The sequence below is a fragment of the Pseudomonas sp. E6002 genome, assembly GCF_013385565.1.
Classification (GTDB): Bacteria; Pseudomonadota; Gammaproteobacteria; order Pseudomonadales; family Pseudomonadaceae; genus Aquipseudomonas.
Map to the genome: position 1 here is coordinate 1 of NZ_JACAPT010000035.1, position 57671 is coordinate 57671.

The 57671-nt window shown below is 61.5% G+C and carries 41 protein-coding genes (1 of these 41 running past the window's edge); 13 read left to right on the forward strand and 28 right to left on the reverse strand.

The features are described 5' to 3' along the window. Window positions 1–117 precede the first annotated feature (117 nt). The 3 genes from HX815_RS26005 to HX815_RS26015 are packed head-to-tail and all read right to left on the reverse strand — an operon-like array spanning window position 118 to window position 2576. Entirely contained in the window at window positions 118–669 is a 552-nt protein-coding gene (locus HX815_RS26005; protein WP_177029104.1) for a GNAT family N-acetyltransferase, read from the reverse strand. 4 nt (window positions 670–673) lie between these two features. Continuing rightward, the gene (locus tag HX815_RS26010; protein ID WP_003214086.1) at window positions 674–1135 is read right to left on the reverse strand and encodes an LEA type 2 family protein; all 462 of its coding nucleotides are present in this window, start codon (window positions 1133–1135) and stop codon (window positions 674–676) included. Window positions 1136–1148: 13 nt separating this feature from the next. Further along, window positions 1149–2576 carry a nucleobase:cation symporter-2 family protein gene (locus tag HX815_RS26015; protein WP_008431217.1) on the reverse strand — a complete coding sequence of 476 codons (1428 nt, stop codon included), beginning with the start codon at window positions 2574–2576 and terminating at the stop codon, window positions 1149–1151. A gap of 234 nt (window positions 2577–2810) precedes the next feature. Between HX815_RS26015 and HX815_RS26020 the strand changes: the two genes are divergently transcribed. Continuing rightward, window positions 2811–4436, forward strand: coding sequence for a methyl-accepting chemotaxis protein (locus HX815_RS26020; RefSeq protein WP_003214083.1), 1626 nt, complete (start codon window positions 2811–2813; stop codon window positions 4434–4436). 163 nt (window positions 4437–4599) lie between these two features. On the opposite strand, the gene HX815_RS26025 is transcribed toward HX815_RS26020, so the two are convergent. The 5 genes from HX815_RS26025 to HX815_RS26045 all read right to left on the reverse strand — a co-directional run bounded on the left by HX815_RS26025 (window position 4600) and on the right by HX815_RS26045 (window position 9794). Then, window positions 4600–5577 (reverse strand): D-glycerate dehydrogenase, encoded by a 978-nt coding sequence (locus HX815_RS26025; RefSeq protein ID WP_177029105.1) that lies wholly within the window; start codon window positions 5575–5577, stop codon window positions 4600–4602. Then, window positions 5577–6872 (reverse strand): MFS transporter, encoded by a 1296-nt coding sequence (locus HX815_RS26030; RefSeq protein WP_177029106.1) that lies wholly within the window; start codon window positions 6870–6872, stop codon window positions 5577–5579. Before HX815_RS26030 ends, HX815_RS26025 begins: the two co-directional genes overlap by 1 nt. Window positions 6873–6927: 55 nt before the next feature. Then, window positions 6928–7872 (reverse strand): sugar kinase, encoded by a 945-nt coding sequence (locus HX815_RS26035; RefSeq protein WP_177029107.1) that lies wholly within the window; start codon window positions 7870–7872, stop codon window positions 6928–6930. Then, on the reverse strand, window positions 7865–8647 hold the full coding sequence (locus tag HX815_RS26040; protein WP_177029108.1) for a sugar phosphate isomerase/epimerase: 783 nt from the start codon (window positions 8645–8647) through the stop codon (window positions 7865–7867). The genes HX815_RS26035 and HX815_RS26040 overlap by 8 nt, the downstream gene beginning before the upstream one ends. A gap of 88 nt (window positions 8648–8735) precedes the next feature. After that, the gene (locus tag HX815_RS26045) at window positions 8736–9794 is read right to left on the reverse strand and encodes a LacI family DNA-binding transcriptional regulator (protein WP_003214073.1); all 1059 of its coding nucleotides are present in this window, start codon (window positions 9792–9794) and stop codon (window positions 8736–8738) included. 277 nt (window positions 9795–10071) lie between these two features. Here HX815_RS26045 and HX815_RS26050 point away from each other — a divergent pair, with 277 nt between their 5' ends. The 3 genes from HX815_RS26050 (at window position 10072) to HX815_RS26060 (ending at window position 16738) form a co-directional block, all read left to right on the forward strand. Continuing rightward, window positions 10072–12063: a hypothetical protein gene (locus tag HX815_RS26050; protein ID WP_177029109.1), complete on the forward strand. Its 1992-nt coding sequence runs from the start codon at window positions 10072–10074 to the stop codon at window positions 12061–12063. 144 nt (window positions 12064–12207) lie between these two features. Further along, entirely contained in the window at window positions 12208–14238 is a 2031-nt protein-coding gene (locus tag HX815_RS26055) for a hypothetical protein (RefSeq protein ID WP_177029110.1), read from the forward strand. 232 nt (window positions 14239–14470) lie between these two features. Further along, window positions 14471–16738, forward strand: coding sequence for an autotransporter outer membrane beta-barrel domain-containing protein (locus HX815_RS26060; protein ID WP_177029111.1), 2268 nt, complete (start codon window positions 14471–14473; stop codon window positions 16736–16738). Window positions 16739–16839: 101 nt separating this feature from the next. Here HX815_RS26060 and HX815_RS26065 read toward each other — a convergent pair whose 3' ends face one another. The 7 genes from HX815_RS26065 to HX815_RS26095 all read right to left on the reverse strand — a co-directional run bounded on the left by HX815_RS26065 (window position 16840) and on the right by HX815_RS26095 (window position 31808). Beyond that, a complete protein-coding gene (locus HX815_RS26065; RefSeq protein WP_177029112.1) occupies window positions 16840–20703 on the reverse strand; it encodes an Ig-like domain-containing protein in 3864 nt (1287 codons plus the stop codon). A gap of 125 nt (window positions 20704–20828) precedes the next feature. After that, complete coding sequence (locus HX815_RS26070; protein WP_177029113.1) at window positions 20829–21428, reverse strand: LysE family translocator; 600 nt, start codon at window positions 21426–21428, stop codon at window positions 20829–20831. A gap of 188 nt (window positions 21429–21616) precedes the next feature. Beyond that, window positions 21617–25813, reverse strand: a complete 4197-nt coding sequence (locus HX815_RS26075) for a YncE family protein (protein ID WP_177029114.1) — start codon at window positions 25811–25813, stop codon at window positions 21617–21619. Window positions 25814–25938: 125 nt separating this feature from the next. Then, complete coding sequence (locus HX815_RS26080) at window positions 25939–26778, reverse strand: AraC family transcriptional regulator (RefSeq protein ID WP_102369235.1); 840 nt, start codon at window positions 26776–26778, stop codon at window positions 25939–25941. 82 nt (window positions 26779–26860) lie between these two features. After that, on the reverse strand, window positions 26861–27502 hold the full coding sequence (locus HX815_RS26085) for a DUF1345 domain-containing protein (protein WP_003214055.1): 642 nt from the start codon (window positions 27500–27502) through the stop codon (window positions 26861–26863). A gap of 43 nt (window positions 27503–27545) precedes the next feature. Then, complete coding sequence (locus tag HX815_RS26090) at window positions 27546–30638, reverse strand: efflux RND transporter permease subunit (protein ID WP_177029115.1); 3093 nt, start codon at window positions 30636–30638, stop codon at window positions 27546–27548. A 12-nt stretch (window positions 30639–30650) separates the two neighbouring features. Next, window positions 30651–31808 (reverse strand): efflux RND transporter periplasmic adaptor subunit, encoded by a 1158-nt coding sequence (locus HX815_RS26095; protein WP_177023326.1) that lies wholly within the window; start codon window positions 31806–31808, stop codon window positions 30651–30653. A 305-nt stretch (window positions 31809–32113) separates the two neighbouring features. Between HX815_RS26095 and HX815_RS26100 the strand changes: the two genes are divergently transcribed. From HX815_RS26100 to nudC, 4 genes are all read left to right on the forward strand, one after another. After that, a complete protein-coding gene (locus tag HX815_RS26100) occupies window positions 32114–32815 on the forward strand; it encodes a response regulator transcription factor (protein ID WP_008430287.1) in 702 nt (233 codons plus the stop codon). Between the two features lie 3 nt (window positions 32816–32818). After that, the gene (locus HX815_RS26105) at window positions 32819–34114 is read left to right on the forward strand and encodes an ATP-binding protein (protein ID WP_003214046.1); all 1296 of its coding nucleotides are present in this window, start codon (window positions 32819–32821) and stop codon (window positions 34112–34114) included. A gap of 223 nt (window positions 34115–34337) precedes the next feature. After that, on the forward strand, window positions 34338–35150 hold the full coding sequence (locus tag HX815_RS26110) for a crotonase/enoyl-CoA hydratase family protein (RefSeq protein WP_003208502.1): 813 nt from the start codon (window positions 34338–34340) through the stop codon (window positions 35148–35150). 6 nt (window positions 35151–35156) lie between these two features. Continuing rightward, on the forward strand, window positions 35157–35990 hold the full coding sequence (nudC, locus tag HX815_RS26115) for an NAD(+) diphosphatase (RefSeq protein ID WP_008430294.1): 834 nt from the start codon (window positions 35157–35159) through the stop codon (window positions 35988–35990). Here the strand turns inward: nudC and HX815_RS26120 are convergent. The 3 genes from HX815_RS26120 to HX815_RS26130 form a co-directional block, all read right to left on the reverse strand. Continuing rightward, entirely contained in the window at window positions 35958–36737 is a 780-nt protein-coding gene (locus tag HX815_RS26120; RefSeq protein ID WP_003208505.1) for a TSUP family transporter, read from the reverse strand. The two genes, nudC and HX815_RS26120, sit on opposite strands and share 33 nt — an antisense overlap. A 195-nt stretch (window positions 36738–36932) precedes the next feature. Continuing rightward, window positions 36933–37649, reverse strand: coding sequence for a phosphatidylcholine synthase (gene pcsA, locus HX815_RS26125; protein WP_003208507.1), 717 nt, complete (start codon window positions 37647–37649; stop codon window positions 36933–36935). Window positions 37650–37797: 148 nt separating this feature from the next. Then, entirely contained in the window at window positions 37798–38724 is a 927-nt protein-coding gene (locus tag HX815_RS26130; RefSeq protein WP_177029116.1) for a class I SAM-dependent methyltransferase, read from the reverse strand. Between the two features lie 191 nt (window positions 38725–38915). On the opposite strand from HX815_RS26130, the gene mdeB reads away from it, so the two are divergent. Beyond that, window positions 38916–41594: an alpha-ketoglutarate dehydrogenase gene (gene mdeB, locus HX815_RS26135; RefSeq protein WP_177029117.1), complete on the forward strand. Its 2679-nt coding sequence runs from the start codon at window positions 38916–38918 to the stop codon at window positions 41592–41594. Between the two features lie 124 nt (window positions 41595–41718). Here the strand turns inward: mdeB and HX815_RS26140 are convergent, their stop codons facing one another. After that, window positions 41719–42207: a DUF1289 domain-containing protein gene (locus HX815_RS26140; RefSeq protein WP_003208512.1), complete on the reverse strand. Its 489-nt coding sequence runs from the start codon at window positions 42205–42207 to the stop codon at window positions 41719–41721. Between the two features lie 52 nt (window positions 42208–42259). Beyond that, window positions 42260–43510: a ribonucleotide-diphosphate reductase subunit beta gene (locus tag HX815_RS26145; RefSeq protein WP_008432895.1), complete on the reverse strand. Its 1251-nt coding sequence runs from the start codon at window positions 43508–43510 to the stop codon at window positions 42260–42262. A gap of 333 nt (window positions 43511–43843) precedes the next feature. Between HX815_RS26145 and fae the strand changes: the two genes are divergently transcribed. The 4 genes from fae (at window position 43844) to HX815_RS26165 (ending at window position 48379) form a co-directional block, all read left to right on the forward strand. After that, window positions 43844–44356: a formaldehyde-activating enzyme gene (gene fae, locus HX815_RS26150; protein WP_177029118.1), complete on the forward strand. Its 513-nt coding sequence runs from the start codon at window positions 43844–43846 to the stop codon at window positions 44354–44356. Window positions 44357–44366: 10 nt separating this feature from the next. Beyond that, a complete protein-coding gene (locus tag HX815_RS26155) occupies window positions 44367–45401 on the forward strand; it encodes an aldo/keto reductase (protein ID WP_102369231.1) in 1035 nt (344 codons plus the stop codon). Further along, window positions 45398–46831 (forward strand): NAD-dependent succinate-semialdehyde dehydrogenase, encoded by a 1434-nt coding sequence (locus HX815_RS26160; protein WP_003212399.1) that lies wholly within the window; start codon window positions 45398–45400, stop codon window positions 46829–46831. Before HX815_RS26155 ends, HX815_RS26160 begins: the two co-directional genes overlap by 4 nt. A gap of 174 nt (window positions 46832–47005) precedes the next feature. After that, a complete protein-coding gene (locus HX815_RS26165; RefSeq protein ID WP_177029119.1) occupies window positions 47006–48379 on the forward strand; it encodes an MFS transporter in 1374 nt (457 codons plus the stop codon). On the opposite strand, the gene HX815_RS26170 is transcribed toward HX815_RS26165, so the two are convergent. From HX815_RS26170 to HX815_RS26205, 8 genes are all read right to left on the reverse strand, one after another. Beyond that, window positions 48326–49201, reverse strand: a complete 876-nt coding sequence (locus HX815_RS26170; protein ID WP_008432889.1) for a LysR substrate-binding domain-containing protein — start codon at window positions 49199–49201, stop codon at window positions 48326–48328. The two genes, HX815_RS26165 and HX815_RS26170, sit on opposite strands and share 54 nt — an antisense overlap. A 143-nt stretch (window positions 49202–49344) precedes the next feature. Further along, window positions 49345–50514 carry a hypothetical protein gene (locus HX815_RS26175; protein ID WP_003218578.1) on the reverse strand — a complete coding sequence of 390 codons (1170 nt, stop codon included), beginning with the start codon at window positions 50512–50514 and terminating at the stop codon, window positions 49345–49347. Window positions 50515–50598: 84 nt separating this feature from the next. Next, the gene (locus HX815_RS26180; protein WP_177023319.1) at window positions 50599–52236 is read right to left on the reverse strand and encodes an ABC transporter ATP-binding protein; all 1638 of its coding nucleotides are present in this window, start codon (window positions 52234–52236) and stop codon (window positions 50599–50601) included. Window positions 52237–52238: 2 nt separating this feature from the next. Further along, complete coding sequence (locus HX815_RS26185) at window positions 52239–53075, reverse strand: ABC transporter permease (RefSeq protein ID WP_102369229.1); 837 nt, start codon at window positions 53073–53075, stop codon at window positions 52239–52241. Beyond that, entirely contained in the window at window positions 53072–54025 is a 954-nt protein-coding gene (locus HX815_RS26190) for an ABC transporter permease (protein WP_102369228.1), read from the reverse strand. The genes HX815_RS26185 and HX815_RS26190 overlap by 4 nt, the downstream gene beginning before the upstream one ends. Before the next feature lie 68 nt (window positions 54026–54093). After that, window positions 54094–55719 carry an ABC transporter substrate-binding protein gene (locus HX815_RS26195; RefSeq protein WP_134326765.1) on the reverse strand — a complete coding sequence of 542 codons (1626 nt, stop codon included), beginning with the start codon at window positions 55717–55719 and terminating at the stop codon, window positions 54094–54096. Between the two features lie 389 nt (window positions 55720–56108). After that, the gene (locus HX815_RS26200; RefSeq protein ID WP_177029120.1) at window positions 56109–57335 is read right to left on the reverse strand and encodes a Xaa-Pro peptidase family protein; all 1227 of its coding nucleotides are present in this window, start codon (window positions 57333–57335) and stop codon (window positions 56109–56111) included. 50 nt (window positions 57336–57385) lie between these two features. Continuing rightward, window positions 57386–57671, reverse strand: partial view of a hypothetical protein gene (locus HX815_RS26205; RefSeq protein WP_003218566.1) — the end only. Its footprint extends 596 nt past the window's final position; 286 of the gene's 882 nt are visible here — the last part of the coding sequence; its start codon lies off the right edge, out of view; its stop codon occupies window positions 57386–57388.

A 57671-nucleotide genomic window follows, 5' to 3' on the forward strand; every position in this document is an offset into this window, starting at 1 on the left:
CGAGTGGTGGGGCAAGAGCGTTTTGCTTACTTTTGCGCTCTTCAAAAGTGAGCCGCTGTAAGAGCGGAACCCCTATCAGCCGTTACCCAAATAACGGATATACACCCAAAACCCACCTCAGCCCCGCCGACTCCTCAGCCATTCCTCCCGGGTAATCTCCCAGATATCCTTGGGCAAACTCCCAGCGACAAACTGCCCCTCATCGGTCCTGACCAACCGCATCCCCGTCCGCTCGGAAATCCTGCGAGACGCCACGTTCGGCGCCGCCTTGGGCACGCGCATCACAGGCCGCTCCAGCACCTCAAACCAATACTCAGTCACCGCCGCACTGGCCTCGGCCATCAACCCCTGGCCCTGCCACTGCGGCGCCAGCCAAAAGCCGCGGTTGTTGTCCACCTCATCCATCAGGCTGACATTACCAATCAACACCCCAGGCGCGCTTTTCAGGCGGATCGACCAATGCCACTCCTCACCCCGAGCCATCGCCGGCAATGCAACCTGCTCCAGATAGCTGCGCGCACCATCCGCCGGGTACGGCCAGGGCACCAGGGCATTCAGGTAACGCACCACTTCCCAGTGCGGAAATTGCTGCTGGACACCCTCGGCATCCTCCAGCGTCAACGGCCGCAGGATCAGCCGTTCGGTATACAGCGTAGGTTGCGCATCCATGTCGTTACCAAGTGGCAGTGTTGGGAAAGTCCAGGGTCCCGCGATCCACAAAACGCATGGTGCCGAACAGGCCACCCGCGAGTTTCCCGCGCAACACGTACGGCAGGTTATTCAAACTCTGGGTCTGGCTCAAGCCAAGGGTCTGGCGCAAAACGGAAAACGCCGAAACGCTCACCGGCACCGTCAGCACCGTCTCCGAAAAGCGTGGGATCGAGCCACCCTGGTCACTCACCCCGGACGCCAGCGGCCGGCCATTGACCTCCAGGTCCAGGGCCACGCCGCTGTAGTCGATCGCGGTTTCATTGGGGTTCTGTATGCGCAGTTTCACCGCGAAACGCACTTCCAGGTCCTGGCTCTGCAGCGGCTCGATGCCCACCACGTTGATGTTCACCGGGTCGCGATTGGGAAACAGCGCGCACGCGCTCAGGGTGAGTAGCAGCAGTGACAAAACCATGAGCTTGCGCATAAAACGGGTTCTCCTATTTCGTGACGTCCGGGTCCTGCATCACTTTGAGGGTGGAGGCTTCCGGATCAAATTCATCTTCTTCCAGTTCTATGAACTCCTCAGGCAGGAAGATGTTCAGCACGATAGCGCAGAACGCCCCCACGGTGATTGGCGACTCGAAGATGTTGTGCAGTGCCTTGGGCAGCTCGCGCAGTACTTCCGGCACTGCTGCCACACCCAGGCCCATGCCCAGGGAGATCGCCACGATCAGCACATTGCGCCGGTGCAGCCCGGCTTCGGCGAGGATCTTGATCCCGGCCACGGCCACGGTGCCGAACATGATCAGCGTGGCGCCACCGAGTACCGGCTTGGGCATCAGTTGCAACACCGCGCCGATCATCGGGAACAGCCCCAGCAGCACCAGCAGCCCGGCAATGAAGTACGCCACATAACGGCTGGCCACGCCGGTCAACTGGATCACCCCGTTGTTCTGGGCGAAGGTCACCATCGGCAAGCTGTTGAAGGTGGCCGCCATCACCGAGTTGAGGCCGTCGGCCAGCAGGCCGGACTTGATGCGCTTGATGTACAGCGGGCCCTTGACCGGCTGTTGCGAGATCATCGAGTTGGCGGTCAGGTCACCGGCGGCTTCCAGGGGCGAAATCAGGAAGATCACCGCCACCGGGATAAACGCCACCCAGTCGAACGAAAAACCGTACTTGAACGGCACCGGTACGCTGATCAGTGGCAACTGGGGCAGGGCGCCCAGGTCGACGCGGCCCATCCACCAGGCCACCACAAAACCCAGGGTCAGGCCGATCACGATCGAACCCAGGCGCAGGAACGGGTTGTTGAAGCGGTTGAGCACCACGATGGTCAGCAGCACCAGGGCCGCCAGGCCCATGTTGCCGGCGGCGCCCAGGTCGCTGGCGCCATAACCGCCGGCCATGTCGGTGACGGCCACCTTGATCAGCGACAAACCCATCAAGGTAATGATGGTGCCGGTGACCACCGGGGTGATCAGCTTGCGCAGCTTGCCGATGAACTGGCTGAGCACCACTTCGATAAACGCCGCGAAAAAGCAGATGCCGAAGATCGTCGACAGGATCTCATCGGTGCCGCCGCCCCGGGCCTTGACCATGAAGCCGGCACTGAGGATCACGCTGATAAACGAAAAACTGGTGCCTTGCAGGCACAGCAGGCCCGAACCCACCGGGCCGAACTTGCGGGCCTGCACAAAGGTGCCGAGCCCGGACACAAACAACGCCATGCTGACCAGGTACGGCACTTCGCTTTCCAGGCCCAGCACGCCGCCGACGATCAGCGTCGGGGTGATGATCCCGACAAAGCTGGCCAGCACGTGCTGCAGGGCGGCAAATATCGCCGCGCTGAAGTGCGGACGGTCGTCGAGGCCGTAGATCAGGTCGGATTTATAACGGGGGCGAGGGGTTTGAGTGTCAGACAAAATACGGGCCCGGGTAGGAAAAAGGAGGCGCAGGATGCCAGAAAGTGCCAGTTGTCAGAAGTGTGAAAAAATATTTCGAAACATCCCCCATTAAATCCTCAAGCCGGCCGATAACGTTGTAGGCACCACATACCTATTAAAACAGTGGCGCCGTAAGGTCAGAGCAGCGCGTTGACGCTGACTGACCGTGTCGCGGCAGGGACGCGCGCAGCCACTACTTCTGAGAGCGCACCTATGTCCCTCCGTAACCTGAATATTGCCCCCCGAGCTTTCCTTGGTTTTGCGTTCATTGCGTTGCTTGTGGTTATCCTGGGGGTGTTTGCGGTCAACCGCATGACGCTGATCCGCCAGGCCTCGGTCGACATGGGAACCAACCAGTTACCCAGCGTGAAGTACCTTGGCAACATTACCGAAAACGTGTTGCGCCTGCGCATCCTGTCCTTCCGCATTCTGATCAACCGCGAGCCGGCCGCCGTGCAGGACGCCAAGGAGCGCTCGGCCATTCTGGTGGACAAGGTCAAGGTGGCCCAGGCCGCCTATTCGGCCTTGCCTGCCGAGGGCGAAGAGGCCAGCGTCTACAAAGCCTTTTCCGCGACCCTCGACAGCTACCTGACCGCCCAGGCCGAGATGATGTCGCTGTCGCAGCAAAACAAGGTCGAGGAGATGCGTACCCTGATCAATACCCGGATCAAGGACGGCACCGACCTGATGGGCGAGCAGTTGAATAAACTGATCGCCATCAACAGCGCCGGGGCCGATCAGGCCAACGTCGCCGCCGAAGGCAGTTATTCCCAGGCTGTGACCGGGATCATCATCGTCGCCGTGGTGGCAGCCTTGATGACGGTGTTGCTGGCCTGGCTGCTGACCCGCAGCATTGTCGCTCCGCTGCAAAAGGCGGTCAGTGCTGCCGAATCCATCGCCGGCGGCAACCTGAGCAAACCCATCGAAGTCGACGGCAAGGACGAACCGGCCCGCCTGCTCGGCGCCCTGGCCGCGATGCAGAACAACCTGCGCCAGACCATCCAGCACATCGCCGGCTCAGCCACGCAGTTGGCCTCCGCCGCTGAAGAGCTCAGCGCCGTCACCGAAGAAGCCTCCAAAGGCCTGCAACAGCAAAACAACGAAATCGACCAGGCCGCCACCGCGGTCAACGAAATGACGGCCGCCGTGGAAGAAGTGGCGCGCAACGCGGTGTCCACCTCCGAGGCGTCCAGCCAGTCCAACCAGGCTGCGCGGGAAGGGCGCGACCGAGTGGTGGAAACCGTCGGCGCGATCCAGACCATGACCCAGGACGTGCAAAACACCTCGGTGCTGATCGAAGGCCTGGCCACCCAGGGCCGTGATATTGGCAAGGTACTGGATGTGATTCGCGCGATTGCCGAGCAGACCAACCTGCTGGCACTCAACGCGGCGATTGAAGCGGCGCGTGCCGGTGAAGCCGGGCGTGGTTTTGCGGTGGTGGCGGACGAAGTGCGGGCCCTGGCCCATCGCACGGCGCAATCGACCCAGGAAATCGAGAAAATGGTCGCCGGCATTCAGAGCGGTACGGGTGAAGCGGTGCAGTCCATGCAGCAGAGCAACCAGCGCACCCAAAGCACCCTGGAAATGGCGCGGGCTGCCGGTGTGGCCCTGGAGCAGATCACCCAGTCCATCAGCCTGATCAACGAGCGCAACCTGGTGATCGCCAGTGCCTCGGAAGAACAGGCTCAGGTGTCCCGCGAAGTGGATCGCAACCTGGTGAACATCCGCGACCTGGCGACGCAGTCGGCGGCGGGTGCCAACCAGACCTCAGCCGCCAGTCACGAATTATCGCGCCTGGCGGTGGATTTGAACGGGATGGTGGCCAGATTCGTCATTTAATCTGAAATGCGATCAAAAATGTGGGAGCGGCGGTGCGACGATTCGACTTGCTCGCGAAAGCGGTGTATCAGTTGATGCATTCGGTGGCTGACACACCGCCTTCGCGAGCAAGTCGAATCGTCGCACCGCCGCTCCCACATTGGCTTCTGTGGTGCTTCAGGAATCAGTGTTTCCAGGCGGCTGGGTTCACCAGGTTCTTCGGCTTCTCACCGGCCAGCGCCGCCAGCAGATTGTCCACCGCACACTTGGCCATCGCCTCCCGCGTCTCATGAGTCGCTGAACCGATATGCGGCGTCGCCACCACATTGCTCAAGCGCAACAACGGCGAATCATGCTGCAGCGGCTCGCGCACAAACACATCCAGTCCCGCTGCGCGTATCGTGCGCTGTTGCAACGCCTCGATCAGCGCCGCCTCGTCCACCACCTTGCCTCGGGAGATGTTGATAAAAATCGTCTCCGGGCCCATCAACGCGAACTCTTCAGCACCGATCAAACCTTCGGTTTCAGCCGTCAGCGGCAAGGTCAGGCACACAAAATCGGCTTCCCGGAGCAGGTCCGGCAGGCTGCGGTATTGCGCGTCAAACCGCGCCTCCACTGCAGGTTTTGGCGAGTGGCTGTGGTAGATCACCGGCATGCCGAACCCGAAGTGCCCACGCTGGGCCAATGCTTCACCAATCCGCCCCATGCCGATAATGCCCAGGGTCTTGCCATGCACGTCGCTGCCGAAATGCAGCGGGCCGATGTTCTGGTTCCAGTTGCCGGCGCGCACCATATTGGACAGCTCCACCACTCGCCGGGCGGTCGCCAGGATCAGGGCGAAGCCGGTATCGGCGGTGGTTTCGGTCAGTACGTCGGGGGTATTGCTGAGCAGGATGCCGCGCTCGGTCAGGTAGTCGATATCGTAGTTGTCGACACCGACCGACACGCTGGCCACCGCCTCAAGGTTTGGCGCCAGATCCAGCAGTTTGGCATCCAGGCGCAGGCTGGCACCGAGCAAGCCCTGAGCGGTCGGCAAGGCTTCACGCAGTTTGGCCAGGCCGCTTTCATCCAGCGATTCAATAAGCGTGATCTGGGCCTGTTCATGCAGGCGGGCCATCAGCGGTGCAGAGAGTTTCTTGTAGAGCACGACAGACTTTTTCATCAGGTCTTTACCTTCAATTCAAGGGAGTGCAGCGGGGCGCGCTCGCGGTCGCTGGCGCCGGGCTTGAGAAAGATCGTCAACACCACCGACACCAGCAGCGCACCACTCATCAGCAAGTACGAGGCGCCGGGCGATCCGGTGCTGCTGTTGAGGTAGCCCACCAGGTACGAACCGCCGAACGAACCGAGGGCGCCCATGCTGTTGATCAGCGCCATGGCGCCGCCGGCGACGTTGGCCGGAAGGATCTCGGGGACGATTGCGAAAAACGGCCCGTACGGCGCGTACATACAGGCCCCGGCGATCACCAGCAGGGTGTACGACCACCAGAAGTGTTCGGCGCCGAGCACGTAGGACGCATAAAACGCGATGGAGGCGATCAGCAACGGTGGCCACACAAAACGTTTACGTTTTTGCAGTTTGTCCGAGCCCCAGGACACCGCCAGCATGCCGATCACCGCCGCCAGGTACGGCAGCGCCGAGAGCCAGCCGGCCTCGACCATGTCCATTTTCAGGCCGGCCTTGAGGATCGACGGCAGCCACAGCACGAAGCCATACACGCCAATGCTCCAGCAGAAAAACTGCAGCGCCAGGATGATCACCTTGGGTGAGCGAAAGGCCTCGGCGTAGTTCTTTACCGCCTTGATGCCCACTTGTTCTTCGGCGAGGGCGGTTTCCAGGTCTTTTTTATGCTGGGCGCTCAGCCATTTGGCGTCGGCGGGTTTTTCATCCGCCAGCTTCCACCAGATAAACGCCCACAGCACCGCCGGCAAACCTTCGATGATAAACATCCAGCGCCAGCTGAAATGCTGTACCAGGTAGCCCGAGACCACCGACATCCACATCATGGTCACCGGGTTGCCGAGGATCAGGAAGGTGTTGGCCCGCGAGCGTTCTGCACGGGTGAACCAGTGGCACAGGTACACCAGCATCGCCGGCATCACGGCGGCTTCGACCACCCCGAGCATGAAGCGGATCACGATCAGCATGTAGGCGTTGGACACCATGCCGGTCAGGGTGGCCAGGCCGCCCCACAGGATCAGGCTGACGAAAATCAGCTTCTTCACGCTGCGTTTCTGCGCGTAGATCGCACCGGGCACCTGGAAGAAAAAGTAGCCGAGGAAGAACAGCGCGCCGAGCAATGACGACATGCCCGGGGTGATCATCAGGTCTTCGGCCATCCCGGAGGCGGCGGCAAAACCGTAGTTGGCGCGGTCCAGGTACGCCAGGCTGTAGGTGATAAACACGATGGGCATGATGTACCACCAACGGCGGGTGGCGAGTTTCAACGGTTCCATAAGGTTGCTCCTGAGCTTGTTGTAGTTGTGGCAACAGGTAACTCGGTGATGCTGATTAACCGGCTTTCTGGGTGTGGGGCAGATCGGTCCTGAACGGCAAGCCTTCCATGTCGCCACGGCTCTGCACCGCGCGGCTGCCGATCCAGTTGCCGCGCTGCACGGCTTCGCTGAAGCTCAGGTTTTCCAGGAGCGCGCTGATCATGCCCACGGCAAATCCATCGCCGGCGCCGACCGTGTCGACCACCTTGGCCACTGGCACGGCGGCGACAAACCCCTGGTCCAGCTGGGTGCGGTAATACGCGCCGTGGGGCCCGAGCTTGATGGCCACGGCTTCCACGCCCTGGTCCAGGTAAAACGCGGCGATGTCGGCCGGGTCTTCAAAGCCGGTGAGCAAGCGGCCTTCGCTCAAGCCCGGCAACACCCAGTCCGCCAGGCAGGCGAGGGCGTTGATTTCGCTGATCATGCGTTGCTCGTTCGCCCACAGGGACGGGCGCAGGTTCGGGTCGAAGGACACGCTGCGCCCGGCCTCGCGCATTTGCGTCATCAACTGGCGCGACAGGTCGCGGGTGGCATCCGACAGCGCCGGCGGAATGCCGGTGGCGTGCAGGTGCCGGGCTTGCAACAGCTCAGGCTTGATCGCCTCGACCGACAGATGGCTGGCGGCCGAGCCACGGCGGAAGTACTCCACCTGCGGATCATCGCCGGCTTCCTCGCGGGACTTGAGTTGAAAGCCCGTGGGGTGCAGCGGGTCCACCGCCACATGAGTGCAGTCCAGGCCTTCGTTCTGCAAGGTGTCCACCACGAAGCGCCCGAGGGAATCGGCACCCACGCGGCTCAGCCATGCGACGTTGAAGCCCAGGCGTGACAGGCCGATGGCGACGTTGCTGTCGGCGCCGGCAATGCGCTTGTGAAACTGGGCAACCTGGGACAGGTCGCCGGTCTGTTCGGCGACAAACATCGCCATGGTTTCACCAAACGACAGGATATCGATCTCAGACATGTGCGTTCTCCACGCGTGGCTGGCCGAGGACGGCGAGGGCGGCGACCTGCTGGGCGGTGACCTGCACCAGGTCATTGCCTTGCAGCGGAAATTCCACGGCCCGGGTAATACCTTGAGTCATGTGCTTGAGCAGTTGTTCCCACAGATGCAGGTCGGCGGCGCCCGGCGGCAGGGCCACCAGCTTGCCGTCGGCGCGGCGGGCCACCGCCTTGCAGTGCAGGTAATCCACGTGGCGGCCCAGCAGGCGTGCAGCGGTGGTCGCCGACTGGTCCTGCCATTGCCAGTTACCGATATCGAAGGTCATTTTCACCGGCACCGCCAACCGCTCGATTTCGTTGAAAAAGCGCTGCATCGGCTCGATGCGCCCGCCGTGCAGGGTCTGGTCGTTTTCCACCAACAGCTTGACCGGATGCCGGTTGAGCAGGGCGCTCAAACTGTCGAGGTCGTTGGTGTCGGTGAAATAGCCCAGGGAGACTTTCAGCCAGCGGGCGCCGAATGCCTGGGCGCGGTCGAGGGTGGCGGCCAGTTCGGCATTGGGCTGCGAGCGACCGGCCACCCAGAGTTCCAGGGGCGATGAGAACACGCACTCCAGGCCTTGATCGGCTGTAGCTTGCGCCAGCTCATGGGGTTGTTCGGTGGTCAGCAGCTCTTCGCGCCATTCGATGCGTTGCGCGCCGGCGGCAGCCAGCACCTCGACGAAACTCAACTGGCCTTGCTGGCGGACCAGGTCGGCGCCGTAACTGGAAAGGCTGATGGAGACGGGGTATTTATGCATTGTTGTGGACCTCTGAAACCGGTTTCATTTTTATTCGCAAAATAAACGTGTGGGAGCTGGCTTGCCTGCGATGGCGGCGGTCAGCCGCCTACTGCTTCGCCGGAGAAACCGTTATCGCAGGCAAGCCAGCTCCCACAAGGGATTGGGTCGAGCCCCGGATAATCAGTTGTGGCAAGAAATCCAGGGTGCGTGGGGGCTGGCTATCGCCGCGCAAACGCTTGAGTAAACAGTCAAACGCACTGGCGCCAATGGCCTCGGTGGGCTGGGCGAGGGCGGTGATGCCGTTGCCCACCAGCGGGTACCAGTCGAGGTCATCCAGGGCGATCAGGCCCACGTCATCAAACAGGTCGCAGCCTAGATTTTTCAACGCACGGGTACAGGCCAGTGCCGCGATTCCGTTGGCGCAGAACAACGCCTTGGGGCCGGATTTGCCTAGAAACTTTTGCAGACGCTGTTCCAGTTCGCCGTCCAACTCCAGTACGGCGCCGGTCAACGTCGGACGGTTGGTCATCTCCGCCTTGAAACTGTCCAGGCGCTCAAGCCGCGAGCTGGTGCCGTCGGTGGCTTCAGTCACCAACAGCAGGTCGCGATAGCCTTGCTGTTCCAGATGCTCCACGGCCATGCGCACCGCCACCGGGTTGTCCAGCCCTACCAGGTCGCTGTGCAGCGGTTCGACCTTGCGGTCCACCAGCACCAGGGGCATTTCCCGTTGCAGTTCCAGCAATTGGTCCAGGTGATGGCCGAGGGTATTCACGATCAGCCCTTCGATATTGTAGGCACGCAGGGCCGCCAGGTGCTGGCGCTCCTGCTCGTCATCGCGGTCGGTGTTGCACACCACCAGGCTGTAGCCGTGCTGGCGGCAGGCGGTTTCCACGCCATGCATCACGGCAATCGAATAGGGGTTGCGGATATCGGCTACCAGCATGCCGATCAGGCGGGTGCGCCCGCGTTTCAGGCCGCGGGCCATCTGGTTGGGGCGATAGCCCAGCTCATCGATGGCCTGCTCGATGCGCAGGGCGATGGCATCGGAGAGCAGGGCACGGTCGTCGCCGATAAAGCGCGACACGCTGGCCTTGGACACACCGGCGCGCTCGGCGACGTCCAGCATGGTCACGCGGCTGCGTTGGGCGGCGGAAAAAGTAGTCACGGCGGCGGGCCTTTCTTATTGGATTTATCTGGGTTCCAAGGCGAAACCAATTGCTGAAACCGGTTTCAGGAAACACCAAGTAGGAAATTTCGTCAAGCGCTGCTCAGTAACCGCCCTGGCAGCAAGGCCGAGCAAAAAGCGACGAATGGAGGGGGCTACCTGTTAATTCTGACAGTATCCGGCCGGAGGAATCGGGCGCTTAATTCTCTCAACGCCACTTGGTATACACACGCCGCCTGCCGGCAGGCCACTGTCCACCGTGTTGAGGATTAAACCCATGTCTGACGTCTCTGAATCCACTTACCTGATCAAACCCTTGGGCGCGGACGACGGGGGCACTGTGTTGCTGGACCCGATGGACATACCCGGCGTCGACAGTGGTGACCCCCGGGGCGTGATCCCGCGCTCGCGCCTGCAGGGCCCGCTGCAGGTCAACATTCCGATGTGGAACCCGCGACCCGAGCCGCTGCTGGATGAGCCGCACATCGTGCGCCTCCGCTGGGTGTGGGCGGGTGTCGATGAGGTGGTTGATTCGCGGCAGGTGTTTGGCCCGCCACCCCCTTTGCCAGCGGTGATCTCACTGGAGGTGCCCCTGTCACGATTGACTGATGAGGGCTCCGGCACCGCGCAACTCTACTACACGGTTCAGGACTCCTTTGGCGGCGTCAGTGTGCTGAATCCCAGGAGAACACTCACCATCGATCTGGACTCGCCTGAGTTACTGAACCCTCTGGATACTGTGGATTTTGTAGTTGCCCCGACCCCGAACGTCGATGAGCAATACCTGCTCGATAACGTGCCGGTGGCGTTCAATATTCCGTTCTACACCGTGCGCGCGGACAGGGACCGGATTGAATTCTACCTGTCCAACCGGGATAACCCGCCGCTAAGCGCGGCGGACGCCGAGTACGTGATCGCGTTAGCCTCAGACCCGCTGGTTGCTTACGTGGACCCCGATATTTTTCGCAGGTTGAACAACGGTGACGCCTATATTTTCTACCGCATTTTTGACGAGGCAGGCAATTTCAGCAGCCAGAGTGCCGGACTGCTGTTTCAGCTGGCACTGACGCCGTTGCCGAGCAACTTGCCGCGTCCGCAAATTCGGCCACCGGCATACGACGACAGCCTGATCAAGCGCGATGATGCACGTCGTGGCGTGTTCATGCGCATTGACCCCGCCTACGACGATTGGGCGCCGGGGGACCAGGTAATCGCCTATTGGAATGCCCGTCCGACAGTCCCGCAGCCGGTACTGAGCTTCCCTTGTGATGTGGAAATTCCATGGCTGACCCTCAGGGGGCCTGCGCCTGTACTGGTTCCCGAAGCGGCGGTGGTGCGCTACGAAATCATTCGCGGAGCCCTGCCTCCATTTCGTTCCTTATCGGAACGGTTCAATGTCGACCTGACGATTGCCGGCCAGGACCATCCCAATGCGCCCGCATTGCTTAACCCGACCCTGGCCAGCGTCACGGTGATAGGGCGCGGCTCCAAGACTCCCAATCAGCTCAATCATCTGGATCGTGGGTTGGCTGCCCAGGCATATGTTCCTTTGTTTGCAGATCCGGTTGCGGGTCAATTGCTCAGTCTGTTCTGGAACGGTGTTGGCCCGGTGGCCAGCCATCCCGTGCAGTTGGGGGAGGTAGGAGGGCAGTTGGTGTGGTTTACCGATATTCCCTGGAATCTGATCGAGGGGACGGTCAATCCACGTCTGCCGGTCCATTACCTCACCAGTAATGGGGTCAACGAACAACAGTCGCCGCCAACTTTTGTGAATGTCGATGTGACGGCGCTGATTGATTTTACTCCTCCGCAAGTTCAGCACACCCTGACTAGCGAGTATGTGACCTGTTGTTCTTCGCCTTCGCCTTTATATGGCGTGCATTGGTTGATTCCGGGCAATATCGGCCTGCAACTTAACGACGAGGTGCGTTTTCACTGGCAAGGCTATGCGCGTAATAACTGGGTTGATCCTATTGCTGGCACTGAATACGAAGAAACCATCCAAGTGCTGCAACCCCATATTGATAACGGTATTAAAGTTGTGGTGGAACCGTTCGACCGGACCTTGGAGCCTATGCGCGAATACGGTTCAGCTGTCGCCAGTTTCGAAGTGTGGCGCAACCTGGGCAAGGTGGGTGACTCCCGGCCAGACGTCAAGGGGAGCGGACATATCCGTGTCGACCTGACCTTTCCAACGGGTGGGTTTTGTAAACCCGGGGATGTCATTAGTTGCACCAGTGATGGAAAGGCAACGTTGGTCAAAGATTAAAGAACTGGGTGTATTTGTTGTTGTGCAGGGAATAGTCGGCGTGTGATAGGCGTGCAAGCGCTTTGTCTCGCGACGCGAACGGCTACGTCAATGGTAGGGAAGTGTGGGTGAGATGTAATTCGTCTTAATATCTGGAGACACGTAATGAAAAAGGACACGCTCGACTTTATCCGTAACTATGCAAAGAATCGAAGTGCCAATACGACTGGCGCCTTGCCTGATGGTATTCTTGAAGGTGAGGTGCCTGGCTACCCTGGATTGCTTTCACGGGAGTACAACCTGCGTGAGAATTTGAATTTCTCTATTCCACTATGGCCTGACGCCGATACCCATCCGTTTCTTGACGATCTTGTCAGTGTTTGGTGGAAAAATTTCGATGACACCGAGTGGGGCACGCCCATTTATAGGTTCACCGTTGTTGCCCCAGGGCCTGAGACAGTGGTGAACATTGCTCAAGGTCGGCGGCCCGCGGGGCGGTACCAAATCAAGTACGGAATTGAAGTACGTGGCGTTGACAACTATTCCGAATCAGATCCGCAGACCGTTATCGTTGACCTGACACCACCGTATGCCATTTCCCCCGATGCACCGCCGGCGCCGATTCCGCCTGCCGACCTGCCGACACCTGCCGACCGCGACTACTTTGAAAGCAAGCCCAATGAGTCTGCAGTGTTTACGATCCCGGATTATGTGGCGCATGGTCGGGCAGACGGCGATTGGGCGTATCTTTACTATAATGGCTCCGATACGCCCTATGCACCCAACCCGCCCGATCCTTCGCCACGCTGGAATCTGCCTGCGGACCTGAGCTTTCCATTGCCATTATCCGTGGTTGACGCCAATCCGGATGGCCTGCGCAATTTGCGGTATGAGTTGTTCGACGCGGCAGGGAATTGGGCGCGGCTTTCGACTGCCTACGAGATGGACGTGGGCCTGTTTCCAGCGCCCGAGAACCTGCTGGCCCCCCTGGTTGACCGAACCTCACCCCCCGGCGATGTATTGATTGATCGGGCGGACGTTGCGCTGGACGGCGGCATGATCGTGCGTATTCCTGAATATACGAACTTTCTGCGCGGCGTCGATGGAGATGAATTCCTCGTCACATTGAGGACAAGCATCACCACCGTTAACTTGGAGGCCCAGCCACTGGGCAACAGCCGTTTCCCGGCGGAGGTTTACGTTCCGTACAGGGTGCTGGAAATCCTGTATGGGGCCACTCGAGGGCTATTGCCGTTGACGGTTTCCTATGTGGTGCGGCGGCGGTCTGTCAACAACCCGGCGACACCGACCACCACCGTCAACCTGGACCTGTTTGTTGTCGGCCCCACTCCCATTGGCCCGGACCCGATCAACGATGACCTGCTGCCCGTAGTCGTGAACGGGGTGGACGCAACCGGTACCGAGGGCCCCGACGACGAACTGGAGCGCGACCACGCCAACCGGCCTGCAATTGCTCGGGTAACGTTATGGAGTACGGCACCCACACCGGATGCCAGCGACTTTACGATCCGCCTTTACTATTCGGGCGAACTCGTTGCTACCCAACCGGTGACTGGCGCCTCGGCTGGCCAGGTGATTCCGCTCTCAATCCCGTGGAGCTTCATTGAGCGTCATGGCAATGGCCGCAAGACGGTGTTCTACACCATTGCCCAAGGGGCCAGCACCAACCGCCAGTTTTCCCCTGAAACCACGGTGACGGTGAATGCCAACTTCAAAGAGCTTGCCCCGCCGGTGGTACGACATCTGTCGGACGCAGGGGCGATCAACTGCACTACGTTCAGGCCTGAAAATCCTCCCGGAAACGTTGTGGTGTTTATCCCGCCTTCGGAGCACTTTGAACTGAGGATGGTGGTTACGCTGCACTGGCAGGGCTACAGCGACAATGCAGGAATGGTAGCGGTCCCGGCAGCAGTGGGTCGTGTGGACTCCATACCGCTCACGCAAGCCATGATCAATTCTGGGTTCGAGTTGCTCCTTGGGCCCTATGAGACCATCTACAAACCCATCCAGCCCCACTCGGGTGCAAGGCTGGCCGGCTCCGCGCGGATCTGGTACACCATCAACCTGCCTGAAGGACCATTACCTTCCGATGAAGCACATCCTCTTGTTCGCGGGGTTCGGATAGGTGGAACGAATGGCTTTTTCTGCGACGGTACTGCCGTCCCGCTTCCTTGATACTTGTTTGAGCCCTATTGCCAAAGAGGAGCCTTGCTCCTCTTTGGCATTTTTGCCCTTGGGTCGACTACAAACTGCATTCACTTTCAGCACAGCACCTTGGGATTAGTCCTACAGATGTTGGGAACAGCTCTGGGTACCTTGGGCGCCGCTTGATTGGCAGGGTCCACACGCTTTTCGGAACCGGCCAGTTTTTTTCCGTAAAGGAACGCCAACCCAGAGGTCCGTAAAGATGTCAGCTCCATTCAATTTCAAACCAACTCCCTTAAGCCTTGCCTTCAAGGCCAAGGCCGTCACACTGCTGATGCTCATGGCGCAGCTGTCCGAAGCGCGTGTCGTGACCGGCCCGGATGAAATGGTGGGGCCTGGCCCGCGCCCTGACACTTTTGAATTGCGTGCAGGTTCCCGCCTGACGGTTCTGGGAGTGCCCACCCTGCAAATCACTGCCAATTCCGCAACCCTGATTGTCAATGCCGGCAGCAGCACCCGGGACATTGCCGCAATCAACTCCGACATCCGCATCGATGGTTCGGACGTCGTTGCGCGGGATTCGGCAAGGGCTGGGGTTCATGTCACGGGCAGCAACGTGCTGATCACCAACAGCAACGTTACCCACAACAACGGAACCGGGCTGGCAGCGGCCCGTTCCCTGGGCGCCACCAATGGTTCCAGCGTCACGGTCGTCAACAGTCACATCACCGGCAGCACCCGCGGTGCCTCGGCCAGTGCCCACAGTGTGCTGGACCTGACCGATTCGCGTGTCGAGGCGACCGCAGATGATGGCGTGGGTATCGAACTGTTCAATGGCCAGGCCCGTGCGTTCAATACCAGCATCGTTGGTGGAGACATTGGCGTGAAGATGGGCGTGGATAACGACCCGACTTTGGCCAGCAGCCTGATCCTCGACCGCTCGAGCGTCGAGGGCAAGACCGGTTCGGCGATTCAGGTCGGCTCGTTCAGGCCCGGGGAATCCACCCTTGCTGATATTCATGTACTCAATGGCTCCACGCTGACCGGCGCAAACGGTGTGCTGCTGGAAGTCATGAACGGCGCCACCGCCAACATGAACGTCGACCGCAGCTTCCTGGTCGGTGACGTGGTGGTCGAAGACGGCAGCACCGCCAGGTTGCAGCTCAACAATGGCTCCTGGCTCACCGGCAAACTGCAGAACGTCGCCGAGTTGAGCGTCAATTCAGCGTCCCACTGGATGCTGGTGGATGACAGTTCAGTCGGCGACCTGATCATGGGCGGCGGCACCGTGCACTTTGGCGGCGCCGATGAGTTCTTCCAGTTGGACGTCAACAGCCTGTCGGGTGACGGCAGCTATGTGATGCACACCGACTTCAGCACCGGCCAGACCGACTTGCTCAACGTCAACGGGGTCGCCACGGGCAACCACAGCCTGCTGTTGGCGGCGACCGGCTCCGAGTTGGCGAGTGCCTTGCCGATTCGCGTGGTGCACACCGAAGGTGGCGATGCGCACTTCTCGCTGGACGGCGACACCGTGGATGTGGGCGCCTATTCCTACGGGCTGAAGAAGGAAGACACCGACTGGTACCTCGACCCTAACCGTCGTGGCACCAGCAACAGCACCAAAACCGTAATGGCGTTGTTCAACACGGCCCCCACCGTGCTGTACGGCGAGATGTCCCTGCTGCGTACCCGCATGGGTGAGCTGCGTTTCAGCGACGGCCAGAGCAACGGGTTCTGGATGCGTGGCTACGGCAACAAATACGAGGTAGCCGGGAACAAGGACGGTGGTGGCTACACGCAAAACCAGCGTGGCCTGAGCCTGGGTGCCGATGCGCCATTGTCGGGCGGAGATGGCCAGTGGATGGCCGGTGTCATGGCGGGTCACAGCACGTCCGACATCAGCGCCAACACTTCCGGCAGCGGCAAGGTCAACAGCTACTACCTGGGGGGTTATGCCACCTGGATCGACGACGAGAGCGGGCTGTACTTCGACGGCGTGGTCAAGCTCAACCGCTTGCACAACGAGGTCAACGTGACCATGAGCGACGGCAAGCGTGCCAAGGGCAACTACACGCAGAATGCCGTGAGCGCATCGGCGGAAGTCGGCCGGCATATCAAGCTCGACGATGGTTACTTTGTAGAACCGTACTCGCAACTGAGCACAGCGATTATCCAGGCGCAAAGTTACGAGCTGGACAATGGCCTGCAGGCCAAGGGTGATCGCACCGCCTCCGTGGTGGGCAAGCTCGGCGTGACAGGTGGCAAGAATATCCAGCTGGAGAGCGGCGGGGTGCTGCAGCCCTACCTGCGTACAGCGTTGGCCCATGAGTTCAACCACAGCAACAAGGTCAAGGTGAACGACCAGCGCTTCAACAACGATGTGTTCGGTTCGCGTATTGAAGTGGCAGCGGGCGTGGCGATGTCGGTGTCGAAGAACGTCAAGCTGCACGCTGATATTGAACATGCCCAGGGCAAGAAGGTGGATCAGCCGTGGGGGGTTAATGTGGGAGTGCGTTACGACTTCTAGGAAACAGGGGTAAAGAAAAAGGAAGCCGAGGCTTCCTTTTTTTGTGGGTGGGAGTTTGGGGTTAAATGGATCTGTCCCCATCATTTTTTGATGAATAATTGCTAGTAGCGAGTAAGGCACCATCCTCCGTAGATTGCATGGGAAGAGTTTACCGCCCATAACTGTATAGGGGCAGATATGTGCACGAACCAGTACCACGCATGCGGACTGAACTCGCAAAGCCCGTAATGTTTTGAGCGCGCTGGTGGATAATATATAGTGTTGAGCCGGTCCAAAGGACCAGTCCCCACAGTAGAAACTATCGGGTAGCCTCCTATCGATCGCATCCAGTTTATCTGAGCCTGAGAACTTTGTTCCGTCTCGTTGACTTGCAGTTGATAGATGTTGGAAACATTAACTGTATACTGCCTTTGAATATTGTTTCTATCAAAAGCAGTGATAACTGCCGATCCGTTGCGATTACCTGTCACCTTGCCCGACGAGGCATCTACTGAAGCAATCGCGGGATTGCTGGAGCTATAACGATAGTTTGGCACGCCACCACTGGCCACGCGAGTCGCCGTATTGTTCGGCCAGTCTTGCCCTCTTGGGGACCAGTTTGCAATGATCCTAACTCCATTCAGGTTTAATTGACTTTGATCAATCCTCAGTGAAGTAATTACCGTATAGGTCGCAGTGGGGAACGTAATGGCCGTGGATTCAACGCTGCTGCCATCAAACGTTACCTTACACGTTACGGTGATGGTGCTGTTGTTAGGCAGGCCGTCCAGCCATGTGCGCAGTACCGCCTTGTTCACCAAGCCGGTCGATACTTCTCCCGCTGGCAGGCTGTAGTTTGTCAGCACATTCAACGGCGCGCTGCCCGCCCTGGTCAGTTGCACCCAGACCTTCTGGCCCGTTGCGGCCAAAGGCCAAGGGGCAACACTCAAGGTGGCATTGGTGCTGAAGTTATTGAGGTTCAACTCACCGCCTGTAGGGACGCCATTGATCAGCGGCCGAGGCAGCGCCGAGGACGGAACACGGTTGACGGTCAGCTTCTGTGTTTCTGACGGGACAGTAGTCGTCCCTATCGTCGCCATATAACGGAGCTCGATCAATTTGCCCGCGCTGTTGGCGAGGATGTCCCGGCTGATCTGAAAGTCGACGCGCTTATTGGTGTTACCGTTCTGCGCCGGGATGGTCGCCATGGTGCCGTTCGGGTAAATCCACTCGAGGGCGATGCGGTGGGCCGCGGTCATTTCGTTATAGGCCACCGCCACATAGGCGTTGTTCTGCCAGTCCTGTGGGTCGATGGTCAAGGTGGCGCCCTGCAGATTGGCAAAGGCCGGGCGCGGCAATGTGGCGGGGATCGACTGGATGATATGCTCGCGTACACCAAACAATACTGCGGTGTTTTTATCAGTGCTTTCGGCCAGGCTGACCCAGAAGCGAATGGTCAGGTGCGACTCGTTCCTGAGGCCTTGCAGCTCCGCCAACGGTATGGGTTGCGAGACACCCAGGGTGGCGCTTTCTCCAACAGGGGCGGCGATAAAAGTGTCCAGGTTGAACGTACTGCCGTCGGTGTTGGTACCCGTGTATTGCAGCCACATGAACTGCTCTTCAAAGGCCAAAGGCCAGGCCGCCACACGGGTGCGGGCTTGAGCGACGAGCTCGTTCGTCGGCAGGATCACGCTGTTGCCGACCCCGTCGATGGTTGGTGTGGGTAAGCCACTCAACGGCAGCAAGTCCAGGTTCAGAGTATCCGACTCATGGAGAAACCCGCTGCGGGTAAAACTGTATTGCACACTGATGCGGTTACGCTCGTTGCGAATGCCCTTGGCAATGGTACGAGCCTCTATCGGCACACCCACTTCATTGGTGTCGGGGTTGCCCCAACCCGTTTCGACGGTGCTGCCCAGCAGATCGGCCGTCACCCATTTCACTGAAAACGATTCGCTCTCGCGCATGCGCCGGTATTTCACCAGCACCGTTGCACCCGATTGAGCTGCCAGCGGGTCAAGCCGGTCAGGGTACTGCTCGGCTTCCACGACTTCAGGCGCATCCAGTTCCACGCCACGGCCCACGGTCAGGAGGGTTGTAAACGAGCGCAAGGTGAGTTTCGGCAGCGGGGTTTCGCGTTCCAGGCTGTAGGTGATGCGCAGTTGGCCATCGAAGTTGTTATCCAGCACCGCACGGCTCACCGGCAGTACCAGTGGCTGGCCCTGTGTCGCACCGTTGATCGTCACCGAACCGCTGGCGGAACCGCCTGTGCCCGTGCCCACAATGTTCCATTGGATATGGTCGCGGCTCCTGGTTGCCGTATAGGGTAGCGTCAGCAGCACGCTGTCGCCCACTACGTCAACCGGGTCAACGTTGTCGTCAATCGCACCCTGCAGGGTGGGGGCAGGCATGGTTTCGAGGCGTTCGTCGATGCGTACTGTCAGCACCCGGGATTTGCGTTCGATCAGCGCACCGTAGGCATGCAACTGGCTGTCTGCGCCGTCGTCGACCAGGTAGTACACCGCGACGTCACCTAATCCCTTGAAGCGTTGCAGCACCTCGCTGGTTACCCGGCGCGTGCCCCCTTGGTCCCCGGCCAGTTGCGGGTCGGAATAGCGCATTCCACCGCCCCCTGGAACGATCTGCTCGATGACCAGGGTTTCCATCGAATCGTAGGCGTGGGGCTGGTAGGACGGGATGCTGATAAACGCATCATCGTCCGGGTTGATCAGGCCCAACTCGCTCGGGGTCACGGTCACTGCCGGCATCGAGGTCGGTGTACCCACCACCGTTACGGTGACACTGCCAGACTGCCCGAGGTGGCCACCGGTGGCCGTGTGCCAGACGAATGAAGCCCTGAACGAGCCGCCGATGACGCGCTCGATCAAATCGCGGTCCACCGGGAAGATCTCTTCCCGACCGTTCCTGACTTCGACAGGATCAAGCACCAGTTCTTCGATCGTGCCGTCCGCCAATGTGGCCGTCAGGGTAATCGTGACCTGGTTTGGGGGCAGCGGGGCCGGTGTCACCCGTGGGGTCTGCAACAGTATTTCGAACAGTGAATTACTTTGCGTGTCGTAATCGATTTGCCGGCTTTCCGCGTCATCCACCAGGAAAAACGGCGCGCTCATCAAGCTGGGGTCCAGTTCGGCGACCAGTCCATACGGCTTGGAGTACTGGTATTTTTCCCCTGAGTAATTCTGAACCACATCGAACACCCTGAAGCGCAGGGTGAGTGCGCCGTTGAGGCCGCCCTTGAGAATATTTTCCTTGCTGATAAATACCCTGATCGGCTGGATACCGCCAGCCTCGGCGGCCGTGACCAAGTGCCTGATCTCAATTCCGTCCCAATAGAACTCAATGGTGTCGTTCTTGCGCACGTTCGGATAGGGCGCAATCACGGCGTATAACCCGCGACTGATCGTGTCCATGTTGATCGTGCTGCTTTCGGGCAAGCCGTCGACACTCAGGCTCAGTTTACTGTGCCATTTGTCGTCACCATTGTTCTCAATCCCGCCGGGACGGGTGGTCTTGATCAATATGCTTTGCGGCGGCGAGGTGCTTTCCTGGCCGCTGCCTGCGCGCACTACCCGCGCGCGCACTTGAACTTCACCTTCAGGCATGCGTTCGGCGATGACGTACATGCCATAACGATCCTGGTCCATCTCGACGACACCAGATACCTGAAGATCGTTATTGAGGTACAACTCAAAGGCGTCGAAGATGGCCCAGGTGTGCCATTTTTCCAGGACGAAATACGCATAGGGCTGAACATGCCGAATGCCCAGGCCATAGGCGTAAGGTTCATCGGGATACCGGTCAAGCGAGACCGGCGGGAACGCCGAATAGGGTGGGGCCAGGTCTTCAGCCGTGATCACCGGCAGGGGCGCGGGCTCAAGGAGGGCCAGGGGGCTGTCGGAAACAGGTACACCTGGGTCTTCAATGACCGAGGCATTGTCATCGGGGTCGATCGGTTGGTTGGGCATGCTGACCACTCCTTGCTGGAAGTCACGCACAGCGCTGGCTGTGCATATAGGCAAGGGAAATCAAACACCCGCAGCCCCGATAGCGGATAGCTGTGAAAACTGACAGTGCCGACGAATGGTTGTGTCTACACCCAGACGCTCAGCCAGCTTGAGACCAGCAACATCACCGCCATGCAGCGGTTGAACCTTTGCATGGCCTTGGGCGAACGAAACACCCGGCTGCTTCCAACCCCCAGCAATGCCCACGCGCCGAGGCACGGCAAGGCGATCACAAAGAACGCCAGCGACAGGTACAGCACATGGCTCTGGCGTTCATCGCCATTGCCGGCAAACACGCTCACCACCGCCAGGGCCATCATCCAGGTCTTGGGGTTGACCAGTTGCAGGCTGGCGGCGCCGGCCAGGCCCAGGGGTTTTTGCACGGCAGCCGGGTCGATTGACTCGGCGGGGGCGCTGAAAATCTGCCAGGAAAGGTAGCTGAGCCAGGCGACCCCCAGCCATTGCATCGCTGCCTGCACCCGGGGCCAGTGCGCCAGCGACTGGCCAACGCCGGAGCCTACCAGCAGCACAATCCCCGCCGCCCCCGCGCATGCGCCCAGCACGATAGGCAGTGCGGCTTTGAAGCCATACCGTGCGCTGTTACTCAGCACCAGGATATTGGTGGGGCCAGGGGTGATGGAGGCTACAAAAGCGAATAACAGGAAGGGCAACAGGGTAGGGAACATGGTGGGGCGACTCCGTAAGTGGGGCGATGGAGTCGATGGTTGCAGGTGCGTGGTGGCGTGTCTGGAAGGTTTGAGCAGGGGCGGGCGGACACGGGGAGGGGATAGTGGCGGGAGAGCTATAGGGGACAAAAAAAGGGACAAGTCCATGGTTTAGATGGACCTGTCCCGGTTATACCTCGGTTAGTTAATCAATAACGCATGACGTAGAGTCCTTGCGAGTCACTGTCGGTGAAATAAGCTTTTGAACCGTTTGGTAGTACTGCAATATTGCCAGATCCAAACTCAATGTCCACGGGTACAGTCGCTATAAGCCTGTCCGTATTTGTGTCAAATATGTTGAAGACCCTGTACCCTGCCGTATAGGCATGAGGAAGTACCGGGTTGACTGCAACCGACCTTCCCCATCCCGCCCCAATCACGGTCACCAAACTGTTGGTGTTGGTGTTTATTATCCCCAAGCCATCACCTCTCGCCAAATAGAGGCGAGGGGTGTTGGTACTTAAAGCCATGGGCCCAGTCACTCCCTGAATGACAGTTACAACACTATTGTTTGCAGTATTGATAACAGTCGTATCAACCGCGTTGAAACCGCCGCCATAGGTCGTAAGATAGGCACGCGTGTTATTAGGTGAGCGGGCGATGAAGTAAGACTGACCCGCTATTTGAGCTATCCGATTGCCGGTGGCGGCGTCGTAAGTATAAGCACCGCTCCTCGCAGTAACATATAGCCGAGTGCCTGCAGTATTGATCGCCAAGTCCACTATAATTTCATTTACGGTGGCATAGGTCGCAACTCTGGCGAAGGAGGTTGTACTGATTACCGCTATGCTGGTGCGGACCAGGTCCAGGTAGAGTCTTGATCCGTCCGGGTGAATTGCAAGGTGCCCACTGGACTGAATGTCATACGAAGCCGAGTGAATAATGGCGTCTGTTGCTGTGTCGATAACGTAAATCGCAGTTCTACCACCCCCGCCAACAGCGACATAAACGCGGCGCCCGTCAGGGCTGACGACGACCCCCCTTGATGAGTGAAGGAGGGTAGGAATAAATTTGACCTCCGCTAGCCATGTCACGGTATAGGTACTTTGCAGGAGCGGGATGGCTTTTGACTCATCGTCACTGCCGTCATACGTCACTTTGCAGGTCACCGTGAACGTAGTGTTTTTCCCCAGGCTTGCCAGCCAGCTGCGGGAGACAGCTTGGTTGGTGATGCCGTTGGCCGCTTGAGCAGCAGTAATGGCGTGTGCCCTCAGCACCGACAAAGGTTCTACACCTGCCGCCTCCAGCGTGATCCATACACGTTGACCTTGCTTGCTCAATTCCCATTTGGCTACTGAGGCGTGTGCATCCCCGGTGAACGCCTGGAGGTCCAGGGTTGTGCCGCTGTTCATGTTATTGATTCGCGGTTGTGGCGGTCTTCCCGCCGGGATCCTGGCCACTGTCAATACCTGCGTTTCTGAAGGCACCGGGCTGCCATTGATGGTGGCGACATAGCGCAACTCAATGGTTTTGCCGACGCTGTCTGCCAGCACTTCATTGGTAATGACGAAATCCACACGACCGCCGTCCAGGCCGTCCTTGGCGCCAATATCCGCAACACCGCCATCCGGGAAAATCCATTGCAACTGGATGGAATGGCTTGGATTCATGCCGCCATACGCCACCGTGACACTGGCGTTGTCTACGTGGTCCAGCGGCTGAATGGTCAGCGTTGCCCCGGGCTGGTCGTTGAACCGTGGGTGCGGCAGCACGGCGGGCAGGGTTTGCACACGGTGTTCACGCACGCCAAACAGCACGGCGGTGTTCTTGTCGGGGCTTTCTGCCAGGCTGACCCAGAAGCGGATGGTCAGGTGCGAGCCATCCATCAAGCGCTGCAGTTTGTCCACTGGCGCGGGTGGCGAGATACCGTTGGCGGCACCGTTTTCGGTGACCAGGTTGGCGGTGTAGGTGTCCTCGCGGTACGGGCTGCCGTCGGCAAACGTGCCCTCCCAACTCATCCACATAAACTGCCCGGCATCGATAAACGGCCAGACGGATACACGGGCGCGGGCCTGGTCATTGAGTTTCGACAGGTCGAGCAGGGTGCTGTCGCCAATGCCGTCGATCGTCGGTGTGGGCAGCCCGGTGAGGGGAAGCAGGTGCAGGTCGACAGTGTCCGAGGGGTACGGAAAGGCGCCACGGTTGAAGTGGTATTGCACGCTGATCTGGTTGCCACCGGGGCGAATACCCCTGGCGATGGTGCGCGCCGGGATGGTCACGAATACTTCGTTGGTGGACGGGTTGCCCAAGGTGTACTCGGTGGCACTGCCCAGCCCGTCGCGGCTCAACCAGTCGACCTTGATCTGGTCGGTGGCCTGCATCGGCCGGTATCTCACGATGACCTTGGCGCCGGTCAATGCGGCCAGGGGGTTGAGTGCGTCGGGGAACAGGGTGGCGCCGTCGATAACCGGACGCTCCAGTTGCACGCCGCGGCCCACGGTCAGGTTGAGCACCTCGGAGCGCAATACCAGGCGTGGCGGGCCGCTGCGTTCGAGGCTATAGGTAATGCGCAGGCTGCCATTATTGTTGTTGTCGAGGATCGCCCGGCTCACCGGGAAAACCAGGGGCTTGCCTGCCGTGCCGCCGTTGATGCGCACAACGCCGCTGGCCGAGCCGTCAAGGCCGGAGCCGATGGCGTTCCAGTGGATCAGGTCACCTTCTTCGGTCTGCCCGTGCGGGGCGGGCAAGGTCAGGGGCAGGGTCAGCAGCAAGGTGGGCGTGGTCACATGGCTGGGGTCGATGTTGTTGCCCAGGGCACCTTCCAGGTGTGCAGTCGGCATGTTGCCGATGCGCTCACCCACGTGGGCGAACAGCTCGCGGGACTTGCGAGTGGTCAATGCGTTGCCGTCCAGGACGTGGCCGGCGCCATCGTTGACCAGGTAATAAAACGCGATGTCGCCCACGCCTTCAAACTGTTTCAGGTTCTCTTTGCTGACGTAGCGCGTGCCGCCCTGGGCGCCCGCCAGTTGTTCTTCCTTGTAGATTTCGCCACCGCCGCCCGGGCGGATATGCTCAATCACCAGGGTTTCCAGCCAGTCCGGGTCGTGGGGTTCGTAGAAGGGGATCTGCACGGTGATGTCCTGATCGGGCTCGATCAGCCCCACCTCGATCGGTGCGACCGTCACTGCCGGCATCGCCACCGGCGTGCCCACCACGCTGACGGAGGTACTGCCGGATTGCTCCACGCGGCCGTCGTTTTTCAGCCACTGGAACGAGACCCGGAAGGACCCGCCCACCAGTTGTTCGATAATCTCGCGGTCGACGGTGACAAATTCAACGCCGAGGTTTTTGTCCACCACCGGGGCCAAGGGGAACACCTGGGTCGAACCGTCGGCCAGGGTACCGAACAAGGTCACCGCCAATTGGTGCCGCGGCAGGGGCGCCGGGGTTTGCCGAGGCACCGTCACCAGCACTTCGAAGGTTGCCTCGCTCTGGGTATCGAAGTCGATCTGGGTCGCCTCTTCGTAATCCACCAGGAAGATCGGTGCAAAAAGCAGGTTCGGATCCAGCTCGCTGTCCAGGAAGTAGGGTTTGGAGTACTGGTATTTATCCCCGGAGAAGTTTTGCACCACGTCCGAGACCCGGAACCGCAGGGTCAGCTTGCCGAAATGCCCCCCCTGCAAAATGATGTCCCTGGAGACAAAGACGCGAATCGGCCCTGAACCCGCGACTTCGGCCGGGCTGACGATATGCGTGACTAAAACCCCATCCCACGACAGCTCGATCTGGTCATTCTGGCGCAGGTTTTCATAGCGCTGGATCAGGCACCAGACCCCGCTGTTGGCATTATCTATATTAACGGTGGAGCCCTCAGGCAGGCCTTCCACCGTCATCACCAGGCCCGGGTGCCATTTGCTGCCGGGGTCGTTATCGCGGCCACCGGGGCGGGTGGTCTTGATCAGGATGGTTTGCAGCGGCGACGTACTCTCCTGGCCGCTGCCGGCCCGCACTACGCGGCCGTATATCTGGACGTCGCCTTCGGGGATGAATTCTTCGGGGACGAACAAGTCGTAACGGTCCCGGTCTTCAAGCGCAATATCGGCGGCGACTGCATTGACCAGGTCGTTGAGGTAGAGGGCGTAGAAGTCGTAATTGAAGTTGAACCAGCGTTCGAAGGTCCACTGGGCAAAGGGGCGCACGTGGCGGATTCCCAGGCCGTAGACCCCTCTTTCAGGATACAGCGTGGCATCCAGCGGGACCGACGGATAGGCCGACTTGGGTGGGGCGAGGTCTTCGACGCGGCGCGACGCCAGGCCTGACGATGGGTTATGCAGCACGAGGGCGTTGCCGGGCGGGTTGTTGTCGCCCAGCGGCGCATTATCCGGGAATATGGGAAAATTGGGCATGGACAGGCTTCCTTGAATGAGGCGCGGCCCTGAGTGGCCGACTGCTGACAAGGAGATCAAACACCTATCGGGGGGCGTGGCGAACCTGTGAGAATTGACAGTGCCGACGAGTGGTAGTGGCGCAGCTAGCGCTGCAAAACGCTTGAACACCGCTTGCGATACGCCGCCGGCGTCAGGCCATACGCCCTCACGAACCAGCGCCCCAGGTGACTCTGGTCGGCAAAGCCCAGGGCAATCGCTACGTCGGCGGGTTGCTTGCCGTTGGCCAGCCAATGCCGGGCGCGGGCCAGGCGCAGTTGCACCAGGTAGGCATGGGGCGGCAGGCCGAAGGCGCTCTTGAAGGCGCGGGTAAGGCGAAAGCGATCGACGCCGCAGGCCCGCGCCAGTTCATCCATGCCCACATCTTGCTGCAGGTGCGCATGCAGGTATTCCCGGGCCTTGTGCGCCACCCGTGGCAGGCGAGGGTCTTCATGGTAGCGGGTGCGCCAGTGCAGTTGCGCAGTGAGGCGTTCGAGCAGTTGGTCCATCGCCTGTTGCCGCACGATGCGCAGTTCACCTCCGTGCAAGGTCTGGAAGGCCCGGCTGGTGGCCAGGGCCAGGCGCGGGTCGCTGGCCAGGGTACTGGCAAACCCCAGCTGGCTGTCGAGCGGCGCTTCTTCGAACACTGCGCTGACTTCCCGCGCCAACCACTGCGGGTCGAGGTAAAGCATGTGGTAGGTAAAACCGTCCGCCGTGGGCGCGTCGCCGTCGTGCAGCTCGCCGGGCTCCACCAGGAACACCTGGCCGGGCACGCTGTTATGGCGGGTGCGCCGGCAGTTGAACTGCTGCACACCTTGCTCCGTGACGCCCACCAGGTAGCTGTCGTGCCAGTGCGGGTCGTAGGCGTGGCCCTCGAAATGCGCGCGCAGGGTCTCGATGCCGGTGTCGGCGTCCTGAGCCAGGTCGATCCAGTTGTGGGCGGCCATAAAATACCTATGGGGTGGAACACTGCAAGAGCGAACAAGCTCGCTCCTGCAGGGGCTTAGCGTCTAGAAGGTTTGTGCAGCTTCATCCAAACAATCCGGCGGCGATGTTGATCGAGAACCCCAGGATCGCCGTGTTGAACAGAAACCCGATCAACGATTGCCCCAGCACCACCTTGCGCATGGTACGCGTGGCAACCCCGACATCCGCCGTTTGCACCGCCACGCCGATGGTGAACGAGAAGTACAGGAAGTCCCAGTAATTGGGCGTGCGTAAATCCTCGGCAAAGCGCAGTGCCGGCTCGGGTCCGTCCCAGGTGTAATACAGGCGCGCATAGTGCACGCTGAAAATCACCCCGATCAGCAGCCATGAGCCAACCACCGTCAGGCCGGTAAAACCGTAGTGCAACAGGCGCTGGCTATCGCTCAGGTCCTTGGTGCCCACCAGGTTCAGGGTGATGGTCGCCAGGCTGGCAATCGCCGCGATGCACACCATGAACAACACCAGGCCGGCGTTCTCGTCCTCGATCTCGGCGATGCGTTTCACGTCGTCGGCCCGGGAATGGCTGGTGAGCCACAGCATCAGCACCAGGTAGGTCCAGACCCCGGCGTTCCAGCCGATGAGGATTTTGCTGATGATCGTGTCGGCGGGAGCCAGGAGCCCCACCGCCAGGCCCAGGACGGCGGCGGAGGACAGGCGAGGGTGGGTGCGTGCGAGGAAGGGCATGGCGCTCACAAATCAGGGATGAGTAAGCACCATAGCGCATTTATTACGTGTGGCGCTTGCGCACCAGCTTCATGACCACGACGAAGAACACCGGCACAAACACCACCGCCAGCGTCGCGGTAATCATGCCGCCGATCACCCCGGTACCGATGGCCTGCTGGCTGGCCGAGCTGGCGCCCGTGGCAATCGCCAACGGCACCACGCCGAGGATGAACGCCAGGGACGTCATGATGATCGGCCGCAGGCGCAGGCGTGCGGCTTTCAACGTGGCGTCGATCAGGTCTTCACCCTGGTCATACAGGTCCTTGGCAAACTCGATGATCAGGATCGCGTTCTTCGCCGACAGCCCAATGATAGTAATCAGGCCGACCTTGAAGAACACATCGTTGGGCATCCCGCGCAAGCTTACGGCCAATACCGCGCCGAGCACGCCGAGGGGCACCACCAGCAGCACCGAGGTCGGAATCGACCAGCTCTCATACAGCGCCGCCAGGCACAGGAACACGATCAGCAGCGACAAACCGAGCAGCAGCGGGGCCTGGGAGCCGGACAAGCGCTCCTGCAACGACAGGCCGGTCCATTCCTGGCCCAGGCCGGCGGGCAGTTGGCTGACCAGGCGCTGGATTTCCTCCATCGCCTCGCCGGTACTGTGGCCCGGTGCCGATTCACCGGAAATCGCGATGGCCGGGTAGCCGTTGTAGCGGGTCAACTGGGCGGGGCCCTGAATCCAGCGCGCCTCGACGAAGGCCGACAGCGGCACCATCTTCCCGGCATTGTTGCGCACATGGATCTTCATCAGGTCGGCCACCTGGCTGCGCTGATCACCTTCGGCCTGCACCACCACCCGCTGCATGCGGCCCTGGTTGGGGAAGTCGTTGATATAGGCCGAACCGATGGCCGAGGACAGCACATTGCCGATATCGGCAAAGGAAATGCCCAGGGCATTGGCTTGCTTGCGGTCAACTTCCAGCTGTACCTGAGGTGCCTCGGCCAGGGCGCTTTCACGCACGTTGGCCAGGATCGGGCTTTTCTCGGCGGCGGCCAGCAGTTCGGTACGGGCCTCCATCAACGCGGCATGGCCGACGCCGCCACGGTCCTGCAGGCGGAACTCGAAACCACTGGAGGTGCCCAGGCCATCCACCGGCGGCGGCAGGATTGCATAGGCAATCGCGTCCTTCAGCTCGGTAAAGGCCGCGTTGGCACGGTCCGCAATGGCCGAGGCGGAATCCTTGCTGCTGCGTTCCGACCAGTCCTTGAGCGTGGTAAACGCCAGCGCGGCGTTCTGCCCCGAACCGGAGAAGCTGAAACCCATGATCATCGTGGTATCGCCCACGCCCGGCTCGCCGGCATTGTGTGCCTCGATCTGCTCGGCGACCTGCACCGTGCGGTTCTTGCTGGCACCCGGCGGCAGCTGGATATCGGTGATGGTGTAGCCCTGGTCTTCCACCGGCAGGAAGGACGAGGGCAGGCGGGCGAACAACACCCCAAGCCCCACCACCAGCACCAGATAGATCAACAGGTAACGCCCGCTGCGCTTGAGGGCGTAGGCCACCCAGCCTTCATAGCGGTCGGTGAACTGCTCGAAGCGCCGGTTGAACCAGCCGAAGAACCCGCCTTTCTCATGGTGCTCGCCCTTGGCAACCGGCTTGAGCAAGGTCGCGCACAGGGCTGGGGTCAAGGTCAGGGCGAGGAATGCCGAGAACAGGATCGAGGTGGCCATCGACAACGAGAATTGCTGATAGATCACGCCCACCGAACCCGGCATGAACGCCATCGGCAGGAACACCGCCACCAGCACCAGGGTGATACCGACAATCGCCCCGGTAATCTGGCCCATGGCCTTGCGCGTGGCCTCCTTGGGCGACAGGCCCTCGGTAACCATGATCCGCTCGACGTTCTCCACCACCACAATCGCATCGTCCACCAAAATGCCGATGGCCAGCACCATGCCGAACATGGTCAGCACGTTGATCGAGAAACCCAGCAACAGCATCGTCGCAAAGGTGCCCATCAGCGCGATGGGCACTACCAGCGTCGGGATCAATGTGTAGCGGATGTTTTGCAGGAACAGGAACATCACCGCAAACACCAGCAACATCGCTTCGCCCAGGGTGTACACCACCTTGGTGATCGAGACCTTCACGAACGGCGAGGTGTCGTACGGAATTTTGTATTCGACGTTGGCCGGGAAGTAGCGCGCCAGTTCGTCCATCTTCGCCCGCACCAGGGTCGCGGTGCTCAAGGCGTTGGCGCCCGGTGACAGCTGCACGCTGACGGCGGTGGACGGCTTGCCGTTCAGGCGGGTGGAGAACTGGTATTCCTGGCTGCCGATTTCCACCCGCGCCACGTCACCGACGCGCACGGTGGAACCGTCCGGGTTGGCCTTGAGCACGATGTCGGCAAATTCGGCCGGGGTCGACAGTTGGCCTTTCACCAGGATCGACGCGGTGATCTCCTGGGTCTTGGTGCCTGGCAAATCGCCGATGCTGCCGGCCGACACCTGGGCGTTCTGCGCCGCAATCGCCGCGTTGACGTCGGCCGGGGTCAGGTTGAAGCCGATCAGCTTCTGCGGGTCGATCCAGATGCGCATTGCGCGTTCGGCGCCGTACAGCTGGGCCTTGCCCACACCGTCCAGGCGCTTGAGTTCGTTCATCACGTTGCGCGCCAGGTAATCGCTGAGCGCCACGTCATCGAGCTTGCCGTCACTGGAGGTCAGGGTCACCAGCAGCAGGAAGCCGGCGGAGACTTTCTCCACCTGCAAGCCTTGCTGCGTCACGGCTTGGGGCAGGCGCGGCTCCACCGCCTTGAGACGGTTTTGCACGTCAACCTGGGCCATCTCCGGGTCGGTGCCCGGCTGAAAGGTGGCGGTGATGGTGGCCGAACCGAGGCTGCTCTGGGATTCGAAATACAGCAGGTGATCGGCGCCGTTAAGCTCTTGCTCGATCAGGCTGACCACGCTTTCGTCCAGGGTTTGCGCGGAGGCACCCGGGTACACCGCATAGATCTCGACTTTCGGCGGCGCGACGTTGGGGTACTGCGCCACCGGCAACTGCGGGATGGCGAGGGCGCCGGCCAGCAGGATAAACAGGGCGACCACCCAGGCGAAGATCGGGCGGTCAATAAAGAACTGCGGCATGTTTAACGATCCTTATTGGCCGGATGCCTGGGCGATGGGCGCGGGGCTGTCGTCGACCTGGACTTTCTCGCCAGGGCGGGCGTGTTGCAGGCCTTCGACGACGATACGGTCACCGGCCTTCAGGCCGCGGGTCACCACCCAGCGGTCATTGACCACCGAACCCAGTTCTACCGGCTGCTGGCTCACGGTTTGCTCGGCGTCCAGCAGTAACACCATCGGGATCCCGGCGCTGTCGCGGGTGATCGCCCGTTGCGGCACGCTGATGCCTTGCTGGTCGACGGCTTGCTCCAGGCGCACGCGGATAAAGCTGCCGGGCAGCAGGTCGAGATCCGGGTTGGGGAACTCGCTGCGCAAGATGATCTGCCCGGTGCCCGGGTCGACGCTGATCTCGGCGAACAGCAACTTGCCCGGCAGCGGGTACGGGCTGCCGTCATCCTGGATCAGCGTGGCCTTGGCCTGGTCCTGGCCGACTTGCTTCAAGTGCCCGGCGCGAAAGGCCCGGCGCAGGTCGTTCAGCTCGCGGGTGGATTGGGTCAGGTCGGCGTGGATCGGGTCCAGTTGCTGGATCAGCGCCATCGGTGTGGCTTCGTTCTGGCCCACCAGCGCACCTTCGGTCACCAGCGCACGGCCAATCCGACCGGAAATCGGCGCAGTCACGGTGGCATAACCCAGGTTCAATTTGGCGCGCTGCACGGCGGCCTGGTTGGCGGCCACATCGGCGGCGGTTTGCCGGGCGGCGGCGCGGGCGTTGTCGTATTCCTGGCCGCTGATGGCGTTGCCTTCCACCAGTTGGCTGTAGCGCTGCTCTTGCAAGCGCGCCTGGAATGCATTGGCCTCGGCCTTGCGCAGGCTGGCCTGGGCGCTGTCGAGGTCGGCCTTGAACGGCGCCGGGTCAATCCGGAACAGCACATCGCCCTGTTTGACGTCATGGCCTTCCTTGAACACCCGTTGCAACACCACGCCGGCCACCCGGGCGCGCACTTCGGCGATGCGTGGCGCGGCAATCCGTCCGCTCAACTCGCTGGTGATGGACAGGGGCTTGGCTTCCAGGGTTTCGATCCGCACCTTGGCCAGCGGCGCCTCGGCGGCGTCGTCCGCCGACTTGCCACACGCGCTCAACGCCAGTGTCAGGGCCAACAGGCAAAACGGCGCAAACAGATTCTTCGACATGCTCATATCCCAATATTGACTGGCGCATCCTACGGGCGCCCCCGCCACAGTGCTGTGAAGCTCTGTAGGTGGTGTGTGAAGAAATGTAAGGTGCGACCCACAGATGCACGCGGGCGTATATCCTTCATAACCGCCGAACCTTACACGATCTTCCTGATACCGAAGATCAAATGTGGGAGCGGGCTTGCTCGCGAAGGCGGTGTGTCAGTCGCCGTGTGCGTTAACTGAAACACCGCTTTCGCGAGCAAGCCCGCTCCCACATTGGATTTGCGTACTACTCAGAAATTGTATTATTTGGAAATACCATGCCCAACATTCTTCTGGTGGAAGACGACGCCGCGCTCTCCGAATTGATCGCCAGTTACCTGGAACGCAACGGCTATCACGTCAGTGTGCTCAGCCGTGGCGACCACGTGCGTGAGCGTGCGCGGCTCAACCCGCCGGACCTGGTGATCCTCGACCTGATGCTGCCGGGCCTCGACGGCCTGCAGGTCTGCCGGTTGCTGCGGGCCGACTCGGCCACGCTGCCGATCCTGATGCTCACCGCCCGCGACGACAGCCATGACCAGGTGTTGGGCCTGGAAATGGGCGCCGACGACTACGTCACCAAACCCTGCGAGCCGCGGGTATTGCTGGCGCGGGTGCGAACCTTGCTGCGCCGCAGCAGCCTCACCGAACCCCAGGTGGCCAACGACCAGATCCTGATGGGCAACCTGTGCATCGACCTGTCGGAACGCACCGTGACCTGGCGCGGCCAGCCGGTTGAGCTGTCCAGCGGTGAATACAACCTGCTGGTGGTGCTGGCCCGGCACGCCGGCGAAGTGCTCAGCCGCGACCAGATCCTGCAACGCCTGCGCGGCATCGAGTTCAACGGCACCGACCGTTCGGTGGACGTGGCGATTTCCAAGCTGCGGCGCAAGTTCGACGACCACGCGGGCGAGGCGCGCAAGATCAAGACGGTGTGGGGCAAGGGCTACCTGTTCAGCCGTTCCGAGTGGGAATGCTGAGCCATGTTTCGCGTCCTGATTCGGCTGTACCTGATCACCATCGTCACCTTCGCCGCCGCGATCTACCTGGTGCCCCGGGCGGTGATCCAGCTGTTTGAACACCGTTACATGAACTACAACATCGAGCAGTCCCGAGGCATGCAGAGCCTGATCGTCAAGGAGTACCGACGGGTGCCGATGGAGCAGTGGGCCAATGTCACCGTGCGCCTGTCGGCGGATTTCGCGCCGCTGAAGGTGCAACTGCTGCGTATCCAGGACGCCAGCTACACCCCTGAAGAACAGCGCCTGCTGGAAAAAGACCAGATGGTGATTCGCCTGGGCGAGTGGGGCTGGGCGGACGACGTCAGCTCGGCCCTGGACGACCAGTTGGTGGTCAAGGTCTCGGTACCGCCGGACCCGCTGGACATGAACCTGCTGTACTGGAGCATGAACGTGCTGATCGGCGCGGCGCTGCTGGCATGCCTGCTGTTCTGGCTGCGGCCCCACTGGCGTGACCTGGAACGCCTGAAAAGCACCGCCGCGCAACTCGGCCAGGGCAACCTTGCGGCCCGCACAAAAATCCCGCCCAGCTCCAACATCGGCAGCCTCGCGGCGGTGTTCGACACCATGGCCAACGACATCGAACAGCTGCTCAACCAGCAACGCGACTTGCTCAATGCCGTCTCCCATGAACTGCGTACGCCGCTGACGCGCCTGGACTTCGGCCTGGCCTTGGCGCTGTCCGACGACCTCCCGGCGGCCAGCCGTGAGCGGCTGCAAGGGTTGGTGGCGCACATTCGCGAGCTGGATGAGCTGGTGCTGGAGCTGCTCTCCTACAGCCGTTTGCAAAACCCGGCGCAAACACCCGAGCGGGTGGAAGTGGTGCTGGATGAGTTCATCGACAGCATCCTGGGCAGCGTCGACGACGAACTGGAAAACCCGGATATCGTGATGGACGTGGTGCTGGACTGCGCCGTGGAACGCTTCACCCTGGACCCGCGCCTGACCGCCCGGGCCCTGCAAAACCTGCTGCGCAACGCCATGCGGTATTGCGAGCGGCGAATTCAGGTGGGGGTGAAGGTGTGTCCCAGGGGGTGCGAGATTTGCGTGGATGATGACGGCATTGGCATTCCGGTTGACCAGCGAGAGCGGATTTTCGAGCCGTTCTACCGGCTGGATCGCAGCCGGGATCGAGCCACTGGCGGTTTTGGCCTGGGATTGGCCATCAGCCGGCGGGCGCTGGAGGCGCAGGGCGGAACATTGACGGCTCAGGCTTCGCCATTGGGTGGTGCACGCTTCCGGCTCTGGCTGCCGAGTTAAAGAACACCACAAAACCATTGTGGGAGCTGGCTTGCCTGCGATGGCGGTGGGTCAGCTTGCATCTTTGCTAACTGATACACCGCCATCGCAGGCAAGCCAGCTCCCACATTTGATCTTCATTGTTCTTCAGTCCCGAATTTGGCGTTTGCACAGCCTTACCACCTCACGCGGTGCCTTGTTATAGTTCGGCCCCTATTCCAGCCGCCAGTCAAGGATCACTGCCATGTCCGAATACCAAGCCTTTGTCGTCGAACTCAGCGGCAACGTCGCCCATGTGCAGCTCAATCGCCCGGAAAAGATCAACGCGATGAACGCGGCGTTCTGGACCGAGATCATCGACATCTTCCAATGGGTCGAAGACACCGACGCGGTGCGTGCCGTAGTCATCAGCGGCGCCGGCAAGCATTTCTCCTCCGGCATCGACCTGATGATGCTGGCCTCGGTGGCCAATGACTTCGGCAAGGACGTGGGCCGCAACGCGCGTCTGCTGCGGCGCAAGATCCTCGAACTGCAAGCTTCCTTCAACGCCGTCGACAATTGCCGCAAGCCGGTACTCGCGGCGATCCATGGCTACTGCATCGGCGGCGCCATCGACCTGATCAGCGCCTGTGACATGCGCTACGCCGCCGAAGATGCGCAATTCTCCATCAAGGAAATCGACATCGGCATGGCCGCCGACGTCGGCACCCTGCAACGCCTGCCGCGCATCGTCGGCGACGGCATGCTCCGTGAGCTGGCCTACACCGGCCGCCAGTTCGGCGCCGAAGAGGCCCGCAGCATCGGCCTGGTAAATCGGGTGTACAGCGATCACCAGAGCCTGCTGGCCGGCGTGCTGGAAATCGCCCGGGAAATAGCCGCCAAATCACCGATCGCGGTCACCGGCACCAAAGCGATGATCAGCTACATGCGTGACCACACGATCAATGACGGTTTGGAATACGTTGCCACCTGGAACTCAGCTATGTTGCAATCCAACGACCTGCGCGTGGCCATCGCGGCCCATATGAGCAAGCAGAAACCCGACTTCGTGGATTGACTGAACATGACCCCAGGCTGGATTACCACAACGCTGCTGGACAACGACGCCCCGGGCGGCTGGGCCGTGGCCCGCAGCCGTGAAGGCTTTTTACACGACCAGAACGGCCCGCTGTTTCCCCGGGAGTGGCTCAAGCGCCAGGACCTCTCGGTGTTCGCCGAGCATGGCATCGGTCACCTGGACGGCGAGCCGGTGTACCTGCTGGAACTCAACAGCCCCGCCGACGTGCCGGGCTGCGGCTGGCAGGGCCTGCGGGCATTCATGCTGCAGGGCGATCACACGCTGTACAAAGTCCTGGGCTACGCCGCGCAAATCGGCACCTGGGCCCGGGAGCATCGTTTTTGCGGCAGTTGCGGCCAGGCGATGGTGCAGGTGCCACGGGAGCGCGCGATGTTCTGCCAGGCCTGTGACCTGCGCAGCTACCCGCGTATCTCGCCGAGCATGATCGTGCTGGTGACCCGTGGCGACGAGATCCTGCTGGCCCGTTCGCCGCGCTTTGTCACGGGTGTCTACAGCACTCTGGCGGGGTTTGCGGAGCCGGGCGAGTCGGCCGAGGACTGCCTGATTCGCGAGGTGCGTGAAGAAGTGCAGGTGGAGGTCAAGAACATCCAGTACATGGGCAGCCAGTGCTGGCCGTTCCCGCACTCGATGATGCTGGGCTTTCACGCCGAGTACGCTGGCGGCGATATTGTGCCCCAGGCTGACGAGATCGAAGACGCGCAGTGGTTCAACATCCATGAACTGCCGCCGTTGCCGGCGTCGCGCTCGATTGCGCGCTACCTGATCGACCTCTACCTGGCCCGTCGCCTAGGTCACGCTGAACCAGTGCTGCCAGGCTAGGCGCACCGTCAGGCCGAGCACCACGGTGATGAACACCGGGCGAATGAACTTGGCGCCGCCGCTGATGGCGCTGCGTGCGCCAAAAAAAGCGCCGCACATCACCGACACGCCCATGCACAGGCCGACAATCCAGTCTACCGAGCCATTGAAAATGAACACCGTCAGCGCCGCCGCGTTGCTGACGAAGTTCATGCTGCGCGCCACGCCGCTGGCCTTTACCAGGTCGATGGGGTGCAACAGCATGGTACTCACGGTCCAGAAGGCCCCGGTGCCCGGGCCGGCGACGCCGTCGTAGAAACCCAGGCCAAAGCCCTGGGTGGACTGCCATTTCTTCTTGATCGGTGCGTCGTTGTCCAGCGCCGCCTTGGGCGTGCCGCCGAACAGCAAATACAAACCGCAGCCGAACACAATCACCGGGAGCATCTTGTTCAGGGTTTCTGCCGGCAGGTAATGGGCCACGACCGCGCCGGTGAGTGCACCGACCAGGGTGCCGACGATGGCATGCACCCACTGGCGCGGATGAAACAGCTTGCGCCGGTAGAAGGTAAAGCTGGCAGTGGCCGAGCCGAAGGTGGAACTGAGCTTGTTGGTGCCCAGCACCAGGTGGGGCGGCATGCCGGCGGTCAGCAGGGCGGGCGTGGTGAGCAGGCCGCCACCGCCGGCGATGGCGTCGATGAAACCGGCGATAAAGGCAACCACGGCGAGGATCGCCAGGGTGGTGAGGTCAACGCTGAGTTCGAAGGGCATGGGCAAGACTTAATCGGCAGGGCGCAGCAAGGGCTGCGCGAAAGGCCGGTATCTTACCCATAACCCTGGGTCGAGGCGATCCAAATGTGGGAGCGGGCTTGCTCGCGAATGCGCAGTGTCAGTCACCGGATAGAGTGGCTGATCCACCGCATTCGCGAGCAAGCCCGCTCCCACATTTCAACCGTGCCCGCTTGGCTATTTATGTGTTTCGACCCACTCCAGTGCGGTCCGCCAGATGCAGATCCCCAGGAAGTACGCCGACATCAGCAACCACAGGCCCAGGGTCAGGCGATTGGTGTACGGGAAGTCGATCACCAGCAGCAGGCTGCACAGCAACCAGATGGTGGTCACGGCAATATTGATCGGCATGAAGCGCTTGACCCGGAACGGGTGCAGGAACTTCATCGGCGTCACGGTCAGCAACGCCAGACCGATCACGGTGAGCAAGGTGACCCAGGCTTCCGGCTGGATGATATAGACGCACAGCGCCACCACGTTCCATGCGGCGGGGAAGCCGACGAAGTAGTTGTCCTTGCTCTTCATGTTGACGTTGCAGAAGCAGAACAGCGACGACACCAGAATCACCGACACCGTAAACAACGGGGTGAAGTCCGGCAGGGCGATATAGCGATAGATAAACAGCGCCGGAATAAACACGTACGTCAGGTAATCAATCACCAGGTCCAATACCGAGCCATCGAAGCTTGGCAGCACTGTTTGCACATTCACCCGTCGCGCGAGAGAGCCGTCGACCCCATCGACGATCAAGGCCAGGCCCAGCCACAGCAGGCAAGCCTTGGGCTGGTTGTCGAGCAGTGCCAGGGTGGCCAGGAAGGCCAGCACCACGCCGGTGGCGGTAAAACCATGGGCGCCCCAGGCCTTGAGACGGGCTACATGCAGGGTCGATATCACAGGGGCGTTCTCCAAAAGGTGAAACAGGGCAGCCGACGGGGTAGCACCGTCGAATCTGGCCAGAGTGTGCAGGTATCGACCGGGAAGGGTGGGATAAGGTTCACCACCCGGCGTAGGTTAAGCGTAGCAAGCGCAGGACGTTTCGGCATCAGCCTTGGCGAAACACCAGTGCCTTTAAGCCGCTTTGCGGGTCGATATCGGGGAATTCCGGCGGGTTTTCCAGCCGCTGGTCAAAGCGCAGGCCAGGCGCTTCGAGGGTTACGCCGTCGATCAGGAAGTCTTCGCCGAACGCCGGGTCGTTCATGCACGCCAGCACCGTCCCCTGGGCCGTGAGCAAATCCGGCAGGCGACGCAGCACCCGCTGGTAGTCCTTGGTCAAAAGGAAACTGCCTTTCTGGAACGAGGGCGGGTCGATGATCACCAGGTCGTACGGGCCGCTGTTGGTGACCTTGGCCCAGGACTTGAACAGGTCGTGGCCGAGGAACGTCACCTTGCTCAGGTCGTGGCCGTTCAGGCGGTGATTGTCACGACCACGGCTCAGGGCGCCTCGGGCCATGTCCAGGTTCACCACATGCTCGGCGCCGCCTTCGATGGCCGCCACGGAGAAACCACAGGTGTAGGCGAACAGGTTCAGCACCCGCAGGCCATGAGCCTGTTCGCGTACCCAGTTGCGGCCGTAACGCATGTCGAGGAACAGCCCACTGTTCTGCTTTTTGCCCAGGTCGATCAGGTAGCGCAGGCCGCCTTCGGTGATGGTCAGTTCGTCGACCACCTCGCCCAGCAGCCATTCGGTGGTGCTTTGCGGCAGGTAGCGGTGTTGCAGCGCCACGGTATGGGCGCCAAATGACCGCCAGTCGATCTGCACCAGCATCTGCTTCAAGGCCTCAAGCTCCGCGGCTTCAGGCTCCTTGAACAGCGAGACCAGCACCACGCCTTGCAGCCAGTCCACCGTCAGTTGCTCCAGGCCCGGCCAGCAGCGGCCACGCCCGTGAAACAGGCGCCGGGTCTCGGCGGGGACGGTTTGCAGGGCGGTCAGCAAATGGGTGTGCAGGGTGGCGAGTGCGTCTGGGTTCATCGGGCAACGTCGGTCATTGAGCGGGCGGCATTTTAAACACAATTGCGGGGTGTTCGGGAGTTGAAGCACAACGTGCTTTGAATTTGCTGATTGGCAGTGATTTATGCTCAAAAGTCCCTGAGAGGCGGCGCACAACAGTCAAAAAATCCCTTGGCACCGACATAAACTGGAAAAAAAGCCCGGAGGTGCCCATGAACGGTTTCGCGAGTGCAGTGAGTCAGACAGCGATGGACCAGGAAGAACTGGCCGAATGGCGCGATGCCCTGGCCTCCCTGGTGGCCAACGCCGGCGCGGCGCGCGCACGGGAGATCCTCGACATGCTGGCGGATGCCGGCGGCGCGCCGCACATCGCCTGGAAACCCCGGCATGGCACGCCCTACATCAATAGCATCGCCGTGGAGCAGCAACCGCCGTTTCCCGGCGACCTGGCCACTGAAGAACGCCTGGCCTCAGTGGTGCGCTGGAACGCCCTGGCCATGGTAGTGCGCGCCAACCAGGCCTATGGCGAACTGGGCGGGCATATCGCCAGCTACGCCAGCGCGGCGGATTTGTTCGAGGTGGGCTTCAACCACTTTTTCCGGGCCCGAAGCGACAGTTTTGGCGGCGACCTGGTGTTCTACCAGCCGCATTCCGCCCCCGGCATCTATGCTCGCGCCTTCCTTGAAGGGCGCCTGACCGAGGCCGACCTGGCCCACTATCGCCAGGAAATCGGTGCCGGCAAGGCGGGTGCCCGAGGTTTGTCCAGCTATCCCCATCCGTGGTTGATGCCGGACTTCTGGCAATTTCCCACCGGGTCCATGGGCATTGGCCCCATCAGCTCGATTTTCCAGGCGCGGTTCATGCGCTACCTGCAACACCGCGGCTTGCAGGACACCACCGACCGCCACGTATGGGGCGTATTCGGCGACGGCGAGATGGACGAACCGGAAAGCATGTCGGCCCTCACCCTGGCCGCCCGTGAAGGCCTGGACAACCTGACCTGGGTGGTCAACTGCAACCTGCAACGGCTCGACGGCCCGGTGCGTGGCAACGGGCGAATTATCGACGAGCTGGAGGCGTTGTTCGCCGGTGCCGGCTGGAACGTGATCAAGCTGGTCTGGGGCTCGGACTGGGACGCCTTGCTGGCCAAGGACACCGACGGCGAGCTGGCGCGCACCCTGTCGCAGACGGTGGACGGGCAATTCCAGACTTTCGCCGCCAAGGACGGCGCCTACAACCGCGAACATTTCTTCGGCCAGAGCGAGGCGCTGTCCAAACTGGTCGAGGGCCTGAGCGACGAGCAGATCGACCGGCTCAAGCGTGGCGGCCATGACATGGTCAAGATCCACGCGGCCTATCACGCGGCGCGCCGGGTCGCCGGCAAACCCACGGTGATCCTGGCCCAGACCAAAAAGGGCTTTGGCATGGGCGAGGCCGGGCAGGGCAAGATGACCACCCACCAGCAGAAGAAGCTCGACCGCGAGGCCTTGATCGCCTTCCGCAATCGCTTCCAGTTGCCGCTGTCGGATGAACAGGCCGAATCCCTGAGCTTCTACAAACCGGCTGAAGACAGCCTCGAAATGCGCTACTTGCACCAGCGCCGCGCCACCCTCGGCGGGTATGTGCCGAGCCGTGGCCAGCAGGCGCCCACCGTGAGTGTCCCGCCGGTGTCGGGCTACGGCGCGTTTGCCACCCAGGCGGAGGGCAAGGAAATGTCCACCACCATGGCCTTTGTGCGCATGCTCACCAATCTGCTCAAGGACAAGGCCCTCGGCCCGCGCATCGTGCCCATCGTCGCCGATGAGGCGCGCACCTTCGGCATGGCCAACCTGTTCAAGCAGATCGGCATCTATTCCAGCGTCGGCCAGCGCTACGAGCCCGAAGACATCGGCTCGATCCTCAGCTACCGCGAAGCCACCGACGGGCAGATCCTTGAAGAAGGCATCAGCGAAGCCAGCGCCATCAGTTCCTGGGTCGCGGCGGCCACCAGTTATTCGGTGCATGGCCTGCGGATGCTGCCGTTTTACATCTACTACTCGATGTTCGGTTTCCAGCGCGTGGGGGACCTGATCTGGGCCGCCGCCGACCAGCGTGCCCGAGGTTTCCTGCTGGGCGCCACTGCCGGGCGCACCACCCTGGGTGGCGAAGGCCTGCAGCACCAGGACGGCAGCAGCCACCTGATGGCCGCCACCGTGCCCAATTGCCGTGCCTACGACCCGGCGTTTGCCGGCGAGTTTGCGGTGATCCTCGACCATGGCATGCGCCAGATGCTGGAGCACGATGTGGACGAGTTCTACTACGTGACCCTGATGAACGAAAACTACCCGCAGCCGAGCCTGCCGGAAGGCGTCGAAGCCGCGATCATCAAAGGCATGTACCGGCTGAGCGGGCAGCCTGGCGGCAAGGTCCGGTTGCTCGGCTCCGGCACGCTGGTGCGCGAAGCCCAGGCAGCGGCGCAATTGTTGGCGGAAGATTGGCAGGTTGACGCTGAAGTGTTCAGTGTCACCAGCTTCAGCGAACTGGCCCGGGACGCCCGTGACGTGGAACGCTGGAACCGCCTGCATCCGCAACAGCCGGCGCGGCGCAGCCACCTGGCGGAGTGTTTGCCCAAGGGCGCGCCGGTGGTGGCGGTATCTGACTATGTAAGGGCGGTGCCGCAGATGATTGGGTCGTACGTGGATTCGGCTTACACCGTGCTGGGGACGGATGGCTTTGGTCGCAGCGATACCCGGGCGGCGTTGCGGGATTTCTTTGAGGTGGACCGCCATCACATCGTGCTGGCGGCGCTGACGGCGTTGGTGGAGCAGGGGAGTCTGGACAGGCAGGTTTGCCAGCAGGCGATAGAGCGTTATGGGGTGCAGACCGATCGCGAGCCGTCCTGGACCTCCTGAGCGACAAAGATCTAAATGTGGGAGCGGGCTTGCTCGCGAATGCGGTGTGTCAGTCAATATATCCGGCAACTGATACACCGCATTCGCGAGCAAGCCCGCTCCCACACTGGTTCTGTGTGGTTGTCTAAATACTGGCTATCAACGGCGCCCCAAACGATTCCCGCAGAAACCCCGGCGCGATATACCGCTCGTAATGCGCCTCGGACAACAGGAAAAACTCCCGGTCAATCGCATCCCGCAAATCTGCCAGATTGCGCTCGCGAAACTCCGGCAACAGCGCCAACCCATACGCATCCAGCTTCGAAATCACCCGCGCGCCCCGGGCAATCAACTGGTACGCCCAGCAATACGGCGACTGGTGGGGCACAAAGCGGATCTTGCGGTCCTCCAGTTGCTGGCGCAGGCGCTGCGGGTCCAGTACCTGCAGCTTGCTGGTCATCACCTGCACCAGCAGTTGTTCCAGGCGCAGCCACACCGCCTGTTTCTCCTCGGCGTTGTAGCCGTTCCACTGAATCACTTCATGGTGATAACGCTTGCAACCCCGGCACACCAGGTCTCCGTAGACGGTGGAGCACAGGCCGACGCAGGGTGTCTTGATGGTTTGATTGGGCATAAAAAAACATCGACAGGTGAAACAACACGGCCCCCGAAGGGGCCGCTTTAAATCAATCCCAGCTCAGCGCGCCGCCAGTCTGGTACTCGATCACACGGGTCTCGAAGAAGTTCTTCTCTTTCTTCAAGTCCATGATCTCGCTCATCCAAGGGAACGGGTTAGTCGTCCCTGGATACTCTTCCTTCAACCCAATCTGCGACAGACGACGGTTAGCGATGAACTTGAGGTAATCCTCCATCATCGCCGCATTCATCCCCAGCACCCCACGCGGCATGGTGTCACGCGCATATTCAATCTCCAGCTGAGTCCCTTGCAGGATCATCTGTGTCGCTTCTTCCTTCATCTCGGCATCCCACAAATGCGGGTTTTCGATTTTGATCTGGTTGATCACATCGATACCGAAGTTCAGGTGCATCGACTCATCCCGCAGGATGTACTGGAACTGTTCCGCAACGCCGGTCATTTTGTTCCGACGGCCCATGGACAAAATTTGGGTGAAGCCGCAGTAGAAGAAGATGCCTTCCAGGACGCAGTAGTACGCCACCAGGTTACGCAGCAATTCTTTGTCGGTCTCGACGGTGCCGGTTTCGAACTTCGGATCGGAGATCGAACGGGTGTACTTCAAGCCCCAAGCCGCTTTCTTCGCGACCGATGGAATCTCGTGGTACATGTTGAAGATCTCGCCTTCATCCATGGCCAGCGATTCGATGCAGTACTGGTAGGCGTGGGTGTGGATCGCTTCTTCGAAGGCTTGGCGCAGGATGTACTGGCGGCACTCCGGGTTGGTGATCAGGCGGTATACGGCCAGTACCAGATTGTTCGCGACCAACGAATCCGCAGTGGAGAAGAAGCCGAGGTTGCGCATCACGATGCGACGTTCGTCGTCGGTCAGGCCTTCCGGATTTTTCCACAGGGCGATGTCGGCGGTCATGTTGACCTCTTGCGGCATCCAGTGGTTGGCGCAGCCGTCGAGGTACTTCTGCCAGGCCCAGTCGTACTTGAAGGGTACGAGTTGGTTGAGGTCGGCGCGGCAGTTGATCATGCGCTTTTCGTCTACGGCGACGCGGGCGGCGGAGCCTTCCAGCTCGGCGAGGCCTTCGGCGACGTCGAGTTTGTCGAGGGCGGCCTTGGCGCGGATGATCGCGGCGGAGTCGCTGGCGGTCACGTTGCGGGCTTCAAGGGCGGCGGCAGCGCCGGCGCCGTCGAGGCGGTCCATGTTGGCTTCGGTGGCGTGGCCGGCGTTGGCGCCCCGGATGACTACGTCACCGGTGTCTGGTTGATCTGCTTCATCCCAACTCAGCATTGAATTGCTCCTTCGTGGTCCGTCTGACGGCGTGGGCTTCGATTCACCCAGCGTGTTCAAAAATGTGCGTTTTGCAGGCTTCAAGGCATTGAAATACGGCGCATAGTGTGGTCGGTGTTCAGCGTTATTGCACACTATGTAGTGGTTGTCTGTGTTTGTGGGCACACTATATGGGGTGTAACAACGATGGTCAACGCACAAGACCAGGCCGATGGTCGCAGGGCCATGACTAAAACTCACAGCCCCATGACTTTTAATGGTTACGGCCGCTACCCGGCCCAGTGCTAAAAATTCGCCAACCAGCTCCCCATAACAAAAAAGAGCGTTTGCGAAATGAAAGCACTTGATCTGTACATCGGCGAAGGCTTCGAAGGCCCAGGCGTCAATGCTGCCCACATCAACATCCTCATCGGCCCGCGCAACGGTCCGGCCGGCCAGGCGTTTGCCAACAGTTTGGCGTCGCCAAGCCAGGGCCATTGCCCGTTCATGGTGATTGCCCAGCCGAACATCCCGGTCAAACCCATGACCCTCTACGTCAACAAGGCCGCCATCGGCAGCGACCTGCACGGCAATGCCACCTGGGGCGCGTCCCAGGCCGGGATCGCCAAGGCGGTGCTCGAAGCCCTGCTCGACGGCACCCTGCCGGCGGAAGCCGAGGACGAGTGGGCGATTGTCACCGCCAACTGGGTCAACCCGGCCTGCGATGACCTGGATGCGGTCTACCTGAACAACTACAACGCCTGCCGCACCGCGATCCGCGCCGCCCTCACAGGCTTGCCGCACACCGCGCAACTGGCGGATGTGGTCAACCACATCAGCAACCCTTTCTACACGCCAAAAGCCTGAGGACATTCCCATGCAATACATCCGTTTGGGCAACTCCGGCCTGCAAGTCTCGCGCCTGTGCCTGGGCACCATGAACATGGGCACCCCGGACTGGAAGCCGTGGATCTTCGACGAGAAACAAAGCGAACCCATCGTTGCCCATGCCCTGGCCAACGGTGTCAACTTCATCGACCTGGCGGACTTCTACTCCGCAGGTGTCGGCGAAGAAGTGGTCGGGCGCATCCTCAAGCGCGTTGCGCGCCGTGAAGACATCGTGGTCACCACCAAGGTCGGCTACGGCACCCGCAGCGGCATCAATGCCAGCGGCCATTCGCGCAAGCACATCATGGACAGCATCGACGCCTCCCTGAGCCGCCTTGGCATGGATTACGTCGACGTGTTCATGCTGCATTACTTCGACGTGAACACCCCGGTGGAAGAAACCATGGGCGCCCTCAACGACATCGTGCGTTCCGGCAAGGCGCGCTACATCGGCGTGTCGACCATGCTCACCGGGCAACTGGCAAAAATCCTCATGGCCTGCGAGCGCAATGGCTGGGTCAAGCCGATCAACATGCAGCTGCAACTGAACTGCGCCTACCGCGAGGAAGAGCGCGAGATGATCCCGTTCTGCCGCGACCAGGGCCTGGGCGTGTCGGTGTTCAGCCCGCTGGCCCGTGGCTTGCTCACCGGCGAAGTGCAGTCGACCCGCAACCAGACCGACTTCTTCACCCAGCAGATGTACAGCGACCAGGCGTCGTTCGACATCGCCCACTCGGTGCAACGTGTGGCCCGTGCCCGTGGCGTGTCCAACGCACAGATTGCCCAGGCCTGGGTGGCCAATCATCCGGGTGTGGACGTGATGCTGGTGGGCGCCGACACCACCGCACAATTTGATAGCGCGCTCGCCGCTTTGGACACCCGACTGGATGCCGAAGAACTGCACGAGCTGGAACGCAACTACACGCCGTGCGATGTGATCAACGACTACACCGCCGGCAAACGCATCTTGCGCAGCGCCCGTCCGGGCCTGGACCGTTTTAACCTGATAGAGGCCGTGGCATGAACCCGCTGATTCGCACAGGCAATTTCATTGATGGCCAATGGTCCAGCGGTGGGCCGGTCTACCCGGTGCGCAACCCGGCCAATGGTGCGCAGATCGCCGAAGTACAACGCGCCGGTGCTGAAGAAACCAACCTGGCCATTGCCGCCGCCAACCGCGCGTTGCCGGCCTGGCGCAAGCTCACCGCCAAGGAGCGCAGCCAGCGCCTCAAGCGCTGGAGCGAGTTGATGCTGAGCAACCAGAAGGACCTGGCCCACCTGCTCAGCCTGGAACAGGGCAAGCCGCTGGCCGAAGCCATGGGCGAAGTGGTCTACGCCGCGAGCTTCCTCGAATGGTTTGCCGAAGAAGCCAAGCGTGCCTATGGCGACGTGATCCCGAGCCACAAGGCCGACGCGCGGATCATCGTGACCAAGGAAGCCATTGGCGTGGTCGCGGCGATCACCCCGTGGAACTTTCCCCTGGCCATGGTCACCCGCAAGGTTGGCCCGGCGCTGGCGGCGGGTTGCACGATGATTCTCAAACCGTCGGAAGAAACCCCGCTGTCGGCCTTCGCCCTGGCGGTGTTGGCAGAACAGGCCGGGATTCCGGCGGGCGTGTTCAACATCGTGTCCGGCGATGCCGTGGCCATCGGTGGCGCACTGCAAGCCTCCAGCATTGTGCGCAAGCTGTCCTTCACCGGCTCCACCCGCACCGGCAAGCTGCTGATGCGCCAGGCCGCCGACACCCTGAAAAAGGTCTCCCTGGAACTGGGCGGCAACGCGCCCTTTATCGTGTTCGACGATGCCGACCTGGACGCCGCCGTCAAAGGCGCCATGGCTTCCAAGTTTCGCAATACCGGGCAGACCTGCGTCTGCGTCAACCGCTTCTTCATCCAGGACGCTGTGTACGACGCGTTCACCCGCAAGCTGGCCGAAGCGGTCTCTGCGATGCGCGTCGGCAGCGCCCTCGAGGGCGAAACCGAACAAGGCCCGCTGATCAATGCGGCCGCGTTGGCCAAGGTTGAAGCCCACGTCGGCGACGCCCTGGAGAAAGGCGCCAAGCTGCTGTGCGGCGGCCGTCGCCATGCCTTGGGCGGGACGTTCTTCGAACCGACCATCCTCACCGAAGCCCACGGCGAGATGCTGATTGCCCAGGAAGAAACCTTCGGCCCGGTGGCGGCCTGCTTCCGCTTCAAGGACGAAGCCGAAGTGCTGCAACGGGCGAATGACACGCCGTTTGGGTTGTCCGCCTACTTCTACAGCCGCGACATCGGCCGCGTATGGCGCATGGCCGAAGGCCTGGAAGCGGGCATGGTCGGGATCAACGAAGGGATCATCTCCACCGAAGTCGCACCGTTTGGCGGGATCAAGGAGTCGGGCCTGGGCCGTGAAGGTTCCAGGTACGGCCTGGAGGATTACCTGGAGATCAAATACCTGTTGATGGGCGGTCTCTGACCCCACTCTCCCAAACAACACCGATCCAATGTGGGAGCGGGCTTGCTCGCGAAAGCGGTGGGCCTGCCACCACATGCATTGACTGACACACCGCCTTCGCGAGCAAGCCCGCTCCCACAGGGAAATGGGCTTGCCCGCTGTTACTCCGTCAAGAACAAAAATATGGAGAACACCATGTCCACTCAACCCATCAAAATCGACGACCTGCCCATCGGTCGCTTCCACCTTAAAATCGCCGGCCTGACCTTCGGCGCCCACTTCACCGACGGCTACATCCTCGGCCTGATCGGCATTGCCTTCATCTTGCTCAGCCCACAGATGCAACTGGACGCCTTCTGGCAAGGCCTGATCGGCGCCTCGGCCCTGATCGGCCTGTTTATGGGCAGCCTGTTCTTTGGCTGGATCTCCGACACCCTCGGCCGGCAGAAAATCTTCCTGGTCAGCTTCGTCCTGATCACCGTTGCCTCGGTGATGCAGTTTTACGCCGAAACCGCCATGGGCCTGTTCCTCTGTCGGGTGTTGATCGGTATCGGCCTGGGCGGCGACTTCAGCGTCGGCCACGCGATGCTCGCCGAGTTCTCGCCCAGGAAACATCGCGGGGTACTGCTGGGCTCCTTCAGCGTCGTGTGGACGGTTGGTTACGTGGCCGCGACTTTCGTCGGCACCGCCATGCTCAGCCTCGGCGATGATGCCTGGCGCTGGATGCTCGCATCGTCGGCAATTCCTGCCGGGCTGATCCTGATCGCGCGCATCGGCACGCCCGAATCGCCGCGCTGGCTGATCAACCAGGGCCGGATTGCCGAGGCCCGAGCTATCGTCAAGAAACACCTTGGCGAACACGTGGTCCTCGATGAAGAACCGTCGAGGCAAACCCGTTCCGGCTACGGCGTGCTGTTCAGCCGTGAATACCGCAAGCGCACCGCGTTCAACTGCCTGTTCTTCGTGTGCATCGTGATGCCGTACTTCGCCATCTACACCTTCCTGCCGTCGATCCTGCAGAAGATGGGCCTGGCCGAAGGTTTTGGCACCGAGCTGATGCTCAACCTGCTGCTGATCATCGGCGCCTTGATCGGCATCTGGTGCACCGTGAAATTCTCCCGGCGCGGCTTCCTGATCAACTCGTTCATCATCCTGGCGGCGGCGCTGTTCCTGCTGGCGGTATTGCCGGGCAGCATGGCGTGGTTGATGGTGCTGACGTTCGGCGTCTTCACCCTGGTGCTGTCGGCGGTGAGCAACCTGGTGGGCGTATTCCCGGCGGAGAGCTTCCCGACCGAAGTGCGGGCCAGCGGCATCGGCCTTGCCACAGCCGTCAGCCGCCTGGGTTCGGCGGTGAGTACCTTCCTGTTGCCGGTGAGCGTAGCGGGGATCGGCCTGAGCCCGACCATGGGCATCCTCGCCGCGATCCTGGTGCTGGGCGCGATCATCTCCTGGGCCTGGGCGCCGGAAACCAAGGCGTTGACCTTGAGCCAGGCGTGCAAGGCCGAGCCTGCGGTGTCAGGGATTGCTCACCCGGTTCAACCACTGCGTAAACAACCGAACCTTGGATAAACCCTGCTTGTCACTTGCCACATCCAGCCAATAGCCATACGGGCCGATCACCTCCACCGGGGTGATCGGCAGCAGGCTGCCATTCGCCAGTTCGCGCTCGATCATCTGCCGGTCGATCACCGCGAGCCCACCGCCGGCCAGGGCGGTGTGGATCACCTGGTCCAGGGTGCTGAATTCCAGGCCCTGGCCTGCATCGATATCTTCCCGGCCCATGGCCGCCAGCCAGTTCTCCCAGACCTTCAAGCGCTTGCCGTCGTGCAGGATGTGCAGCAGCGGAAAGCGCCGCAGGTCGGGCGGCTGACCGTCGCTGAACAGTTCCGGGCTGGCGACGGCGATGTGGCGTTCCATCACCAACAGTTCACTGCTGCACTGCGTGGCCGCTTCCAGGCCGAAGCGGACCTGGCAGTCGATTTCCGCCAGGCTCGCATGGGTGTTCTGGTGGGTGACGCTGAGGTTGATGTCCGGGTAACGCTCGCAAAACCGGCGCAGGTGGGCGGACAGCCAGCGGGTGGCCCAGGTGGGCGGGGCGACGATACGCAGGCGCTGGCGCAGGTTGGGCACGCGCACGGCGTGCAGGGCGCGCTCGATATGGTCGAAGGCGTCGCTCAGGTGCGGGGAGAGGGCGAAGCCGGCTTCGGTCAGGGACAGGCCCTGGGGGGTGCGGATGAAGAGGGCGACGCCGAGGTAGTCTTCCAGTTGTTTGATCTGGCGGCTGACGGCACCCTGGGTGACGTTGAGGCCCACGGCGGCCTGGCTGAAGCTGCGGTGGCGGGCGACTTCTTCGAAGACACGGAGCATGTTGAGGGAGGGCAGTTGGCGCATGAAATGGATTCCACACCTGTTGTTTTTATGGTGTTTTTGGCGGCCTCTTCGCGAGCAAGCCCGCTCCCACATTTGATCGGCGCCGCGGTCAAAATGTGGGAGCGGGCTTGCTCGCGAAGGCGTCAGTGAAGACGCCGCCTATTTTAGAAGTAGTAGCCAATGTTCATATACAACTGATTCTCCCACTGGTTACTCCCCCCAGCCCCCAAGCTCTCGGTATAGCTGCTCCCACCAATATACGGATCGTTCTTGCCGATCAACCACTCCGTGGCCACCCACAGTTTACTCACCGAAAACGACGTTCCCAGGATCACCCGCTGTGAGGTCTTGAACTGATCCTCGGACTTGTCAAACGCACTGTAGTTGGCATACAGCTTGACGCCGCTGACCTGGTCAAACAGGTACTTGCCGCCCACGTCGTAGCTCAAGTCCGCCACATACAGATTGCCGCGGCTGGCCACGTTGAACGTGCCGTCATACCCGCCCAGGGTCACCACGCTGTCGGTGCCCGGGTTGCGCGGTGACATCTGCTGGCGTGCCGCCTGCAATTGCACGCCCCACGGGCCGTTCTTGCCCAGGTAGTGGATCGCCACCGCGTTGCGCCGGCCATCGTCGTTGGTGTCCTTGTTCTCCAGGGTGGAGGTCAGGCCGGACAGCCCGACTTCCGATTTCCACCCGCCCAGGTCCATGGCCTTGGCCACCCGCACCACCACGGTGTTGCGTTCCTGGTTGTTGCTGCCGTCGCCCACGTAGCTGTCGGCCTCGGAGATCACGCTGGAGTAGGTCACGCCCTTGCTCGTGCCTTTGCCTTGCCACGCCGGGCGCAGGTAGTAACCGGCCTGGATGTTCCAGTCGCCGCTTTGCTGGATGTACTTGGCGCCCACCTGCTGCACATCTTCCAGGCCGATCACGTTGCCCAGGGTTTCGTAGAAGGTGCTGCCGAAGTACGGCTGCAAGCCAAACGGCACTGTGTTCAGGCCCACTTGCACCTGCTGGTCGGGGTTGAACTTGTAGCCCACCCAGGCGAACTTGGCGAACTGGATATCGCCGTAGTTCTTGGTGTACTGGTACGGGTAGGAGCGCCCGTAGAAACGGTACTGCGCCTCGCCGATCCAGGTGTCGGAGTTGTACTTGGCGCTGAGGTACGCGGTGTCGAGGCCGAACTTCTGGATGTCGCGATCCGGGTCGTAGTCCCAACGGGCGCGCACGGCGCCGCCGAGGTCGAGGTTGTCGGTGACTTGAATGGCCATGGCCGGTGCCGCAAGGGCGCCAAGCACAGGGACCAGAGCGATGTAACGGAAGGTTGGTCGCATGGTTTTGCTCTCGTTATTGGTTATTTTTTGGCAACAGCAGCCCCTTGCCGCAACGAACGCTGCGACGCGGGGTAAAGGGTTGACTCAGTGCGCTTGCGGGCGAATCAGCCGCAGCGGCGGGCCGGCGGCGGGCAGCTCCGAGGCGCCGGGGGCGGCGGCCAGCAAGGTCTGGGTGTAAGTGTTCTGAGGTCGCAGCAACACTTGCTCGGCAGTGCCGTATTCCACGACTTCGCCCTGGCGCATCACCGCGATGTAGTCGCTGATCTGCGCCGCCACCCGCAGGTCGTGGGTGATGAACAGGATGCTCAGGTTCAGGCGCTGCTGCAGTTCGGCCAGCAGTTCCAGCACCTGTTTCTGCACCGAGACATCCAGGGCCGACACGCTCTCATCGGCGATCAACACTTCCGGGCGCATCGCCAGGGCGCGGGCGATGCCGATGCGCTGGCGCTGGCCGCCGGAGAACTGCCGGGGCTTGCGCTTGAGGGCGTCGCGCTTGAGGCCCACCTGTTCCAGCAAATCACCGGCTTCAGCCCACGCATCCTTGGCCGACAACCCGCGCAATTGCGCGGCGCGGGCGATGATGTCGCCCACCCGGTGCCGAGGATTGAGCGAGCCATACGGGTCCTGGAAAATCATCTGGATGCGCCGACGATTCGCCGCCAGCGCCGAGCCGCGCAGGGCCAGGAAGTCGGTGTCACCGACCCATACGTGGCCGCTGTCGCTGTCCACCAGGCGGATCGCGGCTTTCACCAACGTGCTTTTGCCCGAACCGGACTCGCCGACAATCGCCAGGGTCTTGCCCCGTGGCAGTTGCAGCGAGACATTGCGCAAGGCCGCCACCGAGCTGCCACCGACGGTGTAGGTCTTGGTCAGGTGCTCGATGCGCAATGCCAGCTCGCCGTCGGCGCTCGGCTTGTGCAGCTCCGGGTGCAGCGCCGGCACGGCCGCAATCAGCTTGCGGGTGTAGGCGTGGGCCGGGGCATTCAGCACCTGGTCGCGCTCGCCGATTTCCACCAGCCGGCCGCCTTCCATCACCGCGATACGGTCGGCAATCTGCGCCACCACGCCGAAGTCATGGGTGATAAACAGAATGCCGTGTTGCCCGCGGCCGCGCAGCTCGCGCACCAGCTTCAGCACCTGCGCCTGGGTGGTCACGTCCAGCGCCGTGGTGGGCTCGTCGGCGATCAGCAGGTCCGGGTTCATCGCCAGCGCCATGGCAATCACCACTCGCTGGCACTGGCCGCCAGACAATTGGTGCGCAAAGCTGTTGGCGATGCGTGGCGGGTCCGGTAGTTGGGTGGACTCCAGCAGCGCCAACATGCGCTCGCGACGCTCCGCCGCCGGCATCTGCGGTGCGTGAATATCGAAGATCTCTTCCACTTGCTTGCCAATGCGAATCGCCGGGTTCAGCGCCGCCATGGGCTCCTGGAAAATCATCGCGATACGGTTGCCCCGCAGCTGGCGCAAACGCTCCTCGTCGAGGGTGCAAATGTCATCGCCGAGGAAGTCGATCACGCCTTCGGTATGCCGCAAACCCTTGGCGTAGTCGCCCATGATCGCCGCCGACAGCACGGACTTGCCGGAGCCGGACTCGCCGATCACGCAGAGGATTTCGCCCTTGCGCACCTCCAGGCTGATGCCTTGCACCGCGTGGCTGCGGTCGGCGCCGGCGGGCAATTCGATGGACAGGTTCTGCACCCGCAGTACTTGCGTGTGGTTCATGCTCAACTCCTTGCGCCTTTCTGGGCGTGTTCATCCAGGCCGTCCGCCAACAGGCTCAGGCCCAGCATCAGGGTGGAGATGGCGATGCACGGGAAGATCACCAGGTGCGGGAAGGCGATGGCCATGGCGCGGCCGTCATTGATCATGCCGCCCCAGTCCGGTGTGGGCGGCGGCAGCCCGAGGCCCAGGAAGCCGAGGGCGCCGATCATGATCGCGGTGTAGCCGATGCGCAGGCAGAAATCGACAATCAGCGGCCCGCCGCAGTTGGGCAGGATTTCCACCAGCATGATCCGCAGCGAGCCTTCGCCCTGGGTGATGGCGCTGAGCACGTAGTCTCGCGAGCGAATATCGATGGTCAGGGCGCGCATGATCCGGAAGATCGCCGGTGCGCTGGTGAAGGTCACCGCAATCAGGATATTCAGCGCCGAAGCGCCGAGGGCGATGATGATCACGATGTACAACACCAGCACCGGGAACGACAGCACCGTGTCGGCCACATAGGACAGCACGCTGTCGACCCAACCGTTGAAGTAACCGGCGCACAGGCCCATGGCGATGCCCACGGCAAACGCGGTGAGGGTGGCGAGGATCGACCAGAACAGCACGGTACGAGTGCCCCAGATCAGCCGCGAGAGAATGTCGCGGCCAATCATATCGGTGCCCAGCAGGAAGCCCTGGCCGTTGTCGCCGACGGTCATTGGCGTGAGCAAGGGCGTGAAGCTTTCCAGCGGATCATGGGGCGCGATCCACGGTGCGAACAGCGCGATCAGCACCCAGCCGCCCACCAGCAGCAGGCCGAGCAATGCCAAGGGATGTTTGAACGAGTGCAGCAGGTTCATTGGGCACCTCCGCCGAGGCTGCGCAGGGTGATGCGCGGGTTGAGCCAGGTGTAGGCCAGATCCGAGAAGATCTTGGTGATGCCCACCACTACGGCACTGACCATCGCGCAGGCTTCGATCAGGTACACGTCATGGTTCAGCGAGGCGGTGTACAGCAGCGAGCCGAAGCCCTTGTAGGCGAAGAACACCTCCACCACGATCACGTTCGACAGCAGCCACGGGATGTACAGCATGATCACCGTGACCGGCGCGATCAGCACATTGCGCAGGGCATGCCGCAGCACAATGCGTGAGGTCGATGCGCCCTTGAGTCGCGCCGTGCGGATGTACGGCGCCTGCATCACTTCCACCATCGAGGCCCGGGTGATGCGCGCCAGGTAACCGATGCCGAACAGGCACAGCACCATCAGTGGCAGCACCAATTGCACGACGCTGAAGCCTTCGCTCATGCTGCTCACACCGGGCAGCCAGTTAAGCCAGAACACAAAGATCGCGGAGACGAAAACCGCGCTGGCGAAGTCGGGAATCGAGGTGGTGACGATCGACAGGAACGACACCAGGCGGTCCAGCGCCGAGCCCTGGCGAATCCCGGCCAGAACGCCGAGGGTCAACGCCACCGGCACCATCACCAGCAAGGCCAGGCCGGCCAGGGTCAGGGTTTGCGCAAGGTTCGGCAGCAGCAGCTTGATCACTGATTCGCGAAAGTACACCGAGGTGCCCCAGTCGCCGCTGACAAAGTCCTTGAGCCACACCAGGTAGCGCCACACAAAGGGTTGGTTATAGCCATGTTCCACCAGCCACGCGGCGCGCTGGTCGGCGGCGGAGTAGGGGCCGAGGACGTTGATCGCCACGTCTTCGATATTCAGTTCCAGGGCCAGGAACACGATCAATGACACCGACAGCAGGGTCGCCACCAGCGCCAATAACTTGCGCATCAGAAAATGAGCCATGGGTGCATGCTCCGACTGTTCAAGGGATGCCTGCCCGTGTGCGGGCAGGGAGGAGGGCGTGCGCTAAATCAAGCGCTCATCCACACACTGTCCATCGGGTAGAAGTCGGAAGGGTGCACCTGGAAGCCCTGGACCTTTTTGCTCACGGCGGTGAACTTGTCGCCCCAGAACGGCTGCACGATCACGCAGGCGTCCTGCAGGATGCGTTCGACATTTTCCATCGCCACGGCGCGCTGTTTCGGGTCGATGATGCCCATGGCCTTGTCCAGCGCGGCATCGAACGCCGGGTCGCTGTAATGGCTTTCGTTCCAGGCACCACCGCCACGGTAGGCCAGTTCCAGGGACATTACGCCCAGCGGGCGGTGGGCCCAGTAGGTCAGGCTGAAGGCGGCCTTGTCCCAGATCGGCCAGTACTGTGCAGCAGGGATCACTTTGAGGTTGATGCGGATCCCGGCTTCCAGGCAGTTCTGTTGCAGGATCTGCGCGCAGTCCTGTTCATAGCGGCCCTGGGTGTTGCCGACGATCAGGTCAATGTCGATGCCGTTGGGGAAGCCGGCTTCGGCCAGCAGCTTCTTGGCCGCCGCCACGTCGCGGTTGCGCTTGGGCAGCGGGAAATATTCGGGGTGGGAAGGCGCCACATGATGGTCTTCGCCGAGGGTGCCCATGCCGCGATAGGCGATCTTCAGCATCTGCGCGTTATCGGCGCACAGCACCACCGCCTTGCGGATGCGCAGGTCGGTGAACGGCTTCTGGTCGCAGGCCATGCGCATCACCACGGTTTGCGCCGACTTGCAGGTCAGCAACTGGGCCCCGGGCAAGCGCTTGGCCAGGTCCAGTTCAGCCACCGTCACGCGGTACAGCACGTCGACTTGCCCGGCTTGCAGGGCGGCGAGGTGGGTGGACACGTCGGTGCCCATGTCGATGTAGCGCAACTCGTCAAGGTTGGCTGGTTTGCCCCAGTAATCGGCGCGCTTGGCGAAGGTCGCCTGCTTGTTCACGGCGAATGAAACCAGCTTGAACGGCCCGGTGCCCAGCGGGTTTTTCGCCCAGTCGTCACCGGCCTTGAAGCTGCGGTGCACGATGGCGCAGGTGAAGGCGTTGAGCATCTCCGGGATCGCCAGGATCGGCCGCTTGAGCACCAGGCGGAACTGGAACTCGCTGACTTTTTCGAAGGCCTTGATGTCCTGGAACGCGGTGCGGTTCACCGACTTGGAATCGGCGGCGATCCAGCGTTCGATATTGTGCTGCACGTCGTCGACGTTGAAGGTGTCGCCGTTGCTCCACTTCACGTTCTGGCGCAGGTTGAAGGTCCAGGTAGCGAGGTCTTCCGACGGGCTCCAGCTCTCGGCGAGGTAAGGGTGGGTGATGTTGTCGGCGTCGACCCAGGTCAGGTATTCCACCGAGTTGCGCAGCAGGTTCGAGGCTTCGATCCAGGTGATCAGCATCGGGTCCTGGATTTCCTGGATCGCGCAGGCAAACCGCAGGCTGCCGCCCTGGCGTGGCTCGGCGGCCTGGGCGTCATTGCCCAGCAGTGCGGAACCGAGAAAGGTGCTGGCACTGGCCACGGTGATGCCCAGCAGCGCGGCCGTGCGCAGGAATTGGCGACGGTTGATTTCGCCGCTTTGCACTTGGGCACACAGATCATTTACGGCTGGATGCGGCGCGGCGCCGTCCAGGGTAGTCAACTCTTTCATAAGCCTCTCCGGTACTTGCGAATATGCGTTTTTTTGTTGAACCGCAAGGGTCAATGGCAAGCGCCGCGAAGGCGTGACCGTGACCGCTGTGAAGCCGGCAGAAGAACAAGGCGCAACGAAGTCGGGAGGGTGGCAATGGGACAGGACATAGGGCAGCTCTCATGTTGTTTTTATTAGAGATGCCCGCAGTTTTGTCATTTGCGCAAAGATCGACAAACGACAAATTCTGCGTTGGAACGTTCTATAAACGCATGTTACATGTCGCTCCCCACCGACCGATCGTTCCCACGCTCTGCTTGGGAATGCCGCCCCGGACGTTCCGCGTCCCCTCTGCGAAACGGTGACGCAGAGCGTCACGGGATGCATTCCCACGCAGAGCGTAGGAACGATCAGTACCTCAACAAGCGCGGGTCGAACGGGTAGTCGGAGAGCAACTCGATGCCGTGTTCGTGGATGTAGATCTGCTCTTCGAGCTTGACCCCTTCGCCGCCTTCGTCGTGGCCGATGTAGCTTTCAACGCAGATGGTCATGCCGGCTTCGAACACACCGTCGTAGCCCAGGGCATCAATGTCTTCGCGATGCACCACGTAGGGGTATTCACCGGTCATGCCAACCCCGTGCACCAGGGCGAAGTAACGGTTGTTTTTGTAATGCTCGGGAATCTTCCAGGCCAGTTCCGCGTACTCCTTGAAACTGCGCCCGGCCTTGAGCATTTCCATGTTGGTCTGCACTTGCTCGTAGGCCAGTTTGTACAGCTCCTGCTGCTTGGCGGTGGCGGCTTGTTCACCGCACAGGAAGGTCCGCGAGAAGTCGGCGTAGTAGCCGAAACGCCCGACCACGTCAGTGTCCAGCGCTACCAGGTCGCCGGCTTCGATGGGCCGGGTGCTGCACTCCTGGAACCACGGGTTGGTGCGTGGGCCGGAGGACAGCAGGCGGGTCTCGACGTAATCACCGTCGGTAGCGATCACATGCTGGTGCAGGTGCGACCACAGTTCGTTCTCGCTGATGCCGGGGGTGAGTTTGCTTTCCATCAGGCGCACCCCGGCTTCGGTGGCACGCAGGCTGGCGCGGATCATCTTGAGTTCGTTCGGCACCTTGATGCAGCGCGCACGTTCCAGCGGTTCCTGGGCATCAAATATCTGATAGCCGAGCTTTTGCAGTTCGAAGGCCGCAGCGGAGGTGGCGCTTTCAATGGCGATGCGTTTGCCGCCGCCACATTTGCGCACCAGCTCATCGATTTCCGCGGCCCAGTCGGCGGTGACATTGCCCAGGAAACTTTCGCAGAAGTAATAGGAGATGGCTTTGGCCGGGCGCACTTCATCGACGGTGTTGAGGGGTTCGGCCAGGTGCAGGCAGCCGCCGAACTCGAACACCACCACCGGGCCTTCTGCCGGGATAAACGCATAGCGGGCCGGGTTGCGCGCCGAGTACACCTGCATGTTGCGTGAGCCGGTGGCGTAGCGCATGTGGGTAGGGTCGAACAGTACGCAGGCGGCGTAGTCGCGTTTTTTCAGCTCGTTGCGTACCCGTTGCAGACGGTCCAACTGGATCTGCTGGATCTCGTCATGGGTAGGTTCGCAGTCAGTGGGGTTGCGGTTGGGGCCGGACAGACTCATAGGGTGTTCCTCGCAGGGCAAATACGGTTTCAAGGTTTCTTAGGTGTGAATCAGTCGAGCAACTGGTCGCTGCGGACCAGGTTGCGTTCGGCTTGCAGATGGGCTTCGGACAGGCGTCCGTAAAGCTGCTTGGTGCGCTGGGCACGGCCAATGATTCCGGGCTTTTCGGAGTAGGCGAAGATCGCCGTGTTGCGCTCGGTGGCGCCTTCCACGCGGGTCACCCGGTGCACCGAAAAACGCCCTTTGAATATCTGCAAATCGCCGGGATTCAGCTCCAGTTCCTGCACCCGCGAACGGTCCTCGCCACGCACCACCTTGCCGACGGCGCCGAGGTTC

Bases quoted from the DNA above. Each gene is read 5' to 3' on its own strand.
- HX815_RS26005 (WP_177029104.1), bottom strand. From the start codon at position 669: ATGGATGCGCAACCTACGCTGTATACCGAACGGCTGATCCTGCGGCCG.
- HX815_RS26010 (WP_003214086.1), bottom strand. From the start codon at position 1,135: ATGCGCAAGCTCATGGTTTTGTCACTGCTGCTACTCACCCTGAGCGCG.
- HX815_RS26020 (WP_003214083.1), top strand. From the start codon at position 2,811: ATGTCCCTCCGTAACCTGAATATTGCCCCCCGAGCTTTCCTTGGTTTT.
- HX815_RS26025 (WP_177029105.1), bottom strand. From the start codon at position 5,577: ATGAAAAAGTCTGTCGTGCTCTACAAGAAACTCTCTGCACCGCTGATG.
- HX815_RS26030 (WP_177029106.1), bottom strand. From the start codon at position 6,872: ATGGAACCGTTGAAACTCGCCACCCGCCGTTGGTGGTACATCATGCCC.
- HX815_RS26035 (WP_177029107.1), bottom strand. From the start codon at position 7,872: ATGTCTGAGATCGATATCCTGTCGTTTGGTGAAACCATGGCGATGTTT.
- HX815_RS26040 (WP_177029108.1), bottom strand. From the start codon at position 8,647: ATGCATAAATACCCCGTCTCCATCAGCCTTTCCAGTTACGGCGCCGAC.
- HX815_RS26050 (WP_177029109.1), top strand. From the start codon at position 10,072: ATGTCTGACGTCTCTGAATCCACTTACCTGATCAAACCCTTGGGCGCG.
- HX815_RS26055 (WP_177029110.1), top strand. From the start codon at position 12,208: ATGAAAAAGGACACGCTCGACTTTATCCGTAACTATGCAAAGAATCGA.
- HX815_RS26060 (WP_177029111.1), top strand. From the start codon at position 14,471: ATGTCAGCTCCATTCAATTTCAAACCAACTCCCTTAAGCCTTGCCTTC.
- HX815_RS26065 (WP_177029112.1), bottom strand. From the start codon at position 20,703: ATGCCCAACCAACCGATCGACCCCGATGACAATGCCTCGGTCATTGAA.
- HX815_RS26070 (WP_177029113.1), bottom strand. From the start codon at position 21,428: ATGTTCCCTACCCTGTTGCCCTTCCTGTTATTCGCTTTTGTAGCCTCC.
- HX815_RS26075 (WP_177029114.1), bottom strand. From the start codon at position 25,813: ATGCCCAATTTTCCCATATTCCCGGATAATGCGCCGCTGGGCGACAAC.
- HX815_RS26080 (WP_102369235.1), bottom strand. From the start codon at position 26,778: ATGGCCGCCCACAACTGGATCGACCTGGCTCAGGACGCCGACACCGGC.
- HX815_RS26085 (WP_003214055.1), bottom strand. From the start codon at position 27,502: ATGCCCTTCCTCGCACGCACCCACCCTCGCCTGTCCTCCGCCGCCGTC.
- HX815_RS26090 (WP_177029115.1), bottom strand. From the start codon at position 30,638: ATGCCGCAGTTCTTTATTGACCGCCCGATCTTCGCCTGGGTGGTCGCC.
- HX815_RS26095 (WP_177023326.1), bottom strand. From the start codon at position 31,808: ATGTCGAAGAATCTGTTTGCGCCGTTTTGCCTGTTGGCCCTGACACTG.
- HX815_RS26100 (WP_008430287.1), top strand. From the start codon at position 32,114: ATGCCCAACATTCTTCTGGTGGAAGACGACGCCGCGCTCTCCGAATTG.
- HX815_RS26105 (WP_003214046.1), top strand. From the start codon at position 32,819: ATGTTTCGCGTCCTGATTCGGCTGTACCTGATCACCATCGTCACCTTC.
- HX815_RS26110 (WP_003208502.1), top strand. From the start codon at position 34,338: ATGTCCGAATACCAAGCCTTTGTCGTCGAACTCAGCGGCAACGTCGCC.
- nudC (WP_008430294.1), top strand. From the start codon at position 35,157: ATGACCCCAGGCTGGATTACCACAACGCTGCTGGACAACGACGCCCCG.
- HX815_RS26120 (WP_003208505.1), bottom strand. From the start codon at position 36,737: ATGCCCTTCGAACTCAGCGTTGACCTCACCACCCTGGCGATCCTCGCC.
- HX815_RS26130 (WP_177029116.1), bottom strand. From the start codon at position 38,724: ATGAACCCAGACGCACTCGCCACCCTGCACACCCATTTGCTGACCGCC.
- mdeB (WP_177029117.1), top strand. From the start codon at position 38,916: ATGAACGGTTTCGCGAGTGCAGTGAGTCAGACAGCGATGGACCAGGAA.
- HX815_RS26140 (WP_003208512.1), bottom strand. From the start codon at position 42,207: ATGCCCAATCAAACCATCAAGACACCCTGCGTCGGCCTGTGCTCCACC.
- HX815_RS26145 (WP_008432895.1), bottom strand. From the start codon at position 43,510: ATGCTGAGTTGGGATGAAGCAGATCAACCAGACACCGGTGACGTAGTC.
- fae (WP_177029118.1), top strand. From the start codon at position 43,844: ATGAAAGCACTTGATCTGTACATCGGCGAAGGCTTCGAAGGCCCAGGC.
- HX815_RS26155 (WP_102369231.1), top strand. From the start codon at position 44,367: ATGCAATACATCCGTTTGGGCAACTCCGGCCTGCAAGTCTCGCGCCTG.
- HX815_RS26160 (WP_003212399.1), top strand. From the start codon at position 45,398: ATGAACCCGCTGATTCGCACAGGCAATTTCATTGATGGCCAATGGTCC.
- HX815_RS26165 (WP_177029119.1), top strand. From the start codon at position 47,006: ATGTCCACTCAACCCATCAAAATCGACGACCTGCCCATCGGTCGCTTC.
- HX815_RS26170 (WP_008432889.1), bottom strand. From the start codon at position 49,201: ATGCGCCAACTGCCCTCCCTCAACATGCTCCGTGTCTTCGAAGAAGTC.
- HX815_RS26175 (WP_003218578.1), bottom strand. From the start codon at position 50,514: ATGCGACCAACCTTCCGTTACATCGCTCTGGTCCCTGTGCTTGGCGCC.
- HX815_RS26180 (WP_177023319.1), bottom strand. From the start codon at position 52,236: ATGAACCACACGCAAGTACTGCGGGTGCAGAACCTGTCCATCGAATTG.
- HX815_RS26185 (WP_102369229.1), bottom strand. From the start codon at position 53,075: ATGAACCTGCTGCACTCGTTCAAACATCCCTTGGCATTGCTCGGCCTG.
- HX815_RS26190 (WP_102369228.1), bottom strand. From the start codon at position 54,025: ATGGCTCATTTTCTGATGCGCAAGTTATTGGCGCTGGTGGCGACCCTG.
- HX815_RS26195 (WP_134326765.1), bottom strand. From the start codon at position 55,719: ATGAAAGAGTTGACTACCCTGGACGGCGCCGCGCCGCATCCAGCCGTA.
- HX815_RS26200 (WP_177029120.1), bottom strand. From the start codon at position 57,335: ATGAGTCTGTCCGGCCCCAACCGCAACCCCACTGACTGCGAACCTACC.